The 54,786-nt window shown below is 72.6% G+C and carries 52 protein-coding genes (1 of these 52 cut by a window edge); 22 read left to right on the forward strand and 30 right to left on the reverse strand.

Annotation, left to right across the window (positions count from 1 at the left end):
- The first annotated feature begins 24 nt into the window (after window positions 1-24).
- Window positions 25-525 (forward strand): hypothetical protein, encoded by a 501-nt coding sequence (locus tag ACGFYY_RS08540; RefSeq protein WP_393707727.1) that lies wholly within the window; start codon window positions 25-27, stop codon window positions 523-525.
- Window positions 526-556: 31 nt separating this feature from the next.
- Here ACGFYY_RS08540 and ACGFYY_RS08545 read toward each other — a convergent pair whose 3' ends face one another.
- Complete coding sequence (locus ACGFYY_RS08545) at window positions 557-1,846, reverse strand: M23 family metallopeptidase (RefSeq protein ID WP_393707728.1); 1,290 nt, start codon at window positions 1,844-1,846, stop codon at window positions 557-559.
- A gap of 765 nt (window positions 1,847-2,611) precedes the next feature.
- On the opposite strand from ACGFYY_RS08545, the gene ACGFYY_RS08550 reads away from it, so the two are divergent.
- Both ACGFYY_RS08550 and ACGFYY_RS08555 read left to right on the forward strand, forming a co-directional pair.
- Window positions 2,612-3,940, forward strand: coding sequence for a glycoside hydrolase family 18 protein (locus ACGFYY_RS08550; protein WP_393707729.1), 1,329 nt, complete (start codon window positions 2,612-2,614; stop codon window positions 3,938-3,940).
- 119 nt (window positions 3,941-4,059) lie between these two features.
- Window positions 4,060-5,292, forward strand: a complete 1,233-nt coding sequence (locus ACGFYY_RS08555; RefSeq protein ID WP_393707730.1) for a serpin family protein — start codon at window positions 4,060-4,062, stop codon at window positions 5,290-5,292.
- On the opposite strand, the gene ACGFYY_RS08560 is transcribed toward ACGFYY_RS08555, so the two are convergent.
- Window positions 5,219-6,223, reverse strand: a complete 1,005-nt coding sequence (locus ACGFYY_RS08560) for a PfkB family carbohydrate kinase (RefSeq protein ID WP_393707731.1) — start codon at window positions 6,221-6,223, stop codon at window positions 5,219-5,221. The genes ACGFYY_RS08555 and ACGFYY_RS08560 overlap by 74 nt on opposite strands.
- Before the next feature lie 2 nt (window positions 6,224-6,225).
- The gene (locus ACGFYY_RS08565; protein WP_393707732.1) at window positions 6,226-6,903 is read right to left on the reverse strand and encodes a bifunctional 4-hydroxy-2-oxoglutarate aldolase/2-dehydro-3-deoxy-phosphogluconate aldolase; all 678 of its coding nucleotides are present in this window, start codon (window positions 6,901-6,903) and stop codon (window positions 6,226-6,228) included.
- 110 nt (window positions 6,904-7,013) lie between these two features.
- On the opposite strand from ACGFYY_RS08565, the gene ACGFYY_RS08570 reads away from it, so the two are divergent.
- Together ACGFYY_RS08570 and ACGFYY_RS08575 are read left to right on the forward strand one after the other, a co-directional pair.
- On the forward strand, window positions 7,014-7,793 hold the full coding sequence (locus ACGFYY_RS08570) for an IclR family transcriptional regulator (protein ID WP_365267120.1): 780 nt from the start codon (window positions 7,014-7,016) through the stop codon (window positions 7,791-7,793).
- A 125-nt stretch (window positions 7,794-7,918) separates the two neighbouring features.
- Window positions 7,919-9,568 (forward strand): sigma-70 family RNA polymerase sigma factor, encoded by a 1,650-nt coding sequence (locus ACGFYY_RS08575; RefSeq protein WP_393707733.1) that lies wholly within the window; start codon window positions 7,919-7,921, stop codon window positions 9,566-9,568.
- A gap of 25 nt (window positions 9,569-9,593) precedes the next feature.
- On the opposite strand, the gene ACGFYY_RS08580 is transcribed toward ACGFYY_RS08575, so the two are convergent.
- The 3 genes from ACGFYY_RS08580 to ACGFYY_RS08590 form a co-directional block, all read right to left on the reverse strand.
- A complete protein-coding gene (locus ACGFYY_RS08580; RefSeq protein WP_393707734.1) occupies window positions 9,594-10,457 on the reverse strand; it encodes an RNA polymerase sigma-70 factor in 864 nt (287 codons plus the stop codon).
- A gap of 44 nt (window positions 10,458-10,501) precedes the next feature.
- A complete protein-coding gene (locus ACGFYY_RS08585) occupies window positions 10,502-11,893 on the reverse strand; it encodes a glutamate decarboxylase (protein WP_393707735.1) in 1,392 nt (463 codons plus the stop codon).
- A gap of 126 nt (window positions 11,894-12,019) precedes the next feature.
- Entirely contained in the window at window positions 12,020-12,382 is a 363-nt protein-coding gene (locus ACGFYY_RS08590; protein ID WP_393707736.1) for a hypothetical protein, read from the reverse strand.
- Window positions 12,383-12,404: 22 nt separating this feature from the next.
- On the opposite strand from ACGFYY_RS08590, the gene ACGFYY_RS08595 reads away from it, so the two are divergent.
- On the forward strand, window positions 12,405-12,755 hold the full coding sequence (locus tag ACGFYY_RS08595) for a hypothetical protein (protein WP_393707737.1): 351 nt from the start codon (window positions 12,405-12,407) through the stop codon (window positions 12,753-12,755).
- A gap of 103 nt (window positions 12,756-12,858) precedes the next feature.
- Here ACGFYY_RS08595 and ACGFYY_RS08600 read toward each other — a convergent pair whose 3' ends face one another.
- A complete protein-coding gene (locus ACGFYY_RS08600) occupies window positions 12,859-13,455 on the reverse strand; it encodes a hypothetical protein (protein ID WP_393707738.1) in 597 nt (198 codons plus the stop codon).
- Between the two features lie 437 nt (window positions 13,456-13,892).
- On the opposite strand from ACGFYY_RS08600, the gene ACGFYY_RS08605 reads away from it, so the two are divergent.
- Together ACGFYY_RS08605 and ACGFYY_RS08610 are read left to right on the forward strand one after the other, a co-directional pair.
- A complete protein-coding gene (locus ACGFYY_RS08605) occupies window positions 13,893-14,279 on the forward strand; it encodes a tyrosinase cofactor (protein WP_030761119.1) in 387 nt (128 codons plus the stop codon).
- Window positions 14,276-15,124, forward strand: coding sequence for a tyrosinase family protein (locus ACGFYY_RS08610; protein WP_393707739.1), 849 nt, complete (start codon window positions 14,276-14,278; stop codon window positions 15,122-15,124). The genes ACGFYY_RS08605 and ACGFYY_RS08610 overlap by 4 nt, the downstream gene beginning before the upstream one ends.
- Here the strand turns inward: ACGFYY_RS08610 and ACGFYY_RS08615 are convergent.
- Together ACGFYY_RS08615 and ACGFYY_RS08620 are read right to left on the reverse strand one after the other, a co-directional pair.
- Complete coding sequence (locus tag ACGFYY_RS08615; RefSeq protein WP_393707740.1) at window positions 15,079-15,783, reverse strand: response regulator; 705 nt, start codon at window positions 15,781-15,783, stop codon at window positions 15,079-15,081. The two genes, ACGFYY_RS08610 and ACGFYY_RS08615, sit on opposite strands and share 46 nt — an antisense overlap.
- Window positions 15,780-17,393: an ATP-binding protein gene (locus tag ACGFYY_RS08620; protein WP_393708003.1), complete on the reverse strand. Its 1,614-nt coding sequence runs from the start codon at window positions 17,391-17,393 to the stop codon at window positions 15,780-15,782. The genes ACGFYY_RS08615 and ACGFYY_RS08620 overlap by 4 nt, the downstream gene beginning before the upstream one ends.
- A 156-nt stretch (window positions 17,394-17,549) precedes the next feature.
- Here ACGFYY_RS08620 and ACGFYY_RS08625 point away from each other — a divergent pair, with 156 nt between their 5' ends.
- Together ACGFYY_RS08625 and ACGFYY_RS08630 are read left to right on the forward strand one after the other, a co-directional pair.
- Window positions 17,550-18,974, forward strand: a complete 1,425-nt coding sequence (locus tag ACGFYY_RS08625) for a cation:dicarboxylate symporter family transporter (protein ID WP_393707741.1) — start codon at window positions 17,550-17,552, stop codon at window positions 18,972-18,974.
- A 264-nt stretch (window positions 18,975-19,238) separates the two neighbouring features.
- A complete protein-coding gene (locus ACGFYY_RS08630; RefSeq protein ID WP_365267093.1) occupies window positions 19,239-21,011 on the forward strand; it encodes a S8 family serine peptidase in 1,773 nt (590 codons plus the stop codon).
- A 20-nt stretch (window positions 21,012-21,031) separates the two neighbouring features.
- On the opposite strand, the gene ACGFYY_RS08635 is transcribed toward ACGFYY_RS08630, so the two are convergent.
- The 3 genes from ACGFYY_RS08635 to ACGFYY_RS08645 all read right to left on the reverse strand — a co-directional run bounded on the left by ACGFYY_RS08635 (window position 21,032) and on the right by ACGFYY_RS08645 (window position 23,649).
- On the reverse strand, window positions 21,032-22,426 hold the full coding sequence (locus tag ACGFYY_RS08635) for an alpha/beta hydrolase family protein (RefSeq protein WP_393707742.1): 1,395 nt from the start codon (window positions 22,424-22,426) through the stop codon (window positions 21,032-21,034).
- Between the two features lie 83 nt (window positions 22,427-22,509).
- On the reverse strand, window positions 22,510-23,205 hold the full coding sequence (locus ACGFYY_RS08640) for a (2Fe-2S)-binding protein (protein ID WP_393707743.1): 696 nt from the start codon (window positions 23,203-23,205) through the stop codon (window positions 22,510-22,512).
- Window positions 23,206-23,238: 33 nt separating this feature from the next.
- Window positions 23,239-23,649, reverse strand: a complete 411-nt coding sequence (locus ACGFYY_RS08645) for a VOC family protein (protein ID WP_393707744.1) — start codon at window positions 23,647-23,649, stop codon at window positions 23,239-23,241.
- Between the two features lie 543 nt (window positions 23,650-24,192).
- Between ACGFYY_RS08645 and ACGFYY_RS08650 the strand changes: the two genes are divergently transcribed.
- Window positions 24,193-24,879: a GNAT family protein gene (locus ACGFYY_RS08650; protein WP_365267086.1), complete on the forward strand. Its 687-nt coding sequence runs from the start codon at window positions 24,193-24,195 to the stop codon at window positions 24,877-24,879.
- 69 nt (window positions 24,880-24,948) lie between these two features.
- On the opposite strand, the gene ACGFYY_RS08655 is transcribed toward ACGFYY_RS08650, so the two are convergent.
- The gene (locus ACGFYY_RS08655; protein ID WP_393707745.1) at window positions 24,949-25,977 is read right to left on the reverse strand and encodes a TolB family protein; all 1,029 of its coding nucleotides are present in this window, start codon (window positions 25,975-25,977) and stop codon (window positions 24,949-24,951) included.
- A 266-nt stretch (window positions 25,978-26,243) separates the two neighbouring features.
- On the opposite strand from ACGFYY_RS08655, the gene ACGFYY_RS08660 reads away from it, so the two are divergent.
- Window positions 26,244-27,524, forward strand: a complete 1,281-nt coding sequence (locus ACGFYY_RS08660; RefSeq protein WP_365267083.1) for an alpha/beta hydrolase-fold protein — start codon at window positions 26,244-26,246, stop codon at window positions 27,522-27,524.
- Here the strand turns inward: ACGFYY_RS08660 and ACGFYY_RS08665 are convergent.
- Window positions 27,502-28,977 (reverse strand): carboxylesterase/lipase family protein, encoded by a 1,476-nt coding sequence (locus ACGFYY_RS08665; RefSeq protein ID WP_393707746.1) that lies wholly within the window; start codon window positions 28,975-28,977, stop codon window positions 27,502-27,504. The two genes, ACGFYY_RS08660 and ACGFYY_RS08665, sit on opposite strands and share 23 nt — an antisense overlap.
- Before the next feature lie 107 nt (window positions 28,978-29,084).
- Between ACGFYY_RS08665 and ACGFYY_RS08670 the strand changes: the two genes are divergently transcribed.
- Together ACGFYY_RS08670 and ACGFYY_RS08675 are read left to right on the forward strand one after the other, a co-directional pair.
- The gene (locus ACGFYY_RS08670; RefSeq protein WP_393707747.1) at window positions 29,085-29,408 is read left to right on the forward strand and encodes a hypothetical protein; all 324 of its coding nucleotides are present in this window, start codon (window positions 29,085-29,087) and stop codon (window positions 29,406-29,408) included.
- A gap of 97 nt (window positions 29,409-29,505) precedes the next feature.
- A complete protein-coding gene (locus tag ACGFYY_RS08675; RefSeq protein WP_030761160.1) occupies window positions 29,506-29,793 on the forward strand; it encodes a chaplin in 288 nt (95 codons plus the stop codon).
- A gap of 99 nt (window positions 29,794-29,892) precedes the next feature.
- Here the strand turns inward: ACGFYY_RS08675 and ACGFYY_RS08680 are convergent, their stop codons facing one another.
- The 8 genes from ACGFYY_RS08680 to ACGFYY_RS08715 form a co-directional block, all read right to left on the reverse strand.
- Window positions 29,893-30,756: a tyrosinase family protein gene (locus ACGFYY_RS08680; protein WP_393707748.1), complete on the reverse strand. Its 864-nt coding sequence runs from the start codon at window positions 30,754-30,756 to the stop codon at window positions 29,893-29,895.
- A 30-nt stretch (window positions 30,757-30,786) separates the two neighbouring features.
- Complete coding sequence (locus ACGFYY_RS08685; RefSeq protein ID WP_365267074.1) at window positions 30,787-31,155, reverse strand: tyrosinase family oxidase copper chaperone; 369 nt, start codon at window positions 31,153-31,155, stop codon at window positions 30,787-30,789.
- A gap of 59 nt (window positions 31,156-31,214) precedes the next feature.
- Complete coding sequence (locus ACGFYY_RS08690; protein WP_393707749.1) at window positions 31,215-31,754, reverse strand: GNAT family N-acetyltransferase; 540 nt, start codon at window positions 31,752-31,754, stop codon at window positions 31,215-31,217.
- Between the two features lie 98 nt (window positions 31,755-31,852).
- Entirely contained in the window at window positions 31,853-32,263 is a 411-nt protein-coding gene (locus tag ACGFYY_RS08695; RefSeq protein WP_393707750.1) for a hypothetical protein, read from the reverse strand.
- A gap of 314 nt (window positions 32,264-32,577) precedes the next feature.
- Window positions 32,578-33,780 carry a HEAT repeat domain-containing protein gene (locus ACGFYY_RS08700; RefSeq protein ID WP_393707751.1) on the reverse strand — a complete coding sequence of 401 codons (1,203 nt, stop codon included), beginning with the start codon at window positions 33,778-33,780 and terminating at the stop codon, window positions 32,578-32,580.
- A 202-nt stretch (window positions 33,781-33,982) separates the two neighbouring features.
- A complete protein-coding gene (locus tag ACGFYY_RS08705; protein WP_393707752.1) occupies window positions 33,983-35,098 on the reverse strand; it encodes an acyl-CoA dehydrogenase family protein in 1,116 nt (371 codons plus the stop codon).
- Window positions 35,095-36,288, reverse strand: coding sequence for an acyl-CoA dehydrogenase family protein (locus ACGFYY_RS08710; RefSeq protein ID WP_393707753.1), 1,194 nt, complete (start codon window positions 36,286-36,288; stop codon window positions 35,095-35,097). Before ACGFYY_RS08710 ends, ACGFYY_RS08705 begins: the two co-directional genes overlap by 4 nt.
- Window positions 36,285-37,262, reverse strand: a complete 978-nt coding sequence (locus ACGFYY_RS08715) for an NADPH:quinone oxidoreductase family protein (RefSeq protein WP_393707754.1) — start codon at window positions 37,260-37,262, stop codon at window positions 36,285-36,287. Before ACGFYY_RS08715 ends, ACGFYY_RS08710 begins: the two co-directional genes overlap by 4 nt.
- Window positions 37,263-37,486: 224 nt before the next feature.
- Between ACGFYY_RS08715 and ACGFYY_RS08720 the strand changes: the two genes are divergently transcribed.
- From ACGFYY_RS08720 to ACGFYY_RS08730, 3 genes are all read left to right on the forward strand, one after another.
- A complete protein-coding gene (locus ACGFYY_RS08720; RefSeq protein WP_393707755.1) occupies window positions 37,487-38,593 on the forward strand; it encodes a hypothetical protein in 1,107 nt (368 codons plus the stop codon).
- Between the two features lie 84 nt (window positions 38,594-38,677).
- Complete coding sequence (locus ACGFYY_RS08725) at window positions 38,678-39,580, forward strand: SDR family oxidoreductase (protein WP_393707756.1); 903 nt, start codon at window positions 38,678-38,680, stop codon at window positions 39,578-39,580.
- Window positions 39,581-39,616: 36 nt separating this feature from the next.
- On the forward strand, window positions 39,617-40,417 hold the full coding sequence (locus tag ACGFYY_RS08730; protein ID WP_393707757.1) for a hypothetical protein: 801 nt from the start codon (window positions 39,617-39,619) through the stop codon (window positions 40,415-40,417).
- On the opposite strand, the gene ACGFYY_RS08735 is transcribed toward ACGFYY_RS08730, so the two are convergent.
- Window positions 40,404-41,237, reverse strand: a complete 834-nt coding sequence (locus ACGFYY_RS08735; protein ID WP_393707758.1) for an enoyl-CoA hydratase/isomerase family protein — start codon at window positions 41,235-41,237, stop codon at window positions 40,404-40,406. The genes ACGFYY_RS08730 and ACGFYY_RS08735 overlap by 14 nt on opposite strands.
- A 72-nt stretch (window positions 41,238-41,309) precedes the next feature.
- The gene (locus tag ACGFYY_RS08740; RefSeq protein ID WP_393707759.1) at window positions 41,310-42,071 is read right to left on the reverse strand and encodes a PIG-L deacetylase family protein; all 762 of its coding nucleotides are present in this window, start codon (window positions 42,069-42,071) and stop codon (window positions 41,310-41,312) included.
- Window positions 42,072-42,089: 18 nt separating this feature from the next.
- On the opposite strand from ACGFYY_RS08740, the gene ACGFYY_RS08745 reads away from it, so the two are divergent.
- A complete protein-coding gene (locus ACGFYY_RS08745) occupies window positions 42,090-42,908 on the forward strand; it encodes an MBL fold metallo-hydrolase (protein ID WP_393707760.1) in 819 nt (272 codons plus the stop codon).
- 308 nt (window positions 42,909-43,216) lie between these two features.
- On the opposite strand, the gene ACGFYY_RS08750 is transcribed toward ACGFYY_RS08745, so the two are convergent.
- A complete protein-coding gene (locus ACGFYY_RS08750) occupies window positions 43,217-44,521 on the reverse strand; it encodes an alpha/beta fold hydrolase (protein ID WP_393708005.1) in 1,305 nt (434 codons plus the stop codon).
- 264 nt (window positions 44,522-44,785) lie between these two features.
- Between ACGFYY_RS08750 and ACGFYY_RS08755 the strand changes: the two genes are divergently transcribed.
- Together ACGFYY_RS08755 and ACGFYY_RS08760 are read left to right on the forward strand one after the other, a co-directional pair.
- On the forward strand, window positions 44,786-45,751 hold the full coding sequence (locus tag ACGFYY_RS08755) for an AraC family transcriptional regulator (protein ID WP_393707761.1): 966 nt from the start codon (window positions 44,786-44,788) through the stop codon (window positions 45,749-45,751).
- Window positions 45,752-45,790: 39 nt separating this feature from the next.
- The gene (locus ACGFYY_RS08760) at window positions 45,791-46,651 is read left to right on the forward strand and encodes a carbohydrate-binding protein (protein WP_393707762.1); all 861 of its coding nucleotides are present in this window, start codon (window positions 45,791-45,793) and stop codon (window positions 46,649-46,651) included.
- A 65-nt stretch (window positions 46,652-46,716) separates the two neighbouring features.
- Here the strand turns inward: ACGFYY_RS08760 and ACGFYY_RS08765 are convergent, their stop codons facing one another.
- Both ACGFYY_RS08765 and ACGFYY_RS08770 read right to left on the reverse strand, forming a co-directional pair.
- Window positions 46,717-47,802, reverse strand: coding sequence for an S-(hydroxymethyl)mycothiol dehydrogenase (locus ACGFYY_RS08765; protein WP_393707763.1), 1,086 nt, complete (start codon window positions 47,800-47,802; stop codon window positions 46,717-46,719).
- A 73-nt stretch (window positions 47,803-47,875) separates the two neighbouring features.
- Complete coding sequence (locus ACGFYY_RS08770; RefSeq protein WP_393707764.1) at window positions 47,876-48,808, reverse strand: LysR substrate-binding domain-containing protein; 933 nt, start codon at window positions 48,806-48,808, stop codon at window positions 47,876-47,878.
- A gap of 71 nt (window positions 48,809-48,879) precedes the next feature.
- Between ACGFYY_RS08770 and ACGFYY_RS08775 the strand changes: the two genes are divergently transcribed.
- Entirely contained in the window at window positions 48,880-49,836 is a 957-nt protein-coding gene (locus ACGFYY_RS08775) for a dihydrodipicolinate synthase family protein (RefSeq protein WP_393707765.1), read from the forward strand.
- Window positions 49,837-50,250: 414 nt separating this feature from the next.
- Window positions 50,251-50,979 (forward strand): LysM peptidoglycan-binding domain-containing protein, encoded by a 729-nt coding sequence (locus ACGFYY_RS08780; protein WP_365267042.1) that lies wholly within the window; start codon window positions 50,251-50,253, stop codon window positions 50,977-50,979.
- Between the two features lie 18 nt (window positions 50,980-50,997).
- Here ACGFYY_RS08780 and ACGFYY_RS08785 read toward each other — a convergent pair whose 3' ends face one another.
- The 3 genes in view from ACGFYY_RS08785 to ACGFYY_RS08795 are tightly spaced (at most 53 nt apart) and all read right to left on the reverse strand, a layout consistent with a single transcriptional unit that may run on beyond the window.
- Window positions 50,998-51,903: a phytoene/squalene synthase family protein gene (locus ACGFYY_RS08785; RefSeq protein WP_393707766.1), complete on the reverse strand. Its 906-nt coding sequence runs from the start codon at window positions 51,901-51,903 to the stop codon at window positions 50,998-51,000.
- A 53-nt stretch (window positions 51,904-51,956) separates the two neighbouring features.
- Window positions 51,957-53,672 carry a serine/threonine-protein kinase gene (locus ACGFYY_RS08790; RefSeq protein ID WP_393707767.1) on the reverse strand — a complete coding sequence of 572 codons (1,716 nt, stop codon included), beginning with the start codon at window positions 53,670-53,672 and terminating at the stop codon, window positions 51,957-51,959.
- A gap of 27 nt (window positions 53,673-53,699) precedes the next feature.
- Window positions 53,700-54,786, reverse strand: the 3' portion of a protein-coding gene (locus ACGFYY_RS08795; protein WP_393707768.1) for a peptide-N4-asparagine amidase. The gene runs 545 nt beyond the window's last position; the window shows 1,087 of its 1,632 coding nt (coding positions 546-1,632); its start codon lies off the right edge, out of view — the gene reads right to left on this strand; it ends in the stop codon at window positions 53,700-53,702.

A 54,786-nucleotide genomic window follows, 5' to 3' on the forward strand; every position in this document is an offset into this window, starting at 1 on the left:
AACCGTGGAGCGGGAGGTTCCGTCATGCCCCGAAGCCGACGAGCCCGGCGCCTGCGGGGCTCGCTCCTGGCGTTCGCGCTCCTCGTACCCGCCCTGCTGGGCGCGGCCCCGGGCGGCTCGGGCGAGACGATCTCCCTCGCCGGCAGCGAGCCCGGACTCCGGCTCGACGTCACGTTGACGCGGGTGGTCGACCCGGCCGCCCCCGCGGGTCAGGAGCCCGCCGGGAACGAGCGGCTCGTCGCGACACGCTTCCGCCTGGAGAACACCGGAACCGCTGTCTACCGGGACTCCCCCGCATCGGCCGCGCACCTGCTGACCACGACCGGACACCGGTTCAGCGGAGAGGACATCCCCACCACCGCGGGGCCGGCCTTCCCCGAGACGGTCACGCTCGACCCCGGCGGCACGGTGGAGGGATTCGTCGCCTTCCGGCTGCCGCGGGATTCCGACCCGGCCGCGGTCCAGTTCGCCCTCGACGCCGGCCTCGCCGACGACGTCGGCCATTGGAGCCTGCCGCTGTCTTGACTACGAGCCCTCGGAATCGCCCGCCACGTGCTCACGAACCCGGGAAGTCGACGACGGACAGGGCGAGGGGCAGCTCGTCGGTGCGGGACTGCGCCTCGGGCAGCCTGCCCTGCAGGAAGGTGCCGCTCAGGTAGTCGTCGGTGACCACCCAGGCCGAGTAGGGGATCCGGCCCTGGTAGGTGAAGCGGTCGATGACGTAGGGGACGGCGTCGGCCTCCAGCACTGACGGGTCATTCATCAGCTGGAAATGCAGGTGAGGGGCATTGGAGTTGCCGGTGTTGCCCAGTTCCGCGATCTTCTGGCCCTTCTTGATCTTGTCTCCCGGCTCGACCAGGAGACTGCCTTTGATCAGATGCGCGTACATCGCCCAGACGCCGCCGCCGAGGTCCTGGATGACGTGGTTGCCGTCCACGTTCTTGACGGTGATCTTCGGGCCGAGGACCGGGTCGTTGGCGGGCAGGATGCCGGGGGTGCCTGCCTCGACCGTGTCGAGCGTCGAGCTCACGGTGCCGTCGGCAACCGCGTACACCGCCTCGCCGTAGTCGGCGTAACTCTCGTTCTTCGTCTTGTCACCGCTGTAGAGCGTGCCCTCGTCGGTGAGTTTCATCCAGTCGATGGCGAAGCGCTGGAAGTTGGCCAGCTTCCCGTTCACCGAGTTGAGCGAGGGGCGGTGTGGCCCGCCGGTGCCGCAGCAGCCGTTCACGGCGACCCAGTCGTCCCCCTTCAGCGGGGGTGCGATGACCCGCGGTGTGCCGGCGGAGATGTCGAATGGCGCGGCGAGGTAGCTGATCGGGCTCGGCTTGGTGGCCGGGGGCACGGCCTGCCCTGTGAGGAACAGCCGGTGCATGACCTCGGCGGGCGCCTGGTCCAGAGAGTCGAATGTCAGGTCCACCATCAGGGCTCGGGACTGGCCGGGGGGCATGACGGTGTCGGTGGCGTTCGACGAGGGCAGCATCCGCAGCAGATTGCAGGCTCCGTACTCGCAGTCGGGATCGACCAGCTCGCGGCTGGAGAGGGTGGCGACGACGGTGTCAGGTCGTCCGGCGTCGACCACCTGCACCTGGGTGAGCGTGGCCGGAAGCCGCGAGGCGTTGGTCAACTGCAAGTCGTAGGAGACGTGGTACTTCTGGTCCGAGCCCAGCCAGGGGAACGTCGGATCGCTGATCGGTGTAACAACCACGGGGGTGAAGGCGTCCGGCACGCTCACGGCGGGCCGTGCACCGGCCGAGACGGCCGGCTCACCCGGGTATGAGGACGCTCCTGCCGCAGAGGTACCCCCCGCGAGGAGCAGCACCGCGACCAGCGCCGCGGAGAGCGTCATCGGGCGCTTTCGCCGCCCTCCAGGGTGCGGCAGCGTCCGTTGTCCTCGGCGTGCTTCTCCCGACGCCGACCGCTCGGTGATCCCGTTCGAGTCCGCACAGGAGCGTTGTACGTGCATCACTCCACCTCGCATGGCCAGGCGGCGGGGCGCCGCCTTCGTCGAACGGCTGGATGCCGCGCCGGCGAGCTGCTGGGGGCGGTCCGCGCGGAACGTGCGGGTTCGGTCCGATCGGACCGAACCTGCGGAGAGCTGCCAGGAGAACAGGACGGGATGGAACCGGCTCCGCTGCCTGGCGGTTCGACGTAGGGAGCGGCGAGCCCCTGCGCAGGGACGACCGTCGCGCTTGCGCAGGCCTGATCGATTCTCTCAATCCTGACATGACTCCGATACGGGCGCCAACCGCATGATTCTCATGCGGAAGGTTGCCGTACACGGCCGGAAAGGGAGCAGGCGCACTCAGGGTCTCAACCGACGCCTCCGGCCGACCGGCCCCTTGCGGGGAGGTGCTTCTGGCTCGGCGCCGAACGGACAGGCACCCGCGTCCGCCCGGACGGCCAGGCCATAGGGGACTCCGCGGTCGGCGAGCCCGGCCCTGAAGTGGGCCGGTCGGCCAACCCCGCTCGCAGGCCGCCTCCTTCGCATGTACCCCCTCACACCGGAGCGAGTTTCGGCCGCCCCCTTGACCACCCTGGTCCAGACCAATAGTTTCCGGCATGCACAGCGCACGCGCACACGCCCCGCTCCCCGCATCCGCAAAGGAAGCCCATGCGCCGCAGCATGCTCGGCAGGCTGGCCGTCGCCGCCTGCTCCCTCTCCCTGCTGACCGCCTTCGCGCCCGCCGCCGTCGCGCAGGCCGACGGCGGCGGCCACGATCGTTCGTACAAGAAGGTCGGCTACTTCACCCAATGGGGCGTCTACGGGCGGGACTTCCAGGTCCAGGACCTGGAGGCGAACGGCTCCGCCGGCAAGCTCACCCACATCAACTACGCCTTCGGCAACGTCAGTCCGCAAGGCCGGTGCTTCACCGGTAACGTTCCCGGCGAGGCCGACGCATGGGCCGACTACGTACGGCCGCTCGACGCGGCGAACTCCGTCGACGGGGTGGCCGACACCGGCGAGCAGCCGCTCGCCGGCAACTTCAACCAGCTGCGCGAGCTCAAGGCCAAGCACCCCGGCCTGAAGGTGCTGATCTCGCTCGGCGGCTGGAGCTGGTCCACGCACTTCTCGGACGCCGCGCTCACACCGGCCTCCCGCAAGGCCTTCGTCGAGTCCTGCATCGACCTCTACATCAAGGGCAATCTGCCGCAGGACGGCGCCCGCGGCGGCGCCGGGGCGGCCGCCGGCGTGTTCGACGGGATCGACCTCGACTGGGAATGGCCCGGCTCCGCGGGTGACACCGACACGAAGTACCGCCCCGAGGACAAACAGAACTTCACGGCGCTCGTCAAGGAATTCCGCACCCAGCTCGACGCGTACGCGCGGAGCCAGAAGCGGAAGACCACGTACGAGCTCAGTGCCTTCGTCCCGACCGCCCCCGCCAAGATCGACGCGGGCTTCGACGTCCGTCGGATCATGCGCGACCTCGACTTCGTGACCCTCCAGGGCTACGACTTCCACGTCTCGGGCGAGCCGAGGACCGCCCAGCAGTCCGCGCTCCGCGCCCGGGGCGACTTCAGCGTCGACGGCACGGTGGACGCCTGGCTCCGGCGCGGCGCCCCCGCGCACAAGCTCGTGATGGGCATGCCGTTCTACGGCCAGGGCTGGACCGGCGTCAGTGGGGGCGGGGACGGCATGGGGCAGCCGGCCACGGGCCCGGCGCCGGCCACCTGGGCCGCCGGGTACGAGGACTACAAGGAGCTGCGGAAGTTGGCCGCGTCCGGCACCTACACGATCCACCGGGACCGGCGCGGCGGCCACGCCTGGCTCTTCGACGGCACCACCCTGTGGACGTACGACGACCCCCAGGTGCTCCGCGCCAAGACCGGGTACATCCGTGAACACGGCCTCGGGGGCGCGATGTTCTGGTCGCTCGACGCGGACACCTCGGACGGCGAGCTGATGACGGCCGTCGACCGGGGCCTGCGCGGCCGCTGACCCCGGCCGCGGGGGCCCCCCCCCCCCCCCCCCCCCCCCCCCCCCCCCCCCCCCCCCCCCCCCCCCCCCCCCACAACCCCCCCCCCCCCCCCCCCCGCCCCACCGCTTACGCTCCCCGCATGAAGAACGAGACGGTACGGGCGGTCAACCGCCTCACGACACGCTGGGCCGCCCAGGCCCCCGTACGGGACTCGGGGACGGTCCTCGCCGCGTCCGGGGTGTGGCCGCTGCTCGCCCTGCTCGCCGACGGCGCGGGCGGTCCGGCCCGCGCCGAGCTGGCGGAGGCGCTGGACATACCCGCCGAGGCCGCGGCCGGTGCGGCGCGGGAACTGCTGGCCGCGCTGGCCGACGTACGCGGACTACGGGCGGCGACGGGACTGTGGGCCAGGACCGAGGTCCCCCTGGACGAGGTCTGGTCGGCGAAGCTGCCGCCGGACGCCCGGGGCACCCTGAGCGGTGTGCCCGGCACCGACGCGAAGGTGCTGGACGCCTGGGCGGCGGAGCGGACGGGCGGGCTGATCGAGCGGGTGCCGGTGTCGTGGCCCGAGGACACCCGCCTGGTCCTGGCCTCGGCGCTCGCGCTCCGGGTGCGGTGGACCGAGCCCTTCCAGGAGGCACCCGTCGCGGTGGCCGAAGGCCCGTGGGCGAGGCGGCCGCTGCGACGGCTGTCCCGGACCACGCGCGCGCCGGACGAGGTCCGGGTGGCCCACGGCCCGGCCGGGGCCGTCACCGTGCTGGAGGTCGCCGGCACCGAGGACGTGGACGTGCACCTGCTGCTCGGCGAGCCGGGAACACCGTCGGGCCCGGTGCTGGAGACCGGGCTCGCCGCCGTCACCGGCGCCGTCCCGTCCCTGCCGGTCGGCGAACTCCCCGACGGCACCCCGGGCCCCGGGCTGACCACCCGCACCGTGGATGCGCCCTTCCCGGTCGACCTGCTTCAGGTCCGTACCGTGGCCTTCTCCCTGTTCGCCGAACACGACCTGCTCGACCACGCCCCCCTGTTCGGGCTGGACACCGCCCGCGACGAGAACTTCGAACACTTCCCCGGTATCAGCTCCGAGCCACTCGCCGTCGGTTCGGCCCGGCAGTCCGCGATGGCCCGATTCCACGCGACGGGGTACGAGGCCGCGGCCGTCACCGCCGTCGCGGCACGGCCGGGCGGGGGCGCGCCGCCCCGCGTGCGGCACCGGGTCCGCCGGGCGGAGGTCCGCTTCGACCGTCCGTTCGGGTTCGTGGCCGTCCACCGGGACTCGCGGCTGGTCCTCGCCGCGGGCTGGGTCACCGATCCGGACCCGGCGGTCGAGGCGGACCGGTCCGCCGATGCGAGGCGGCCAACGCCGCCGTCTCGGTGAAGTCGGGGACGTGCCCGGTGCCGCCGCGACCGGAGACCGAGAGGGAGGCGGCGGCCATGCCGTACGCCACGGCGTCCGTGAGGGTGTCGCCGAGGACGAGGCGGGCGGTGGTCGTGCCGGTGAAGCAGTCCCCCGCACCGGTCGCGTCCACCGGCTCGGGGTCGACGGGCACGGGGTGGTACTCCGCCCGCGTGCCGTCGTCCAGCAACATCCGGTCGGCGCCCGCGGTGACCGCGACCGTACGGGCGCCGAGCCCGCGGCAGCGGGCCGCGGCGGTGCGCGGGTCGGCGGTGTCGAGCAGGGCCGACGCGTCGGCCGGGCATGAGGTCTTGAGCAGGCCGGTCAGCGGCGCGATCCGGGCCAGCAGCTCGCGGGCCTCGGCCGGGCCGGTCAGGCGGGAGCGGAAGTTGGGGTCGTAGGTCAGGTGCCCGCCCGCCCCGTGCACGAGGCGGGCCGCGGCCAGTACGGCGGCGCGGCTGCTCGACGACAGGGCGCCGGTGACGCCGCTGGTCACGAGCGCACCGCAGTCGGTCAGCAGCGCGCGCCAGGACGCGACGTGGTGGGGCGCGAGGGTGGAACCGGCGCTGCGGGTGCGCCAGTAGACGAACGCGCGGTCGCCGTCGGTGTCGGCGGACAGCAGGTAGGCACCGTTGGGGTGCGGGGCGCGGCGGACATGGGAGACGTCCACGCCGAGTTCGGCGGCCCGGCGGAGCAGCGGGCCGGTGAGTTCGTCGTCGCCGACCACGGCGAGCAGGGCGGTGCGGGCGCCTGCCGCGGCCGCGGCGGCCGCCGCGTTGAGGGCGTCCCCGGAGTAGGAGATACGGGCCCGGGTGCCGTCGACGGCCTCGCGCAGGGCGGTGTCCGCGTGGATCTCGACCAGGACCTCGCCGAGGACGAGGACGTCGTAGCGCGGAGCCTCTCCGCGGGGCACGGTCAGCGCTCCCCGGCAGCGTCGTGGGGCGCGTCGCACGGCGGGGCCGCTGCGGCGAACACGGCGGCCAGTTGGTCCGGATCGGTCGGTAGTCCGCCGCCGATGCCCACCGCCGTGGCGCCGGCCGCGAGCCAGTCGGGGACCTCGGCGGGCCGGATGCCGCCGGTCGGGACGATCACCGCGCCGGGCAGGACGGCCCTGAGCGAGCGGACGAACCCGGGGCCGCCCACGTGCGCCGGGAAGACCTTGGCCGCTCCGGCGGCCCGGACGGCGGCGGCGATCTCACCGGGGGTGAACCCGCCCTCGATGAACACGGCTGCGCGGCGTACGGCCACGGCGCGGACCTCGGGGGCCGGGTATGGGGAGACCAGGAAGGCGGCGCCCGCGTCCAGGGCGGTCTCCGCCTGCGCGGTGGTGGTGACCGTGCCGACGCCGATGAGCGCCGGACGGCCGTGGACGTCGCTCAGCGGGGCGGTACGGGCAACGGCCCCGGCCCAGCCGGGGGTGGAGGTGGTGAGTTCGACCGCACGGCAGCCGGCGGCGAGCAGGGCGGTGGCGCGGCGAACCGCCTCGGCGGCATCGGCCTCGCGCAGCACGGGGAGCACGCGCTGGGCGGCCAGCACCGCGTACGGATGATCGGGCAGGCGATCGGTCAGGTGATCGGACGGGCGATCGGGCAACGGAGGACCCTCCCCTAGGCTCCACGCGCTTGTTCCACGTAGTGGAACGGCGTACCGTGTCGCGGCACCATACGGTCCAGACCCTACCCACGCGAGGAGCGCTCGTGTCAATGGATGAGGCGGCGGCGGGCGGGCGCGCGGGGCGGACCTCCGCCGCCGGCACCGCCTTGGAGAAGTCCCTGCGCGTGCTGGAGGCGGTGGCCGCGCCCGGCGGCCCGCATCGCCTCGCCGATGTGACGGCGGCGGCCGCCGTGCCCAAGTCGAGCGCCTTCCGCATCCTGGCCTCGCTGGTCGAGCAGGGCTTCGTACGCCAGGAGGCCGACAGTCGGTACGGGGTGGGTCCGCGGCTGCGCGGGCTGTCCGCCCTGGTCGACGCCGGGGAACCGGCGAGCATCGGACGCATCCTCGGCGAACTGCGGCGGGCCACCGGCCAGACGGTCCATCTGGCCCTGCACAGCGGGCGGACCATCACCTACATCCGCAAGCTGGAGAGCGAGGAGCAGCCCTTCCGGACGGCCTCCCGCGTCGGCATGCGGATGCCGCTGCACACGACCGCGATCGGGAAGAGCATCCTGGCCCTGCTGCCCGCCGAGGAGGTACGGGAACTGATCGACGCGACCGGGCTGCCGCGCCGGACGCCGCACACCCTCACGACCGCACGGGCCCTGCACGCCCAACTGGCGGCGGTCCGCGCCCAGGGCTTCGCCGTCGACGACGAGGAGAACGAGCCGACCATCCGTTGTGTCGGCGCGGCGATCCTCGGTCCGACGGGCCGTCCGGTCGGCGGGGTCAGCGTCACCACCGTCACCTTCCTGGTGTCCCGCGAGGAGATCGAGGCGTACGCACCGGCCCTGCGCACGGCCGCGGAGGCGCTGGCTCCGCTGCTGTGACCCCGGTGGAAGGGCCGCGAGAACGCTTCGCAAAAATTCTTCCGGATAACTGTTATCGACGCCCCCGTCGACGGTCTCCCATGTATCGGGCATCATCGACCGCCGGTACGGACAGGGAACATCACATGACTAGTCAGCACACCGCAGCGCTCGTGGCAGCGGCCCGCGCGGGTGACCCCCGCGCGCAGGACGAGCTCGTCAGCGCCCATCTCCCGCTCGTGTACAACATCGTCGGGCGGGCCCTGAACGGGTCCTGCGACGTGGACGACGTGGTGCAGGACACGATGCTGCGGGCGCTCGACGGGCTGGGCGGCCTGCGGGTGGACGAGAGCTTCCGGTCCTGGCTGGTGGCGATCGCGATGAACCGCGTACGGGCGCACTGGCAGGCCCGGCAGAGCGGTTTCGGTGAGAGCACCCTCGAGGACGCGAGCGATGTCGCCGACCCGGGTGCCGACTTCGTCGACCTGACCGTCGCCCGCCTGCAGCTCGCCGGGCAGCGGCGCGAGACGGCCCGCGCCACCCGCTGGCTGGAGCCCGAGGACCGGGCACTGCTGTCCCTGTGGTGGCTGGAGTGCGCCGGGGAGCTGACCCGGGCGGAGGTGGCGGGCGCGCTGGAACTGACCCCGCAGCACACGGCGGTGCGGGTGCAGCGGATGAAGGCGCAGCTGGAGTCGGCCCGTGTGGTGGAGCGCGCGCTGGACACGCACCCGGCGTGCGAGGAGCTGCGGACCGTGATGGGCGGCTGGGACGGGGAGCCCTCGGCGCTGTGGCGCAAGCGAATAGCCCGGCACGCCCGTGAATGCGTACGTTGCTCCGGTCTGTGGAGCGGACTCGTTCCGGCGGAGGGGTTGCTCGCCGGTCTGGCCCTGGTCCCCGTCTCCGCGGCTCTGCTGGCGGGGATGAAGACGGCCGGGGCGGCCGGCTTCGCCCCCGCGAGCGTCGCCTTCGCCGAGGGTGTCGACGGGGGCTTCGGGGGCGGGGGCTTCGACGGGGGCGGCTTCGACGACGCGGCGACCCAGCTCACCCCGGTGGCCGACATGGGCGGCGGTGGCCGGGGCGCGCTGCGCAAGCGCCGCCAGAGCCGCCGCCGGGTGGTCGGCGGTGCGGTGCTCGCCGCCTGTGTCGCGGGCGGCGGACTCGTGTACCTCGGGGGGCTGCCCGGTTCCGGCGACACGAAGGACGGCGCCTCCCCGGCCGCGACCCCGCTGGCCGCGCTCTCGGCGACCGAGTCGCCCGCTCTGCCCTCGGAGTCGGCCTCGCCCTCCGCCTCCCCCTCGCCCTCCCCGTCGGCATCCGCCTCGCCGAGCCCGTCGGCGAGCCCCAGCCCGACGCAGTCCAAGAGCAAGTCCCCGACCCCGAAGGCCTCACCGGCCAAGCCGGCCCCCGCGCCGCCGTCGGGGATCGCCGGCCAGGTCGTAGCCCTGGTCAACAGCGAGCGGGCAGCGGCCGGCTGCGGCCCCCTCAAGGAGGATCCGCAGCTTCGTACGGCCGCTCAGGGGCACTCCGACGACATGGCTGCCCGGGACTATTTCGACCACACCAGCCCGGACGGCAAGGACCCGGGCGACCGGACGACCGCGGCCGGCTACCGCTGGTCGACGTACGGGGAGAACATCGCGCGGGGCCAGCAGACGGCCCAGTCGGTCATGGACTCCTGGATGAAGAGCCCGGGCCACAAGGCGAACATCCTCAACTGCTCGTTCAAGGACATCGGGGTGGGCATCCACCAGGGCTCGGGCGGCCCCTGGTGGACCCAGAACTTCGGCGCGCGGTAGGGCACGGTCGCGCGGCCCGGAGGAGCTACGGGGCCTCGGGCCGCAGGCCCCGTAGCTTCTCCGGGTTGACGCTGACGCGCAGTGCGGTGATCCGGCCGTCGGTGGCCTCGAAGGTCATGGCGCCGACGGTCACACCCTGGTGGACGAGCAGCAGGCCCGGCTCGCCGTTGATCTCGGCGAGGCGCAGCACCCCTTCACGGGCCTCGGACTTGGCCATGACGCCGAGCCACCAGCGGGCGACGTGGTCGGCTCCGTGCAGCGGCCGGCGGGCGGCGGTGACGATGCCGCCGCCGTCGGCCCAGGAGACGACGTCGGGGGCGAGGACCGTGAGGACCTCGCCGAGGTCCCCGCCGAGGCAGGCCTGCCGGAACTTCTCGACGATCTCGCGCTGCTCGGCCGCCTTGGCGGTGAAGCGGGGGCGGCGGGCCCGGACGTGTTCGCGGGCCCGGTGCGCGGACTGGCGGACGCTCGCCTCGGACTTCCCGACGACCTCCGCGATCTCGGTGTGGGAGTACCCGAACACCTCGCGGAGCATGAAGACCGCGCGCTCGGTCGGAGTCAGGGTCTCCAGTACGACGAGGACCGCCATCGAGACGGTGTCGGCGAGTTCGGCCTCCTCGGCGATGTCGGGCGAGGTGATGAGGGGTTCGGGCAGCCAGGGCCCGACGTACGCCTCGCGGACGACCTGCGCCGACCTGAGCCGGTTGAGGCTCAGATTGGTGACGGTGCGCACCAGGTAGGCCCTGGGGTTCTCGACGGCCGTGTGATCGGTTCGGTGCCAGGCGAGCCAGGCGTCCTGCACGATGTCCTCGGCGTCGGCGACACTGCCCAGCATGCGGTAGGCCGTGCCGAACAGCAGTCGCCGATGTTCCTCGAATTCCTCACTCATGATCGCCACGGTGTCATCCGGCGAGCCGGATGATCAAGGCGGGGTCAGTGGTGGAAGCCGGACCGCGGCTCGGCGGCCGGTACGGGCGGGGGCGTGGCCGTCAGGTGTTCCACGGCCGCGCGCAGGTCGGTGACGAGGAGGGCCATCTGGTCTCGGGTCACGCCGTGCCGGACGAGGACGCGTTGGATGACCGTGTCGTCGCGGTCGGCGGGCAGCGGGTACGAGGGCACCTGCCAGCCGCGCATGCGCAGCCGGTCGGAGAGGTCGTAGAGGCTGAACGGGGTGGCGTCCGGGTCGGTGAGCTTGTAGGAGACGGCGGGCAGGGCGCCCTGTCCGTCGTAGAGGAGGGTGAAGGGGCCCATGTCGGCGATCTGCCGGGCGAGGTACTGGGCGGTGTCGGCGCAGGCCTCCTGGACGCGCCGGTAGCCGGCCCGGCCCAGGCGGAGGAACAGGTAGTACTGCGCGATGATCTCGCCGCCGGGGCGGGAGAAGTTGAGGGCGAAGGTCGGCATGTCGCCGCCGAGGTAGTCCACCTTGAAGACGAGGTCGGCGGGGAGCAGGTCGGCGGTGCGCCAGATGATCCAGCCCACCCCCAGCGGCGCGAGTCCGTACTTGTGGCCGGAGGTGTTGATCGAGGCGACGCGCTCCAGCCGGAAGTCCCACACCACGTCCTGGTGGAGGAAGGGCGCCACGAACCCGCCGCTCGCGGCGTCCACGTGGACGGGGATGTCCCAGCCGTGCTCGGCCTGGATCCGGTCGAGCTCGGCGGCGATCTCGGCGACGGGCTCGTAGTCGCAGGTGTAGGTGACCCCGAGGATGGCGACGACGCCGATGGTGTTCTCGTCGACGTACTCGGCGAGCTGGTGGGCCTGGAGACCGGTGGCGTCGGCCTCGACCGGAACCTGACGCAGTTCGACGTCGAAGTAGCGGGCGAACTTCTCCCAGCAGATCTGGACCGGGCCGCACACCAGGTTGGGGCGGTCGGTGGGCAGTCCGGCGGCACGGCGGCGCTCGCGCCAGCGCCATTTGAGGGCGAGTCCACCGAGCATGGCGGCCTCGCTGGAGCCGGTGGTGGAACAGCCGGCAGCGGTGGCGCCCGCGGGGGCGTTCCACAGATCGGCCAGGATGTTGACGCAGCGGGACTCGATCTCGGCGGTCTGCGGGTACTCGTCCTTGTCGATCATGTTCTTGTCGAGGCAGACGTTCATCAGGCGGTGCACGCCCTCGTCCGACCAGGTGGTGCAGAAGGTGGCGAGGTTCTGGGCCGCATTGCCGTCCAGGAGCAGCTCGTTGCGGAGCAGTTCGTAGACGACCTCGGTGGGAGAGTGGTCCTCAGGGATCTTGTACTTGGGGAGGATCTGGCCGCTCAGCGTGGACGCGAACACGTCCGTGTCGGCGTCCTGGGCGCGTACGTCCTTCGTCTCATGAAGAGCCATATCGGAACTATAGGCGCAAAAACTGGCATTACCGGGCAGGACGGCCTTGTGCTCCGTCCCTGCGGCGGCCGCCGCGCAGCGGATACGACGAACCACCACGCCGATCCTGAGGGCCGCACCTCGCCCTCAGTGACCGGCGCGCGGTTCGAAGCAGCCACCCTCGGGGTACGGGCCGTTGGTCTTCACCTCGTAGTCGGTCTGTTGCACGAAGGCGGTGACGCAGGCGTCGTCATGGACGCGGACACCGACCGCCGCGCCTTCCGGGGTGACGTAGTGATCCGTCTCGATGCGCGGCTCCATGCCCCGCACGCCGAGCGTTCCGCCGAGCCACTCCCCCATCGGCCCGAACCGCTCCTCCTGGAAACCGACGTCGAGCAGGGCGGCACGTACGCTTCCCGGATCCCACGCCCCGGCCTCCCAGAGACGCTTGAGGACGGGCTCGACGCGGTCGGCCTCCCGCCGGGCGTCCTGTGCGCTCGCGGGAGACATCTCGCCCGGGATACGGAAGGCGTTGTTCGTCTACCGCCAACCCAGGAACGCCGTCGAGGTCGACCGCCTGCTCCACGCCGCCTGGACCGACCCGCTCGCCGGCTACGGCTGGGACGGGGATCGACACTGGACCACCGACCCCGTCCGCACCTGGTGGCGCGAGCGAGCCCGACTGCGCGCCTGGGCCATCGATCTCAGGGCCGCCTGGTCGGGTCACCCTGACGCATATCGCCAGGAGGCGGCCACCGGGCTGAGCGAGCTCCTCACCTACCTCGACGGCGGCCTTGAAACCGACCTGCGGCTCTACCTCTTCCGGCTCGAGGAACGCCGCTCCCCGAACCCCTCCGAGCCGCTGCCCGAACTGGACCCGTGAGGGCATGAGCGGCTCCCGGGCAGGGTGGATCAGTGCTGGTCGAAGACGTACCCATGCCCTTCCCCGGCCGGACAGGCAAAGAACCGGAAGTCGCCGCATCTCCCTACCGTGATCCCGGTGGTTGGTCACTGGCCACGGTGAACATCAGGTGGCAGGGGGCGCCACAGGTCAGGCACGGGATGTCGTAAGGCTCCGTCAGATGCCACGTGGGCCACTTGCCGAACTTGATCCCGGCCACCTGGGTGATGACATCGCCTCCGTCTCCGGTCGCCCCCACGTACTCCTGCACGGACTTGAGGAGTTCTCCGTCCGGCAGGGCCTGCGGGTAGGGAGAGTCGACGAGGGGCACGGGGGCGAGCGTGCACGGGTCCGGGCTGTATCCGTAGTCCGGGTCCTCCTGCCGAACCGGTGATGGGGGCGAGGTGAGTACGCGCCTCACCTCCGCGCTGCTGCGCCGGCGGATCTCCGCGATCGGGCTGACGTCGGCGTGCGGAGCCGGCGGATCCCAGTGCACATCGGGGCACCACAGGAGCTGAAACACGTCCTTGTCCTCGGGCCACCAGTCGCCCGGCGCGTTCTTCCGGTACACCTGCGCCACCGCCACCATGGCGGTCGCCGGCGTCCCGGGATCGGACTTCTCGTCCGGGACGTCGCAGTACGGCCAAGCCTCGTCGGCCGGCCAGAGCAACGGTCCACCCACAGAACTCTGATGGACGGCCGGCTCCCCCGGTGCGGGTGCCAGTACCACGGCCGGCAGGGCATACGGTGCGAGTCCGGGCACAGCGGCGACGATCTCCTCGACGGAGGGCCTGGTGTGGTCTCGCGTACGACAGGGGCGGGATGAGTGGAGGAGGGTACGGTCACCACGCCGCGCGGCCGCTTTCGGCACGCCGCACCGCCCCCTGGAGCGGGTCTGACGCTCTGCTTCCGGCCGACTCTGCAGTGTGACGCCGCGCATAGCGACCCCCTCACCCAGAAGAAATTACTGTCGAGTAGAGTTCACGCAATAGATCTTCCCGTTCGAGGCCCCGAAGTAGCGCCGAACGGGAAGATCATCCAACTTGTTCTACCGGAAACTTATCCGCGCATGTCCGGATACAGGCCATGCCTCTCCGGAGCCCTGATACCTCTTCGGCCATGAAGAAGATCACTCGCCGTCAGGCCTTGGGGGCAACAGCCGGTGCCCTCACCGCTCTCGGTCTGACCGCCGCTGCCGCGGGCGCCACGAACGCCGCCGCGACCCCCACCGAGCCCACCACCCCGGGCACGGTCGACGAGGTCTACAAGGGCCGTCGTATCCAGATCACCGCCGGCGGTGGTGGCCACCACGGCGGCCACCACTCGCCCGGCCAGCCCACCGTCCGAATAGACGGCCGGGAACTGCACATCATGCGCAACGCCGATGGCACCTGGATCAGCGTCATCAACCACTACGAGACCTTCGCCGACCCGAAGCTCCTCGCCCGTGCCGCGGTCCGCGATCTCCAGGGCGCCGCCCTCGTTCCCTTCGGAGGTGCGGCATGACCGTACGCAAGAACCAGGCCACGCTGACCACCGAGGAGAAGCGCGCCTTCGTCTCGGCCCTGCAGGAGCTCAAGCGGAACGGCAGCTACGACCGTTTCGTCACCACCCACAACGGCTTCATCATGAGCGACACCGACTCGGGCGACCGCGTCGGCCACCGCTCCCCCTCCTTCCTGCCGTGGCACAGACGCTTCCTCCTGGAGTTCGAGGAGGCACTGCAGAAAGTGGACGCGAACCTCGCGCTCCCGTACTGGGACTGGACGGTGGACCGGACCTCCCGCGCCTCCCTCTGGGCCCCCGACTTCCTCGGCGGCACCGGACGGGCCCGCGACGGGCAGGTCATGGACGGTGGGTTCGCGTACTCGACGGGCAAGTGGAACATAAACGTCCGCGTGGACGGGCGTGCCTACCTGCGCCGCGATCTCGGCACGTCCGTCGCCCAGCTGCCGACCAAGGCCGAGGTGGACGCCGTACTCGCCATGCCGGTCTACGACATGGCCCCCTGGAACAGCTCCTCCAACGGGTTCCGCAACCACCTGGAGGGCTGGCGCGGCGCCAACCTGCACAACCGGGTGCACGTGTGGGTCGGCGGGCAGATGTCCACCGGCGTCTCCCCGAACGACCCGGTGTTCTGGATGCACCACGCCTTCATCGACAAGCTGTGGGCCGAGTGGCAGGCCAAGCACCCCCAGTCCACGTACCTTCCGGCGGCGGGCACGCAGAACGTCGTCGACCTGAACGACACCATGCGGCCCTGGAACAACGTGACCCCGGCGGACATGCTGGATCACCGGAAGTTCTACACCTTCGACACCGAACCGGTCGCCGCCGCCAGCCAGCGGTAGTGCAGTTCGGGGCGGCCGACCTGGCCGTACCGGGGGGTGCGGTCCGCGCGGCCGGTGTCCACCAGGTGCTCCAGGTAACGGCGGGCGGTGATCCGGGAGATCCCCGCCGCCTCGGCCGCCGCCGCCGCGGTCAGACCCTCGGGCGCCGACCGCAGCAGGGCGGCGACCCGGTCCAGGGTCGGTCCGCTCAGCCCCTTGGGGAGCTCGGCCGGGCGGGGTGCGCGGAGCGCGGCCATCGCCCGGTCGACGTCGTCCTGGCCGACCGCCTCGCCCGCTGTCTGGCGGAACTCGGCGTAGCGCAGGAGCCGTTCGCGCAGCGTGGGGAAGGCGAACGGCTTCAGGACGTACTGGACCACGCCGAGGGAGACGCTCTCGCGGACCACGGCCAGGTCCCGCGCGGAGGTCACCACGATCACGTCGACCGGATGTCCGGCGGCACGCAGCCCGCGCGCGAAACGCAGGCCGTGCCCGTCCGGCAGTCCGAGGTCCAGGAGCAGCAGGTCGACAGGGGTCCGCTCCAGGAAGCGGGTGGCCTCGGCGAGCGAGTGCACGGCTCCGGCGGCGGTGAAGCCGGGCACCCGTCCGATGTAGAGCGCGTGCGCGTCGGCGGCCACCGGGTCGTCCTCGACGATCAGCACGCGCACCTCGCCGCCGCTCATCGGGGGCCTCCCGGGCCCGCCGGGCCCGCCGGAGCCGCCGGAGCCGCCGGCGCCGCGGCGGGCGCGGGCTCGGACGCGGACGTGATCGGCAGGCGGACCGTGAACTCCGCTCCCCCGCCCGGTCCCTGGGCCGCGACCACGGCGCCGCCGTAGCGCTCCGCGACCTGCCGGACCAGGGCGAGGCCCAGGCCGCGGCCCTCGCCTTTGCCGGACCAGCCCCGGCGGAACACGTCCACCCCTTCGGGCAGCCCGGGTCCGTTGTCCGCGACCCGCAGCAGCAGCTCGTCCGGCTCGGGCCGCAGCGTCACCGCGATCCGGGCCCCCGGTACGGCGGTGAGCGCGTCGACCGCGTTGTCGATGAGATTGCCGAGCACGGTGACCAGGTCCCGGGCCGGCGGCAGCCCGCCCCCTTCGGCGAGACTGCGGCTGTCGGCGGTGACGACCAGTTCGACGCCGCGCTCGTGCGCCTGGGCCGCCTTGCCCAGAAGCAGCGCCACCAGCACCGGCTCCCCCACCGCCGTGACCACTTCGTCGGTGAGTGCCTGGGCGAGTTCCAGTTCGGCGGTGGCGAAGTCGACGGCCTCGTCCGCGCGACCGAGCTCGATGAGCGAGACCACGGTGTGCAGCCGGTTGGCCGCTTCATGGGCCTGGGAGCGCAGCGCCTGGGTGAAGCCCCGCTCGTGGTCCAACTCGCCGGTCAGTGATTGCAGTTCGGTGTGGTCGCGCAGGGTGACCACGGTGCCCCGGCGGCCGCCGCCCGCGACCGGCGAGCTGTTGACCACCAGGACGCGGTCCGCGGTCAGGTGGACCTCGTCCACCCGGGGCCGGTCCGCGAGCAGCGCCCCGGTGAGCGGGGCCGGCAGCCCGAGGTCGGCGACCTTGGTGCCGGTGACCTCACCCGGCAGAGCCAGCAGTTCGCGTCCGGCGTCGTTGATCAAGGTGATCCGCCGCTGCCCGTCGAGCATCAGCAGTCCCTCGCGGACCCCGTGCAGGGCCGCCTGGTGGTAGTCGTACATCCGGCTGAGCTCTGCCGCGTTCATGCCATGAGTGTGACGGCGCAGCCTCGCGTTGACGACGTACGTGCCCACGCCGCCCAGGGCCAGCGCGCCGCCCGCGACCCAGGCGAGGGCGGAGAGCTGCGTGGCGAGCCGGTCGCTGATGGCGCGGACGGTGATCCCCGCGCTGACCAGGCCGATGACCCGGCCCTCGTCCGTGAGCGGGGTGACCACGCGGATGGAGGGGCCGAGGGTGCCGGTGTACGTCTCGCTGAAGGTCTCGCCGCGCAGCGCGGGGGCGGTGTTGCCCATGAACGGCTCGCCGATCCGACGCGGGTCCGGATGGGTCCAGCGGCGCCCTTCCGGGGACATGATCGTCACGAAGGCCACCCCGGAGTCCGCGCGGACCTGCTCCGCATAGGGCTGGAGCAGGGCGGACGGGTCGGTCCCGCCCGCCGCTCCCCGTACGGCCTCCCGTACGGACGGGGAGTCGGCGACCGCGCGGGCCACGGCCCCGGCCTGGCGGCGGGCGGCCTCCTCGGCCTGGCCCCGTGCGGTGGCGTACGCGAAGACGGCGCAGCCCGCGACGACCACGGCGACCAGCAGCACCTGCATGGCGAAGAGCTGGCCGGCGAGGCTGCGCGGCGGGCGGGGGAAGCGGAACATGGCGCTCAGTGTGCCCCGGGTCGTGAACTCAATGAACGTAAGGGTGACCGGGGTCACAGCCCTGGGCGATGGTCTCCCCGAACGTAATCACCACCGGGAGGCATCGTGGCCGCCAGGCGCGACAGAACGCACTATCTCTACATCGCGGTGATCGGCGCGGTGCTGCTCGGCATCGCCGTCGGCTTCGCCGCCCCCGGCGTGGCCGTGGAGCTCAAACCGCTGGGCACCGGGTTCGTCAACCTCATCAAGATGATGATCTCGCCCGTGATCTTCTGCACGATCGTGCTGGGCATCGGATCCGTGCGCAAGGCCGCCAAGGTGGGCGCCGTGGGCGGACTCGCCCTCGGCTACTTCATGGTCATGTCCACGGTGGCGCTGGCCATCGGCCTGCTGGTCGGCAACCTGCTGGAACCGGGCAGCGGACTGCACCTGACCGAGGCGGCGCGCAGTGCGGGCGAGGCACAGGCCAAGGCGGGCGGGGCCGAGAGCACGCCGGAGTTCCTGCTCGGGATCATCCCGACCACCCTGGTGTCCGCCTTCACGGGCGGCGAGGTACTGCAGACGCTGCTGGTGGCGCTTCTGTGCGGGTTCGCGTTGCAGGCCATGGGCGCGGCGGGCGAGCCGGTGCTGCGGGGCATCGGGCACATCCAGAAGCTGGTCTTCCGAGTACTCGCGATGATCATGTGGGCGGCTCCGGTGGGCGCCTTCGGAGCGATCGCGGCGGTCGTCGGGGCCACCGGCATCGACGCGCTGAAGTCCCTGGCCGTGATCATGATCGGCTTCTACACGACCTGCCTGCTGTTCGTGTTCGTGGTCCTCGGCACGCTGCTCCGGGTCTGCACCGGGGTCAGTGTCTTCGCCCTGCTGCGCTATCTGGGCCGGGAGTTCCTGCTGATCCTCTCGACCTCCTCCTCGGAGTCGGCACTGCCGCGGCTGATCGCGAAGATGGAGCACCTGGGGGTCTCCCGGCCGGTCACCGGGATCACCGTGCCGACCGGCTACTCGTTCAACCTGGACGGGACGGCCATCTATCTGACGATGTCCTCGCTGTTCGTCGCCGAGGCGATGGGCAAGCCGCTGGCGCTGGGCGAGCAGATCTCGCTCCTGCTGTTCATGATCATCGCCTCGAAGGGGGCGGCCGGGGTGACCGGCGCGGGTCTGGCCACCCTCGCCGGCGGTCTGCAGTCGCACCGGCCGGAACTGGTCGACGGCGTCGGCCTCATCGTGGGCATCGACCGGTTCATGAGCGAGGCCCGGGCCCTGACGAACTTCGCGGGCAACGCGGTCGCGACGGTGCTCATCGGAACGTGGACGAAGGAGTTCGACCACGCGCGCGCCACCGAAGTGCTCGCCGGACGTCTGCCGTTCGACGAGAGCACGCTGGTGGACGACGGACACGGCGCGCAGCGACAGAGCGATCCCGCACAGCCCGCCACGTCCGCCGCATCCGCCACGTCCGCCGAGTCCGACGGAACTCCGGACTCCGTGCCGCAGCCCTCGGGCAGCCCCAAGGACGGGGTACCGGTCTAGCCGGTGCGCCCCCACGGGCCGACCGGGCAGGGCTCGCCCCCACGGTGCCCAGCCCGGTCGGCCGACGCATTCTCCCTACTTGCACCCATAGTCGGTATTCGGCCACCGATAACCGAACCCCGCGGCTGTAAAAGGTACTTCCGTAACCGGCTGTGTGCATGACATCTTGCGTCCACCACTTGTTTCGTTCGACCCGGCCTGACCACCGGGTCTTCGGAGGACGCATTGATACCCCACATATCCGGCCGACCTCGACGTACCCTCGTGCTGGCCGCCACGCTCGGCGCGGCACTCTCCTTCGGGGCTCCCGCCGCGCTCGCCGGCACCGCCCCGGTCTCTCCTTCCGGATCCTCGGCCCCCGCCCCCGCGGCGGCCCCCAAGGCCGCGGCCCCGACTTCCCAGAGTGCGACCTGGGTTGCCGGTACCCGCGCCTACCTCGTGATCACCGCTCCCGGTGACACCACGGCGGTGCGCAACGCCGTCGCCGCCAACAGCGGCACGGTGTTCCAGTACTACGACGCGATCGGCGTGATCGTCGCCCACTCCGCGTCCGGTACCTTCGCCACCACCATGCGGGGTGTGAGCGGCGTCCAGCAGGTCGGCGCCACCCGTACCTCGGACGTGCCGGCGGACGCCTACAACCCGGCGCTCCCCGCCAACCCGACGCAGGCCACCACGCCTTCGGGCGAGCCGGTCCGCGCGGACATGACCCAGATCAAGGCCGACCAGGCCTGGGCCGTCACCACCGGTTCCGCCTCCGTCAAGGTCGGCATCCTGGACACCGGTGTGGACGACCAGCACCAGGACCTGGCGCCGAACTTCAACGCCGCGGACTCCGCGTCCTGCGCCTACGGCAAGCCGGACACCCGTACGGGCGCCTGGCGGGACGTCGGCACCCACGGTACGCACGTGGCCGGTACGGTCGCGGCCGCCAAGAACGGCAAGGGCGTCATCGGCGTGGCCCCGGGCGTGAAGATCTCCTCGGTGCGCATCGCCGAGCCGGGCTCCTCGCTCTTCTTCGCCGAGAACACCGTCTGCGGCTTCATGTGGGCCGGTGACCACGGCTTCAAGGTCACCAACAACAGCTACTACACGGACCCGTGGCAGTTCAACTGCCCGGACAACGCCGACCAGGCCGCGATCATCGAGGGCGTCAAGCGCGCCCAGGAGTACGCGGAGGGCAAGGGCTCGCTGCAGGTCGCTGCGGCCGGCAACTCCAACATCGACCTGGCCAACAAGACGACCGACACCGAGAGCCCGAACGACTCGACGCCGGTCACCCGCACCATCACCAATGCCTGCCTGGACATCCCGACCGAGCTCCCGGGCGTGGTCACGGTCTCGGCGATGGGCACCACCGCGAAGGCCTCGTACTCCAACTACGGCCTCAACGTGGTCGACGTGACCGCCCCCGGCGGCGACAGCGTCGGCATCTACAGCACGCAGCCGGGCGGCAAGTACGGCACCATGAGCGGCACCTCGATGGCGTCCCCGCACGTCGCCGGTGTGGCGGCCCTGCTGGCAAGCACCAACCCGGGCATCACCCCGGCGCAGCTGCGCGACAAGCTGGCCACCCAGGCCAACGACGTCGCCTGCCCGTCGGACAGCCGCTGCAAGGGCACCACGGCGAAGAACGGCTTCTTCGGCGAGGGCCAGGTCGACGCGCTGAAGGCCGTCGGCAGCACCCCGCCGCCCGGCAAGTACTTCGAGAACACCGGTGACTTCGCCATCGGCGACAACACCACGGTGGAGAGCCCGATCACCGTCAGCGGTGTCACCGGCAACGCCCCGGCCACCCTCAAGGTGGGCGTGAACATCGTGCACACCTACATCGGTGACCTCAAGGTCGACCTGATCGCGCCGGACGGCACCGTCTACACCGTGCACAACCGCGCGGGCGGCAGCACCGACAACATCAACCAGGTCTTCACCGTGAACGCCTCCTCCGAGGTCGCGAACGGCACCTGGAAGCTGCGGGTCAACGACAACGCCGGCGGCGACACCGGCAAGGTCGACTCCTGGAACCTGACCTTCTGACAGGTCCTCCAGAAGTTCCGTCAGCGCTGGAGCACGTCGGCGAGCCAGTCGAAGACGACGTCGCAGTGTTGCTGCGGGGCCATCGGGGAGCAGTGCAACTGCGCCCCGGTGGCCTCCGTCATCTTCACGTACTCGCGGCGCGTGCGCAGCAGGTCGTACATCTGCCGCGGCTGCCCCGGGTAGAACACTTCGAAGTCGTAGTCCAGGACGAGCGTGGGGGCTTTGATCTTCCCCACCACCTTGGTGATGTCGAGGCCCATGGCCACCTGGGCCGGGGTCCAGACGTCCGTGAGCACGATCCCCTCGCGGGCCTGGCGCAGGGCCTGTCTGTCGAAGATCTCGAACCTCTTCTTGACCGCGAAGGCGAGCTCAGGAGTCAGCTCCGGGACGACCTCCTCGTTCCAGACCCGGTTGGTCTCCTCCTTGTCGGGCGTGATGACGGCGCGCAGCTCCGCGTCGAACCCCAGCCAGGGGCTGACGCAGCCCGGCTGGCAGGCGACGGCCGCCAGCCGGTGCTCGAAGGCGGCGGCGCGGGCGACGAGGTTGCCGCCCATGCTGAGCCCGGTGAGCGCGATCCGGCCGCCGTCCACGTCCTTGCGGCGCTCCAGCCAGTCGACGATCGGGGCGACCACCTTCTCCCACCGGGTGGTGAAGGGGATCTCCTCCACGAACAGCAGCTGGCCCTGCCCGGGTCCGTCGTAGACGAGGGCGTTCCAGCCCCGGCCCAGCGCGGCGGCCACGCCGTAGGTCCACATGTCGAGGTTCTGGCCGTCGCTGCCGTTGGTGAGGATCACGGTGGGGCGCGGCGCGACCGGACCGTCCGGGCGGAAGAACCAGACCGGCAGCCGGGTCCTGCCGTACGGGACCTTCGCGCGGACGGCGGCCGGTGAGCAGAGCGCGGCGAAGGTGTCCCAGGCCCCCCGCCCGGCCAGGTAGACCGCCTCCTCGTCCCCGGGGTGGTCGGTGCCGAGCACGTAGAACAGTGCCTGCGCGTAGTACTGGGCGGCGCGCAGGGACCGGAAGCGGCGGGTCTGCGAGGGGGCCTCGTGGCCGTGGCGACCGGCGGCGGGGGGTGCGGAGAGCCGGTCCCCCCAGGCGCGGAAGGTGTCGCTGAACGTCTGCTCGGACAGACCCGCCGCGTTGATGGCGTTGACCGCCGTCAGGACCTCGCCCACCTCGGAGGCCCGCATGCCCGCGGCGCCCAGTGCGAGCAGGCCCGCGAAGTTGAAGCCGGGATCGTCGAAGAGCTCCATCGCCCCGGGTGTGGGATCCACGGCCTTGGCGGACGGCTTGGGCGCGGCGGCCGCGGTACGGGCCCCACCGCCGACGGCGAGCGCCCCCGCCCCCGCGGCGAGCCCGGTCAGGGCCGCGCGGCGGGTGAGTGCGGAGGGCTGGTGCGGTGTACGAGCGGTCATGCAGCGGACCGTACGCGGGGCCCGTGACCGACCCGGGTCGGCGCGCCCTCCCTTGCTCCGAACGGCCCCGCCGGCCGGGACCGTCAGCCCGTCCGCCGCCCCGTTCGCCGCCCCGTCCGCAGCACACAGTCCCCGCAGAGCCCGCCCCCGGGCACCTGGTAGTAGAGGCAGCAGCTGCGCCGTACGAAGGCCACCCCCAGCCCCTCCTCGTGGATGAAGGTGCCGGTGCCCGCCAGCGCTCCGCCGTCGGCCAGCAGGGCGCCCGCCAGCTCCACGGCCGCACCCCCCGGCACCCGGTCGATCAGCACCCGCAGCGCCCCGACGAGCCCGGACGCCGCGTTCCCCCGCAGGACCTTCGGCGAGACCCCGAACCGCTCGCGCAGGCCCTCGTCGAGCACCGCCAGATGCGCCAGGACGTTCTCCCCGAGGGCTTCGGCCGGCAGGCCGGGGGCGGGCTCGGGCAGCCACAGCTGGAGCGATCCCGCGTCCGGCAGCCGCCACCACACCCGGTCGGCGGCCAGGTCCGGAATCCGGCCGGCCAGTGCCGCGCAGCCGAGCCCGAGCGACCAGAGCCGGGAGGCGATCCCGAGCTGTGCCGTCGAGGCGGCCACCCGACCGGGCCCGGTGCCGATCCGCCGCCCCACCTCGGCCACGTACGGCCCGAGCCGATCCCCGTACAGGGTGGTGAGCGGCCGGAAGCCGGGGCCGGGCGGCTCCTTCCCGTAGGGCACGGTGAAGAAGGGTCCTACGGCGGCCAGTCGCCGCAGTACGTCGTCCATGGGCGGAATGATCTCAGCGGCGCGGGACCGGGGTCAGGCCGGGTCCGGTGTCGCCCCCTCCAGGACCTCCAGGTAGTGCGGGTTGCGCATGATGCCGAGCACATTGCCGAAGGGGTCGAGGACGGCCGCCGTGACGAAGCCCCCGTCACCGTGGGCGGTCACCGGCTGGTACTCCTCGGCACCCAGGTCCAGCAGTCGCTGCCGTACGGCGGGCAGGTCGTCCACCGCCCAGTAGGCCACCGCGCCGCCGGGCTTCTCGGCCGCGCCCGGCGGGGCGTGGCGGCGGTCGACGATGCCCAGCTCGTGCTGGTGGTCGCCGATGCGGAACTCGGCGTAGCCGGGCCGCTCGAAGTACGGGGCGATGCCGAGGAGCTCGGTGTACCAGGCCTTGGCGGCATCCAGGTCGTCGGCCCAGAAGTTGATCGTGGCGATCCCTCGCAGCATGAACGTCCTCCTCGACGGTGGAAACCCCGTCCCGACTGTACGACGGACCCCGCGGAGACGGCCTTGGCAGACCCGGGTGGCGCAGTCGTACCTCCCCCGTGATCCCAGCGCTCACGGACACATCGACGACGACCATGCGTTCGATGCGCGGGCGGGTCGGGCAGGCGCCGGGACGGGCCGCGGGACGCGTGCACGGGGCTACTCCTGAGGCAACCGGACTTTTTTCACATCGCCGCAGGTCAGGCGTGATCGCATGGTGACCGGCGGCGACCGGCACGGCCGTCCGGGGGGCCCACGTCGTGCGGTGGCAGGGATGTCCGTGGATCGTGATGACCGGCACGCGGAGGCGGGGACCCGAGTCCCCGAAAATCAGTGTCGCGCCATTGCCGAATGGGGGGTTCAAGAGAGGACTTCGAGGAGCTACATTGAGCCACCCGCGTTCACCTGACAGCCGGTTGCCTTTCACTCGTGTTTTGCACGGGGGGCAACGTCATGGACGCAGACTGTGCAACCACCCCACCGCCCAGAAGGACCGAAGGCTCCGTGCCCGTACCCGTACACCTCGCGGGCCGCACCGTGCGGCTCGAGCCCCTCGCCCCCCACCACACCGAGGCTCTGGCCGTGGCCGGGGCCGAGGATCGTACGACTTACGCCTTCACTCCCGTGCCCCACGGTGTGCAGGCGTCACACGAGTACATCGAACGTGCCCTCGCCGATCAGGCCGCGGGTCGATCACTCCCGTTCGCGGTGGTCAGAGCCACCGACGGGCGGGTCGTCGGTTCGACCCGTTTCCTGGAACTCGACTACTGGCAGGGGCCACTGATCTGGCCCGCCGTGCCCGGAGTCCCGTTCGGCGATCCGGCGACGGCGATCCCCGATGCCGCCGAGATCGGTAATACCTGGCTGTCCCCGAGCGCCCAGGGGACCGGCATCAACACCGAGGCGAAGCTGCTCATGCTCCGCCATGCCTTCGAGACCTGGGGGGTACGGCGCATCTCGCTGCGCGCCGACGCGCGCAACGGCCGTTCGAGAGCCGCGATGGAACGGCTGGGCTTCACCTGCGAGGGGGTCCGCCGGGCCCATTCGCGGGGGCTCGACGGTGCCGTGCGCAGTACCGCCTTCTACTCGATCCTCGACGAGGAGTGGCCGGCCGTGCGGTCGATCATCGAGCTGAGGCTGTCGGCGGGCGCGCAGCGCAAGCGGCGCCGCAAGACGCTCATCCCCGCGTAACCCGTCCGGCCGGACGGAAGAGCGTACGAGCGGAAAAACGGTCCTGCCCCGGCCCTCGCCGCGGCCTCCTCACCCGAGGAAGGCCGGGGCGAGGGCCGAGTCCATGAGTCGGGCGGGGGCGCCGCTCCCGTCGGCCGGTACGGAGTACAGGTCGGCTCCGAAGTCCCCCGGCAGCGCGTAGACGACGGTCCGGTCGTCACGCCACACCACCTGGTCGTCCACGCTGCGCTCCTCGGCGAGCGGGGTCTCGGCGCCGGAGGCCAGGTCCAGGGCGTACAGCCGCCACGGCGCCTCGGGCGGCAGACCCGGCACGCGCTTCTTGAACACCAACCGGGTCCCGTCCGGGGACAGCGACGGGCACTCGACGTTCTCGCGGAGCGTGGTCACGGTGCGCTCGCCCAGGTCCCCACGGACCAGGTGGGTCCGGCCCCCGGTGGCGAGGGTCGCGTAGAAGGTCCGCTCGTCGGCGGCGAAGCTGACCCCCCAGAAGTTGACGTCGGCGCTGCGATATCGCTTGCCGTCCTTCAGGATCGTGAAGTCCTCCAGTGAGGCCTCGAGCCTGCCGGAGCGCAGGTCGAGCACCGAGGTCCGGGTCGAGAAATTCGCACCGGCGTACGAGTCTCCGCCGACGAAGACCGTCCAGGCGGCGAGGTGCCCGCCCGGCGAGACCCGCGCCCGGGTGGGGAGGCCGCCCAGCCGGTGGGCGGACACCTCCTTCAGGCGGGCGTCGAGGACGACGGCCCGGTAGCCCTCCTGGACACCGCCCCGGTCCGCCTGGAGGCAGATCCCGGTGCTCCCCGCCGCGTGGAAGCGCAGGCAGCTCACCCCGGACGTGGTACGGGCCCCCTCCGGTGAGTCGGCCGCGACCGTGGCGAGCTCGTCCCGGTGCGGCCCCCAGGCCATGGTGCGGAACACGATCCGTCGGCCCCCGTCGCCCGGGGCCAGTGAGACGGCGCCCGGGGTGACCGACGGGCCGCCCGCCCGGGCATGGTCCTTCTCGTCGGCGCGGGAGGAGGCCCGCACGACGGCGAGTACGCCCACGGCCGCGAGCAGGGCCACGGCGGTGGCCAGGATCAGGATCCGGCGCTGGAGCGTCATGGGGTGACTCCGGGACGGTGGGGGTTTCCGGGGGCGGCGCGGGCGCACCATACCCAGTGGCCCCCGCAAGAGCCAGGCACGGAAGGGGTCGGGTCCGTGAACTCCACCGCGCCTACGGATCCCAGGCAATGGCCTCCCCCAGGGCACCCCAAGAGTAGGGAAAGTACGGAACCCTGACATGCTTTCGTTCATCCTTCGAACGGAAGGACCAGCAGTCAGACCATCCCGCCCCTCTGGGGGCAGCAGCAGCCGGAGAGCCACCGCACATGTCGTACGCACCCGACGGGCAGCAGTACCAGCCGTACCGGCCGGAAGGACAGATACCGCAGCCGCCCCACGGCGACCCGTACGCCCAGCCGTACGGACAGCAGCCGCACCGGCAACCCCATGGGCAGCACGACCAGTACGGGCAGCACTCGCCGTCCGCACCGCAGGACCCGTACGAGCAGACGGCGCGGTACGGACCGCAGGACCTCTTCCCCGAGGAGCCGCCGCGCCGCCGCAAGGGTCGCCGCTGGCTCATAGCCGGCGCCGCCGTCCTCGCGCTCGCCGGCACGGCCGCGCTCGTGCTGAACCACTACGAGATACCCCCGTTCACCGACAAGGGCTCGTCGGTGTCCTTCGGGCAGGCTCCCGCGGGCGGCGGCAAGAAGACCGACGCTCCCCCGCCGAACTCCAAGATGCTCATGCCGACGGGGCCGGCCGCCGAGTTCAAGAACACGATGACCTTGGGCGACGGCACGCACGTGGCCGTCACCACGCTGGACGGCAAGAAGTCCGGCTTCAAGGGCAAGGTCTGGGTCTGGGCCCCCAAGGAGTACAACGACCCGAAGTTCGCCAAGAGCGGCTTCCCGGTCCTGATCGCCCTGCCGGGCGGCGCCGGTTACCCCAGCAACTACTGGATGGGCACCGACCTCGGTCTCCAGACCAGCATCAGCAAGTGGTACGCCGAGGGCAAGAGCAAGCCCTTCATCCTGGCCATGCCGGTGCTCAACCCGGCGCCGGACGACAAGGGCGTCTACTGGGACGGCTCCGACATCCCCGGCCAGCCCAAGATGGGAACCTGGCTGACCGAGGACGTCCCGGACCTGATGAAGGCGAACTTCCGCACCGTCAAGTCCCGTGACGGCTGGGCCTTCATGGGCTCCTCCACCGGCGGATTCGCGGGCCTGAAGGCCGTGCTGAAGCACCCGGACAAGTTCAAGGCCGTGATCGCCTCCGGCCCGGACATCGTCCCGGACTCCTCCCTGTGGAAGGGCCACGACAAGGAGAAGGCCGAGAACAACCCGGAGCTGCTGGCGAAGCACCTCATCGACACCAAGGGTCCCGAGGTCTACCTCGCCTTCCAGGTCGGCGACAGCGAGAACAACAAGAAAACCCTGCCCGACGTGCAGAAGTTCATCGCCACCTACGGCAACAAGGGCCCCATCCATGCCGAGTTGAAGGTCATCAAGGGCGGCCAGCACAACGCCAAGACCTACGTGCCGAACATGGGCGAAGGACCGGTCCAGTACATCAGCAAGGTCATGGAAGGGCCCGTCGAGTAACCACCGGCGCCCCCGCACCATCGAGCTCCGGCCCGCCGAACACCTTCGGCGGGCCGTCGCCGTTCCAGGCCGCCCAGCCCGGATCACCCGTCACCGCGAACCGCACCCAGGCCGCGTGCATCTCGTCCGCGAGCTCCTGCGGGGTGTCCGGCCCGGCCAGCCAGGCGGACTCCGGCGCCGCGAGCGTGTCGAACACGAAGCCCAGCTCCAGGGCGTGACAGGCGCCCAGGCCCGGAAGCCCGGAGGGCCAGCCGAACTCGTACACGAAGCTCGGCGCCGACCGCCCGGCCCCGGCGAGCCTGCGCAGCGGATCGCGCAGCAGCCGATCGGTGAGCAGTTGTCCGGCGAGTTCGGCGGCACCGGCCGCGGGCAGCGTGGCGCGCAGCGCCTGTACGGAGGCCCGGTCCTTGCCGGAGCGGGCCCGGGCCAACGCGACGGCGAGCGGGCCGAGACGGTCCAGCCAGCGCATCCCGCCGGTGGGGGCGAGCCACAGCCGGTACTCGTCACGGGTCCAACCCATCAGCAGCGGCACCTCGTCCGAGGCGGCCGCGCCGCACAGGGTGTCGAGCGGGTCGGCCGGGATCGTGTCCGGGTCGGTGACCAGACCGAAGGCGGGTCCGCCGACGAGCGGGCCGGATCGGCGCAGGACGACCGCCTGGGCGGCGAGCAGGTCGGGCAGGGGGGTGGCCGTGAAGGCCGCGGCGGTGGCGTCGACCTTGAGGAGTGAGGCCATCCGCCGGACCATGGCGCGCACCCGGGGGCGCGGCAGGACCTCGGGGGCCCCGCTCTGCAGGACGGCTCGGGTGAAGAGGCCGGTCGCGCGCGGGGCCGACAGGAGGGCGCCGATGCTGATGGCCCCGGCGGACTCGCCGAAGACGGTGACCCGGTCGGGGTCCCCGCCGAAGGCCGCGATGTTGTCGCGGACCCAGGTGAGGGCGGCGATCTGGTCCAGCAGGCCTCGGTTGGGCGGGGCGTCGGGGAAGAGTCCGTAGCCGAGGACCCCGAGGCGGAAGTTGCAGGAGACGAGCACGACCCCGTCGCGGGCGAAGGCGGAGCCGTCGTAGACGGGGACGGCGGAGGAGCCACGGGTGTGGGCCCCGCCGTGGATCCAGACCATGACGGGCAGCCGGGCCCCGGGGGCCGGGTCCGGGGTCCACACGTTCACGTTCAGGCAGTCGTCCCCGGGGATCACCGGGTCGGGCAGCAGGGCCGCGAAGGTGTCGGGGTAGGGCACCTTGGGCGCGGTGGGCCCGTAGGCGGCGCAGTCACGTACCCCGTCCCAGGCGGCCGGTGGCGCGGGCGCGGCGAACCGGAGGGCACCGACGGGCGGGGCGGCGTACGGGATGCCCAGGAACACCGCGGTCCCCCCGGCGGCGGTCCGGCCCTCGACCACGCCGGCCGCCGTCCTGACCCGCGGCCTGCCGCGGCCGCCTGTGGCGCTCTCTGCGCTCATCTCGTCCTCCTGCGATGCGGCTGCCCGTCGCACCGTCGCACGGTCGCACAGCCGTCCATCGGGTGACAAGGCGTGACCGGGTCCGGGCCCGGCCCGGTTGGACGGGCATGCGATTCCTGCGTATCCACCATGCCGTGCCCGGCGCTCTGCTGCTCGCGGGCGCCACGCTCCTGTCCGGCCCGGCGCTCGCCGCCGGCCACGACTTCCAGTACGTCGGCCAGGACGACCGGGTCCACGGCCTCACCGCCCCCAAGGGGTGCGTCGAGGCGGAGGGCGGCGGCGCCCGGGCCGTCACCAACGGGACCGGGAGCTCGGCGACCCTGTTCGAGGGACCCCGGTGTTCCGGCCGGATCCTGCGGGTCCTGCGGCCCGGTGAGGTCGGCCAGGTGCGGCCGTATTTCGCCTCCGTCCGGTTTTCCGTCACCGGGTAGGCGCACGGGCCGTGACCCCTTGGCCTCCCCCGCGTTGTATGCCATGTCAAATGCCACAGGTCCTGTGGCGCCCCACATATCTCATGAGGAGATCTTGATGTCGCGTATCGCGAAGGCATTCGCCATCACCGCTGTCACCGGTAGCGCCGTGGTCGCCGGTGCGGGTCTGGCTGTCGCCGATGCCGGAGCGCACGGTGCGGCGGTCGGCTCCCCCGGTGTCCTGTCGGGCAACCTGCTCCAGGTTCCGGTGCACGTCCCGGTCAACGTCTGCGGCAACACCGTGAACGTGATCGCCCTGCTGAACCCGGCGTTCGGCAACACCTGCGTCAACGCCTCCGGCGGCGGCGCCGACCACCACACCGAGGGTGGCGACTACGGCCACTGATCGCCTGATCGGCTGATCGTCTGATCCACGGAAGGGCCCCCGCCGGCCGGCGGGGGCCCTTCCCCGTGCCCGCTGCGCGCACACGCGGCGCGCGCCACGTCATTCGTAGCGGTAGAGGCTCTGGTGGCCGGACATCTCGCGCGGGGTGACGTTCCAGGGCGGCATCGGCTCGTCGAGGGCGATCACCCGGCCGCGCTGGAGGTCACCGGCGGCGAGCGGGGCGGCGGGCAGGTAGCCGGAGCCGGGGTGCTTCTGCTGCCAGCGGTCCCAGATCAGGTCGACGAAGGCGTGGTGCAGCCAGAACGCCGGGTCGTTGGGCGCCGTCCCGCCCGTCATGTGGCCGCCGATCCACTGGTGGACCTTGTTGTGGTTGCGCCAGCGCTCGCTCTTCGGCGCCGACCAGCCCTCCAACTTGTTCCGGAACCCGCCCGCGGTGGCCGTGGAGTCCCAGGGGGAGACGTCGTAGGTCGGGTCGTCGATCGCCCACTGCAGCTCGGCCGCGGTGGGCAGGGCGATCGGGTTCTGCGGCCGGCCGAGGTTGCGGGTGAGGAACGCGGACTCGGTGATGCCCACGGTGACCGTCCAGTTGCCCGCGTCGTAGGCGAACGGCCCCGTCATCACCTTGCGGTCGCTCGCCCGGCCGGTGCCCCCGAGGAAGTCGTCGGCCCAGAGGGAGGAGACCGGGCTGCTGTCGGTGGTCCAGTCCCAGTACGGGACGCTGACGCCCGGGTCGATCTCCTGCAACTGCCGTTCGAACTCGAGCAGATACCGCCGGTGCCACGGGAAGAACGACGGCGACATGTGCCCGACGCGCAGCTTGCGGGCACGATCGGGCACGAAGTACTTGTCGTGCGTGCGCACCAGGGCGTCGTAGGCACCCTCGCGTTTGAGCTCCAGCACCGCGGCGGTGAACCGCTTCTTCTGGGTGCTCGTGAGGTTCTTCTGGTTCTGCCGGATGTGCAATGCGGGGCTCCTCCCGTTCCCGTGGATCACTCAGCCGTGGTGCGGGGCCGCGAAGGCGAGCTGGGCGGTGCCCAGTTCGTCGACGGCGGCCCGGGCCACTTCCAGGGGCGTGGCGTACGACTGGAAGTGGTTGATCCCGCTGAGGTAGCTGCCGTCGGCCCGCTGCATGACGTGCAGCGGGCGGCCGTCGATCCGGACCCCGGCGACGTCGACGGCGATGTGCCGGCCGCGGTAGGTCTCCTCCTCGGCGAGCGGCGCCGGGGTGAGGGTCTGCCGGGGGCGCCGGGCTCGCAGCACGGGGGCCAGCGCCGCGGTCGTACCGGCGAGCACGGCCGCGGTGAAGGCCGTACGGAGCACCGCGCGACGGGTCAGTGGTGCGGCGGTCGATGCTGCGGACATACGGTCTCCCTCGCTCGGTGGCCGGCGGCTACGGGTCTAACGCCGCGCGGCGGGCGAGGTCACCCGTGGGCGCCTCGGAGCTGCTTGTAGAACAGGGTCGTGGGGTGGAGCCGGCCCTCCGGGTCGGTGGCGTAGTCGGGGATGGTGCCGGCCTCCGTCCAGCCGGCGGAGCGGTAGAGCCGCTCGGCCCCGCTGCCGGTCTCGGTGTCCAGGAACAGCAGCACGACGCCGGCGCGGGCGGCGGCCGACTCGGCCTCGGCGAGCAGGGCGCGGGCGGTGCCCCGGCCGCGGGCGGCCGGGTGGACCATGAGTTTGCGCAGCTCGGCGCGGTGGCGGCCGTTCGCCTTGGTCTCCCGGTACCAGCTGACGGTGCCGTCGACGCGGCCGTCGCCGCCGGTACGGGAGACCCACAGGGCGAGGGAGCCGTCCTCGACGGCGGGCAGCAGGGAGTCCCACCAGGCGGCCGCGCCGGCCCGGTCGAGCCCGGCGAGGAAGCCGAGCGAGGAGCCCTCGTCGACCACGGCGAGGAGCAGGGCGGCGAGTTCGTCGCGGTGGGCGCGGAGTCCGGCGGCGGAGAGCGCGGTGATGTCGGCCGTCATGGGGCGAGGATAGAGAGGGCCCGGCGGCCCACCGCGGGCGGGGCCACGCGCCGGACCGGCCGCGGATCCTCCCGCGTCCCCCTGGCGGGGCGCGGTGCTCAGTCGGAGGCGCCCGCCGCGCGGAGCGAGCGCCCGAAGTGGCCCACGAGCAGACGGGGATGGCGCCGCCACCACCACATGTCGACGGGGTCGAACCTGCTGATCCGGTGGAACTGCGCCCAACAGATGCCGTCGTCGAAGGTGGTGGCGGCCCGGAACCGGTCGTCGAGGGCTCGGACCTGCGGGGTCCACCGGATGATCGCCCGCTCGGTGAGAACCGGCCACGCCTCGTGCAGCCAGTTCCGGCTGTAGAGGTCGTTGACGTACGCGTCCACCAGGTCGCTGTACCCGTCCTCGACCTCACCCACGAGCCATGACCACTGGTCGACCATCTCTTGGACGGTGAACGCCTTGCGCCGGCCGCGTCGGTGCAGGACCTCACCCGCGTGCTGTTCGTCGTCGGGCTCCATGTGCCGGAGCCTGCCATACGCGGCGGTCGGACGACCACGACATTTCCTGATCACCGGCCCCTGCGCGTCCTCCCCTGCGCGGGCGCTTCCGTTCTGCTCGCCGCGGTCGGTGGCACCGGCCGAGTCGACTTGCGCGGCGTCGCCAGGCCGGCTCGGCAGGAATCCGGCCCACAGAAATCACCTACGACGTCCGGTTGCCCCGCTGTCGACCGGGCAACCGGACCGTCTTCGACGGCCCGATTCGACGCTCGATGCGGGCGTCGGCGTCTTGTCGACCACCGCTCCTTGATCCGCCCTGATCGGAAAGACACCCCTCAGGTCACTCCGACGTAGGTGAGCAGCTCGGAGTGCCGGGTCGGTATCTTCCACCGGTAGAGGGCGTCCGTGGCGCTGTGCGGCAAGCCGATGTCGCCTTCGGCGACGAGGCCTACGGCGCGCTGCTGCACGTCGTTCAGGTCCGCGAAGGAATGGGGCGGTCGGGCGGGTTCTCCGGGGAAGGCCAACTTGAACAGTTCGTGCGCGAGGCAGGATCTGTCCTCGTACCTTTCGACGCCCGTGCAGTGAGCGAGGCCGGTCAGCATCGCATCCACCGCCTGGGCCGTCGTGGCCGCAGGCGTCTCGGCCAGGGCCATCACCGCCAGGCCGCCGTAGGAGCCGCTCAGGAACGGCATCGTCGTGGTCTTCTCCGGTGGCCGGGCGACGACCTGGGTCAGCACGTCGGTGACGGCCGGACCGGCGATGCCGAGCCGCGTCAGGGCGAAGGCGGAGGCCCAACGCAGCTCGACGCGCGCGCTGTCCAGGTAGCCCTCGATGAAGGGAACGGTCGCCGGTTCACCGAGGAGGCCCAGGGCGACCAGTCCCGTCGCGGCGGCGCCGGGTGAGGCCTCCCGTGCGACGAAGGTCTTGAGGAGCGGAGCCGACAGCGAGGCGGCATCGGGAAACCAGGCGAGCAGGTAGGCGGTCATGGCGCGCAGTTCAGGGCTGTCCGAGGTCAGCAGGACGGCGAGTGCGGGGAGCGCTTGCCGCACGGCGTCATAGGAACGCTCCACCGCTTCGGCGTCGATGAGGACCTGCGCGTGGCTCGCTTCGCGTTGTGCGCGCTGCTCGTCGTCCGCGGCTTCGGCCGTCCATCGCGCCCAGTCGTCGGCTTCGCCTCGCATCTCTGCCGGCTCGGCCCGTTCTTCTTCGGCGTTGTAGCCGTGGGGCAGGTAATTGTTGTCCAGGCCGATCGCGATGGCGGTGAGCAGTTGGACGAAGCGGTGCCGTTCGGCCGACCTCGGGTCGAGGGCCATGCGCACGAGAAAGGGCACGGTGTACACCGCGGCCTGGGAGCGCGTGCCCTGATGCACGATGAGGTCGGTGAGGAGCGCACTCGGCCGGAAGGACCCCTCTTCGGCCCGGTCTCCCGCCCGCATGGCCCGAAGGTGTCCGGGAACGTCGTCGGCCGTGCCGTAGGCGTGACGCGGTCGGGTCCAGGGCACATCGTCGAGGCCGGCCAGAGGGTCGCTGTCTGTCACAGGAGAAGATCTTGACATACCCCGACCCCGGACCTCGCACCCCGCACCCCGCACCCCGGACAAGCCCCTCGGACCGAGTAGCGGGCGAGGAGCGGGGCGGACTGCCGCGTCGAAGATCCGTGCGGGAGGCCCTGCGCGAGGGCTTTCGTCGAGGCGTGAGCCGTGTCGGCCGGCCCGGCGCAGGTGCTCTCCCGGACCGGTCCTACGGGGCGGGGAGTTCCGCGAAGTCCGCCACCAGTCCGCGGTGGTGGCCCGTCGTGCCGAGGGCCAGGGAGTCGGCCTTGGCGCGCTTGAGGTAGAGGTGGGCCGGGTGTTCCCAGGTCATACCGATGCCGCCGTGCAGTTGTACGCACTCCTCGGCGGCCCGGACGGCCACGCCCGAGCAGTAGGCCTGGGCCACGGCGACCGTCAGCGGGGCGTCGGGAGCCGAGGTGGCGAGGGCGTCGGCCGCGGCCCGCGCCGCCGCGCGTGCGGAGGCCACGTCCAGCCAGAGCCGGGCGAGGCGGTGCTTGAGGCCCTGGAAGGAGCCGACGGGGCGGTTGAACTGGTGGCGGCCGCGGACGTGTCGGACGGTCTCCGTCAGGCACCACTCGGCGAGCCCGAGCTGTTCGGACGCGAGCAGTCCGGCCCCGGAGAGCAGGGCTCCGGCGACGGCCGCCCGGGCCGTTCCCAGGTCGGCGAGGCGGGTGCCCGCGGCCGCTTCCAGCGCGACGGTGGCGAGCGGGCGGGTCAGGTCCAACGGGACGCGCGGGGTCAGCCGGGCCGCGGCGGCCGGGACGGCGTAGAGCCCGGTGTCGGCCAGGACCAGCAGGACGTCGGCGGCCACCGCGTCCGCGACGGAGGTGACCGTACCGGTCAGGATCCCATCGCCGGCGTCCCGGACGGGGGCCGGGAGGGGCGCGCCCGGGGCCAGGGTCAGCGGGACGGCGGGGGCGCAGACCGTGCTGCCCGAGGCCAGCTCCCTTAGCAGCGGGGCGGCTTCCGGGGTGTCGCAGCCGAGCAGGATCTCGGTGGCGAGCACGGCGCTCGTCAGGTAGGGCACGGGGGCCACGGCCCGGCCCAGCTCCTCCAGGACCACGGCCGCCTCGCGGTGGCTCGCGCCCTGACCGCCGAGCTTCTCGGGCACGAGGAGGCCGGCCGCGCCGATCCCGGCGGCGAGGGTGTGCCAGAGCGCCGGGTCGTGCGGCCTGCCCGTCTCGACCCGGTCCAGGACGCTCTTCGCGTCGCAGCGGTCGGTGAGCAGGGCGCGTACGGCGGAGCGGAGCTCCTCCTCGGCCTCGGAGTACAGCAGGTCGATCGGTGCCGCCGCGGTGGTCATCGGCTCAGGTCCTTCCAGGCGAGGTCCTTGTCGTCGCGCGGCTCGGGGGGCAGACCGAGGACGCGTTCGGCGACGATGTTGAGGAGGATTTCGCTGGTGCCGCCCTCGATGCTGTTGCCCTTGGCGCGCAGGTAGCGGTAGCCGGCCTCGCGGCCGGTGAAGTCGACGCCTTCGGGTCGGCGCATGGTCCAGTCGTCGTACAGGAGGCCCTCCTCCGCGAGGAGTTCGACCTCCAGGCCGCTGATCTCCTGGTTGAGCCGGGCGAAGGTGAGCTTCATGCCCGATCCCTCGGGGCCGGGCTGTCCGGCGACGAGCTGCTGGCGCAGTCGTTCCCCGGTGAGGCGGGCGACCTCGGCCTCGACCCACAGTTCCAGCAGCCGCTGGTGGAGGGCGTGGGTGCGCAGTTCGGGGCGTTCGCGCCAGGCGGCGGCGACGGGGGCGATCATGCCGCCCTCGCGCGGGATGCGCATGCCGCCGATGGACACCCGTTCGTTCATCAGGGTGGTGCGGGCGACCGCCCAGCCCTCGCCGACGGCGCCGAGGCGGTGGGCGTCGGGGATGCGGACGCCGGTGAGGAAGACCTCGTTGAATTCGGCCTCGCCGGTGATCTGGCGCAGCGGCCGGACCTCGACGCCAGGAGCGTGCATGTCGCAGAGGAAGTAGGTGATGCCCTGGTGTTTGGGGAGCCCGGGGTCGGTGCGGGCGATCAGGATGGCCCAGCGGGCGGTGTGCGCGCTGGAGGTCCACACCTTCTGCCCGTCGACGATCCAGTCGTCGGAGCCGCTCTCGCGCACCGCGCGGGTGCCGAGCGCGGCGAGGTCGGAGCCGGCGCCGGGCTCGCTGAAGAGCTGGCACCAGACCTCTTCGCCGGTCCACAGGGGGCGCAGGAAGCGCCGCTTCTGCTCGTCGGTGCCGTACGCGAGGATCGTCGGGGCGGCCATGCCGAGGCCGATGCCGATGCGGCGCGGGTCGTTGTCGGGGGCGCCGGCCCGTTCCAGTTCGGCGTCGACGACGACCTGGAGGGAGCGGGGCGCGCCGAGGCCGCCGAGGCCTTCGGGGTAGTGGACCCAGGCGAGTCCGGCGTCGAAGCGGGCGCGCAGGAAGTCGGTGCGGTCGGTGTCGGCGGGCGGGTGGGCGGCGAGCAGGTCCCGGACGCGTGTGAGCAGGTGCTCGGCGGTGATCGTGGTCATCGGGCCACACCCGGCTGCCGGGGCATGGCCACGACGATCCGGCCGGTGGTGGTCCCGTCGGCGAGGCGCTGCACGGCGTCGGCGACGGCGGGGAGTGCGACGAGTTCGCTGATCAGGGGCTTGATGGCGGCTTCGTCGGCGAGGCGGGTGAGTTCGGTGTGGCAGGCCAGGATCGCGGCCGGGTCCTTGGCCGCGTAGAGGCCCCAGTGGAGGCCGAGGATCGAGTAGTTCTTGACGAGGGCGTGGTTGAGGGCGGGGGTGGGGATCGTGCCGCTCGCGAAGCCGACGACGACGATGCGGCCCTCGAAGGCCACGCACTTGGCGGAGGCGGTGTACGAGTCGCCGCCGACGGGGTCGTAGACCACGTCGGCTCCGCGCCCGCCGGTGAACTCCTTCACGCGGGAGACCACGTCCTCGGTCGTCCGGTCGATCACCAGGTCGCAGCCGAGTTCCTCCGCGGTGGCCACCTTGGCCTTGCCTCCGACGACCCCGATGACGGTGGCGCCCGCGGCCTTGCCGAGCTGGACGGCGGCGCTGCCGACCCCGCCGGCGGCGGCGTGCACGAGGAGGGTTTCGCCCGGCTGGAGGCGCGCCCGGCGGTGCAGGCCGAACCAGCCGGTCTGGTAGCCGATGTGCAGGGCGGCGGCCTCGGCGTCGTCCAGGCTCTCGGGGGCGGGCAGCAGGGCGCGCTCGGACGCGATCACGTACTCGGCGAAGCCGCCGTGGGGCAGGCTCGGGGTGGCGATGACGCGGCGGCCGTCGTCGGTGAGGCCGCAGATCTCGACGCCGGGGGTGAAGGGCAGCGGCGGGCGGACCTGGTACTGGCCGCGGACGAGCAGCGCGTCGGGGAAGTTGAGGTTCGCCGCGAGCACCCGCAGCCGTACCTCGCCCTCGCCCGGGACCGGTTCGGGAATCTCTTCGAGGCGCAGGGCCTCTCGGGGCTCGCCGGGGGTATGTACTCGCCATGCCTGCATCCGGGGCCTCCAGCCGCCGTCGATGAACCACGCTCCGCGCGCATACTAAGCGGTCGCTTGCCGTCCTGTGAACCGCCGGTCGGGGTGGAGAACCGTCCCGTCCGAATCAACACACGTCATTCCGGCCACATCCGCCTCAAGATCAGGCAACATGTGGCGTGCACGTGTCATGACTCAACGGGGAACAGCACCTGTCCAGGGGGGACCACCACATGAGAAGAAGCATGTCCGCGGCCGGAGCCGCCATCGTTCTGGCCGGCCTGATCACCGCGGCCGGTCCGGCCGCGGCGGCCGACGCGAAGTGCACACCGAAGATCCAGGTACTGGGCTCGATCGGTGACGAGTCGTACGCGCGCGACATGGGGCCCAGCCAAGGCGTCTTCGACCTCGGGGCGGGCGATCTCGCCGTCGGCGTCTCGGGCTACCAGCCCGTCTACTGGGCCGGCACCACCGTGCACCGGGTACCGCTGACCGACCCGAACCAGACGGGTCAGGTGCTCGCGGTCAACGCGCACGGCCTGATGGTGGGCGTCCTGCACGTCTTCGGGGGCACCTCTCCCCTGTTCACGTACCAGGCGGGCGCCGCGTCGATCACCCTGCTGCCGGGCAGTGACGGCTCCTACCGGGAGGCCGACATCAACGACGCCGGATTCGTGGTCTCCCGCGCCGACGGCGGGACCGGCGCCGTCTGGAAGGACGGCCGGAAGGTCCGCGAGCTGCCCGTCCCGGCCGACGCCGGCCCGGAGACCCGGATCACGATGGTCACCGCCATCAACAACCAGGGCGACATCCTGGGCATGGCGACGCAGGACTACGAGGTCCCCGAGACCGGCGAGCACCTGGAGGGCACCCACCCGGTGCTGTGGCCGGGGGACGGCACGGCCGCCCGGCTGCTGGCTCCCGCCGGGAACGACAGCTACGTCCAGGACATCGACGAGAGCCGCCGGGTCGTCGGCTACGACTGGGCCGGACCGTGGCACGAGTACACCCCCGTGATCTGGGAGCCCCCGCTCACCGGCCCCGTCACCTCGCCCGGGGGCCTGAGCACGCACCCGTACGCCACGTTCGAGGCGATCAGCGCGCACACGAACCTGACCGTCGGCACGGCCAAGTTCCACCCGGAGCAGCTGACCCTGCCGGACCAGGCGCTCCTGCGATCCGGTTCCGGTCCGGTCAAGGCCCTGCCGCGGCTGGCCCCGGGCGGGGCGAGCATGGCCGACGCGGTCTCGGACACGGACCGGGTCGGCGGCGCGGCCGTGAACGCGAAGGGCAAGCTCAAGCCGGTGATCTGGACCTGCGCGACCAAGCAGGCGTACAACCCGGGCAGCTGAGCCGCCCTGCCGGAGCGTGCCCGATCCTGCTCGGACACGCTCCGGGGATGGTGATCTGAGCGCCCACGCGCTATCGATGGGCGCATGGAGAACCCTCCGCGCGGGCTGCCCGTGCCACCGGCGCTCGGCGCCGCCGCCCTGCCCCCCGGTACGTACGCGGGGCAGGTGGTCCTCGTGACCGGCGGCGGCACCGGGCTGGGCAAGGCCATCGCCGCCGAGTTCGCCCGGCTCGGCGCCGATCTGGTGATCGCGAGCCGGCGCGTCGAGCAGCTCAAGGCGGCACGGGAGGAGTTGGCGGCCGTCCCCGGCGCGGGCCGGGTGACGGCCGCCGTCTGCGACATCCGGGATCCGGAGCGGGTGGCCGATGTCTTCGACGCGGCTCAGGCGGCCTTCGGCCTGCCCGACGTACTGGTCAACAACGCGGCCGCGAACTTCCCCTCCCCCGCGGAGGACCTCTCGCCCAACGCCTGGCGGGCCGTGGTCGACATCACGCTGACGGGCACCTGGTTCATGACCCGTGAGTTCGGTCGCCGCCACCTCGCGGCGGGCACCGGCGGTTCGATCGTGAACATGGGCGCCTCGTACGCCTGGACGGGCGGGCCGGGCTTCGCCCACAGCGCCGCGGCCAAGGCCGGGGTGAAGAGCCTCGTGGAGACGCTCGCCGTCGAGTGGGGCCCGTACGGGATCCAGGTCAATGGGCTCGTCCCCGGCCTGTTCCCGCACGCCGACATGACCGAGGACATCCGGGGCGGCCTGGAACGTGCCGCGCCCGAGGCGAAGGACTCCCGGCAGCCCGCGCTGCGGGTCGGGGCGCCGCGTGAACTGGGCTGGGCCGCCACCTTCCTGGCCTCGCCGTACGCCCGGTTCATCACCGGGCACACCCTGGTGGTGGACGGGGCGAACTGGCAGCGCAGGTCGGTGGTCAACCCCGAGGTGGTCCCGGTCCGCACCCAGTTGGGCCGCGGCCCGTTCACCCCCTCCCCATGAGCACCGGCTGTCGGTGGGGGGTGCGAGGATCGGGGCATGTCTCTCGCCGAACTGACCCTTGACCGCTGGCGTTCGCTCGACCTGGACGCCGCCGGACGCCTCGCCCACGAGGCCGCCGCACAGGTGGGCGGCCGGGTGGTGCTGCTCGACGTCGTCGAACACCTCGGCGGCCCGCTGCACCGCGTGCGCATCGAGCGTGAGGGGAGGGAGTTCGCCCTCGTACCCGGCGGGAGCGTGCGGCTGGGGTTCGACCTGGACGCCTGGGAGCCGACGCCCGCGCAGAGCGCCGACTACGCGCAGAGCGCGGAGGAGGAGTACGGGTACGGGCATCCCGACCTGAAGTCCTATCTCGCCGATGTGCTCAGTCCGCCGCGCACCGTGACGCTCGCGACCGTGCTCATGGCCGTGGAGGACGAGGCCCTGACCGAGCCCGCGGCCGACATGCCGGCCGCCCTCGCTGCGCACGGGCTGCGGATACCCGGCGCCGACGAGTGGGAGCACGCGTGCGGGGCCGGGGCCGGCACCCTCTTCCGGTGGGGGAACGAGTGCCCCCTGGACGAGCCGTCGTACGGCAGCGGCGGCGTGCGCCACCGACCGAACGCCTTCGGCCTGCACATCGCCTACGACAGCTACAGCACGGAGCTGAGCGGCGACCCGACCGCGGTGCACGGCGGTGACGGCGGCGAGGCCGTCTGCGGCGGGTACGGCGACCTGCTCGGGTGGCTGCCGCTGGCCACCGCCAACCGCAACCCGTACGCGGCCGAGTTCACCTACGGCCCGGACGGCGAGGGCATGTACGCGGAGTTCTCGACCCGGCCCGTCCTCAGCCTCCGCTGAATTCGGGGGGCCGGCGGGCCGCCTTGGCGGTGTAGCCCTCCCGGCAGTCCTCCGAGGTGAGGGTGAGGGCCGCGGTCATCGCCACCCGGTCGAGCGCCGCGGGGAGGGCGGCGTCGGCGTAGCCGTCGATCGCCCGCTTGATGCCCTGGACGGCGAGCGGCGCGTTGGCGGCGATCTCCCGCGCCACGGCTCGGGAGGTGGCCTCCAGGTCCTCGCCCGGGACGAGCAGTTGGACCAGATGGAGCCGGTGCGCCGTGGCGGCGTCGATGCGCCGGCCCGTCAGGGCCAGGTACTTGGCCCAGCCCGCACCCGCCTCGCGGGCGATGCGCAGGTCGCCGCCCGCGTCCACCGCCACGCCCAGCCCGGCTTCCGGCAGGGCGAAGACGGCGTCCTCGGCCGCCACCCGGACATCGGCCATCAGCGCCAGCTCGAAGCCGAAGCCCAGGCAGTAACCCTGGACGGCGGCCACCACGGGCTGCGGCAGGCGGGCGAGCACCGCGAACCGCTCGTGCACCCAGCGGATGCCCTCGTAGTAGTTGCGGGTGCGCTCGGCCGGGGAGTCCCCCGTGATGGCGCCGCCCGGTGCGGTCACGTCGATGCCCGCGCAGAAGGCCCGACCCTCGGCCCGCAGCAGCACCGCCCTGACGGACGTGTCGAAGCGGATCCGGTCCGCGAGCAGACCGAGCTGGCGGGTGGACTCCCAGCTCCAGCCGTTGAGCTTGTCCGGGCGGCACAGGGTGAGCACGGCGAGGCCGTCCGCGACCTCCAGCCGGATCCGCTCCTCACCTTCCGCGATCTCCGTGGAGATGGTGTCGATCACCGTGTCCCGCACCTCCGGCCCGCTGTCCGACGACCCGCCCAACTGACGGATCGTCAGACTAGGGGTGGCCGGTCAGCGGGGGAAGACCTCGAACGCCACGGCCGGACGCCCGCCGAACCGGGCCGCGGCCTGCTGGGCGTTCCCGGTGAGGAAGGTGCGCACGTACTCCTCGGGGTCCTGGTCGGTGAGCACCTCGATGTACGCCTTGTGCTCCAGCAGGGACTTGATCGAACGCTCCAGCCCGGGGCCGGCGTCGACCGCGTGCGTCGGGGTGCTGGATCCGGCCACCGCGACCCAGCGCACGCCGTTCCAGGGCTCCAGGCCCTGCTCGATCAGCTCGGGGAAGATCCAACGGTTCCCGGCGTCACCCGCCGCGTCGAGCACGGCCCGGCCGACGGCCTTGTGGTCGGGAGTGTTCCAGTAGCCGCCGCCCTGCGCCCCGCCCCACGTGTCGCGGTGGTTGAGCGTGACGATCAGCTCGGGCCGGTGCCGCCTGATGGCGGCGGCGATGTCCCGGCGCAGGTCGAGGCCGTACTCGACGATGCCGTCGCGGTGGTCCAGGAACTCCACCTCGGACACCCCGACGACCGCGGCGCTCGCCCGCTGCTCCGCCTCGCGCAGCGGGCCGCAGGTGGCGGGGGCGATGCTGTCGATGCCCGCCTCACCGCGCGTGGCGAGGAGGTAGACGCACTCCCTCCCCCCGTCCGTCCAGTGCGCGATGGCCGCGGCGCACCCGTACTCCAGGTCGTCGGGGTGCGCGACGACCGCGAGAGCGCGCGTCCAGTCGGTGGGCATGGGCTGCAAGGCGGGCTGCTGATCAGGTTGTTCGGTCATGTCTCGCACAATAGGCGAATGGACCGTCATGGACAGGTGGTGGCGCTGCTCGACGCCACGGGGATCTTCTTCGAGCCGGCCCGCACCGCCTTTCCGGGAGCGAGCGAGGCCTCGTGGGCGCGGGCCGGGCGGCTGGATCCGGGTGCGACCGGGCCGGACGGGACCTGGGCACTCGACTTCCGCTGCTTCGCGATCGCCCGGCCCGGCGGCCGCTGGGTGCTGGTGGACGCCGGGGTCGGGCCGGCGCAGTCCCCCGCCGCCGCCTGGGCGCCGGTGCCGGGGCGGCTGCCGGACGTCCTCGCGGAGGCCGGTATCGCTCCGGCCGACGTGGAGGCGGTGGTCCTGACGCACCTTCACGAGGATCACGCGGGCTGGTCGTCGGGGGCCGACGGGCAGCCGTTCTTCCCGGCGGCCCGGTACGTCGTACAGCGCGCGGAGGTGGCCGCGCTCGACCGGGCCGACCCGGTGTGGGAGTGGACCGTGGCGCCGCTCCGGGCGAGCGGGCAACTGCACGAGGTGGACGGAACCCATGTGCCGGCGCCCGGCATCACCCTGCTGCCGACGCCCGGGCACACCCCGGGGCACCAGTCGGTACTGGTGGACCAGGGCGCCGAGGCCCGGGACGTGGTGGTCACCGGGGACGTCCTGGTGCACGCGGTCCAACTCGGCGACCCGACGGTGCCGTACTCGCACGAGCGCGACCGGGAGACCGCTCGGGTGTCCCGCGAGGACCTGGTGGCCCGGGCGAGGGAGCGCGGCGCCCTGCTGGCGACCGCGCACCTGACCCGCGCGTTCGTGGAACCACCCGCGGAAACGACGCCGGGCCGGCGCCCCTGAAGGCAGGCGCCGGCCCGGCGGGTCGTCCTGGGATCGGCCGATGGGACGCGGGGTGGCGTCGATACCGGTGGCTGTCGCCCGGGACGAGGAACGAGACGGCGTCCCAGCCGCCGTCGCCGACGAGGACCGGACCGCCGGTCACGTCCAGGCTGCCCATGAAGCCGCCCGGGTAGGCCCGGAGTTTCGCGCCCTGCTTCACCAGCAGGTCGTTGTAGCCGTCAGCGGTCCAGTCTCCGGTGGTGGCGATCCGGGTCCGGGAGCGATTGTTCGGCGCCTCTGATCACACCCCTGACCTGCGTGGACGTCCGTCAGACCTCGTCGCGGGCCAGGGCCAGCAGGCGGTCCAGGACCCGGGGGCCGCCGGCGCGGACGCCGTCGTGCTCGAACTCGTCCGTCACCCAGGTCCGCAGGCCGCGGACGGAGCGGGCCGTCTCCAACGAGTGCGCGGTGTCCACGTACATGTCGTCGTGGTAGACGGCGGCGGCCACCGGCACCTCGTTGGCGGCCAGGCGGGCCGGGTCGTAGAGCGGTTGCCAGCCGGTGCGGGCGGCCAGCAGTTCCGCGGTCTCGCGCAGCGGGGCCAGGGCCGGGTCGGTGGTGAAGTGCCAGGGGTGGATGGTCTCGCCGGTGAGGAGCACCGGCTCGTCGCCGGCGAGTGCCTTGGCGGCGTCGAAGCGGGGGTGGTTCGCGCGTACCCGTTCGGCGGCCCAGGCGGTGGGCGCGGCGGGGTCCTGGGCGTAGATCGCCTCGTGGACCAGCGCGTAGAGCGGGTGCCCGGCGAAGGAGAGCCGGCCGCGGACGCCCTCCAGGAAGGCGTCCGAGAGGGCCGGGCCCGCGGGGGTCGGTACGAAGGCGTCCTCCAGCAGGTGGTGGAGCTGGTGGCTGCCGTCGCCGCCTCCGAGGAGGATGCCGAGGGACTGGAAGCCCTCGACGGTGAGGCGGTGGCCGCCGGGGAGTTCGGCCGGGTGCTCCGCGAGGTGGGCGGCGATCCGGCGGGCGCGCTCGACGTCCATCGGGTACCGGGCGTAGTGGGCCAGGTTCTTGCGTTCGACGCGGGGGTACGCGGCCTCGTACACCTCGTCGGCGGTGGCGGTGAGGGACGGGAGGCCGCCGGTGATGAGCGCGGCGGTGAGGCCTTCGGGCGCGGTGGAGAGGTAGTGGATCGTGCAGAAGCCGCCGAAGCTCTGGCCGAGCACGGTCCAGGGCGCGCCACCGGTCAGGCCGGGGCGGATGGCTTCGGCGTCGCGCACGATGGAGTCGGCGCGGAAGTGGGCGAGGTACTCGGCCTGCTGGGCGGGGGTGCCGCGCAGGGGCAGGGTCTGGCGGTTCACCGGGGTGGAGCGTCCGGTTCCGCGCTGGTCGAGGAGGAGCACCCGGTACTCGGTCAGCGCCCGTTCCAGCCAGGCCTGGCGGCCGATGAAACGGCGGGCGCCGAAGCCGGGACCGCCCTCCAGGTAGAGCAGCCAGGGCAGCGTCTCGGGGTCCTTGCCGGCGGCTACGACCTCGCGGGCGTACAGCTCGATCCGCTCCCCGTCCGGGCGCGCGTGGTCCAGGGGGACGGAGAACCGGTGGTCGGTGAGGACCGTGCCGGACTGGCGGTAGCTGTGTGCGATGGTCACGGACGGCCCCCAGGGGTACGAGGTGCGGAAGGCCCGCGCCGCGGCCGGGTGGGGCGCGGGCGGACGCGGCGGTCCGCCCGAGTCTAGGAGGTGGACCGGGGCGCTCCGACTGCCGGGGCGCCCCGCCCTCCGGGCCCGACGGGCCTTCTCGGCGGCAGGATCCGTCGGGACGCGGTGGATTCTTCCGGCCGGGTTTCGCAGGGCCTTCGGCGAGGGATCGTGACATCGCCGATTGGTCTGGACCTACTTGGGGGAACGATGCGGAACACCACTGTCGCACCGGGGACGCCCTGCCCGGCGCCGCCGCACCCCGGGGAGCCTCCCCTGCACCGGCTGGAGCTGGCCGGGCCGGGCACCGTGCCGTTCGCCGCCGGGCCCTTCGACGCTCTGGGGCCGCTGTCGCGGTCCGACCGACCGCACCGCCACACCTTCTACGAGATCGTCCACATCGTCGCTGGATCCGGCACCCACGTCGTCGATCTCGCCGGGCACCCCGTGCGTCCGCGCCAACTGGCCGTGGTGCTGCCCGGGCAGGTCCACTGCTGGCGGGGCCAGCGCGGCCTCGACGGCACCCTCGCACTGTTCACCGAGGACTTCCTGGTGGACCATCCCGGCGACCGTGCGCTCCTGCGGCGGATCGGGGAGACCTGCTGGTTCGACCTGAGCGAGGCCGAACACGAGCGCACCGCACGGCTGATGGCCGACCTGGCCGCCGAGTGCCGGCAGCGGGCCCCCGGCCACGAGAGCGTGCTGCGCGCCCTGCTGCACGTACTCGTCGTCCGCATGGCACGGCTCGCGGGCCCCGGCAGCGGCCGCCCCGAAGGGCCCGGCGAACCGGCCCGGCTCCGCGGCCCCGCTGTTCCCGGCACTCCCCCGACGGTGGCCGAGGCGTTCGTCCGGCTGGCGGCCCGACCCGTCGCCTGGTCGGTGCGCGAGTGCGCCGAGCGGCTCGGGGTGACGCCGGGCCACCTCACCCGGACCGTCCGCGCGGCCACCGGCCGCAGCCCCGGCCGGCTGTTGAACGAGGCCCGTGCCTACCAGGCCCAGCGCCTGCTCGCGCACACCGAACTGCCGGTACGACAGGTCGCCGCGCGCGTCGGATTCGCCGACCCCGCCTACTTCTGCCGGTTCTTCCGGCGGGAGACGGGCACCAGCCCGGGCGAGTTCCGAAAGCACCACAGCAGCCGTCTTGCGTCCCTCGATCCGGGCGGGGTGTCCGCCTAGGTTCGATGCCGAATCCAACAGCCCACCCAGGAGGCAGGCATGCGCGATCCGGACACGGAAAGGGACGACGCGTTACGTCCCGCAGATCCCGAACGGCCCCGCCGAGTCACCCGCAAGACCGTGCTGCGCGCGGCCCTCGCGGCCACGGCGGCGGTCCCCGTCGCCCTCGTCGGCGGCCCGGCCCTGGCCCGCACCCTCACCCCGGACGCCAGGCCCGTACCGCTGACCCCGACGTGCGACGACGGCGACCACCCCACCCCCGAACAGACCGAGGGCCCCTACTTCAAGCCCGCCTCGCCCGAGCGCACCAGCCTGCTGGAGCCCGGTATGCCCGGCACGCGACTGACGGTGACGGGCTACGTCTTCGGCCGGGCCTGCCTGCCGGTCGCGGGCGCCCTGCTGGACTTCTGGCAGGCCGATGCGAACGGCGCCTACGACAACGTCCGGTACCGGCTGCGGGGTCACCAGTACACCGACTCGCGCGGCTCCTTCGCGCTCACCACGATCGTCCCGGGGCTCTACCCCGGCCGCACCCGGCACATCCACGTCAAGGTGCAGGCCCCGGGCCGTCCGGTGCTGACGACGCAGCTGTACTTCCCGAACGAACCGCGCAACAACACCGACGCGATCTTCGACCCCCGGCTGCTGATGACGGTGCGGGACGCCGGTGGCGGGCGCGAGGCGGCCTTCGACTTCGTCCTGGACCTCCCCCAGGATCCCGGCCCGGGTCCCACCCCGACCGGCACGCCGCCGTCGGGCGGCGCGTGGACGGCGGGGACCGCGTACCGGGCGGGCGAGCGGGTCGTGTACGGCGGCCGCGGCTACGTCTGCCTCCAGCCGCACACGGCGCAGCGGGGCTGGGAGCCCCCGTCCGTACCGGCGCTGTGGCGGGCGGCCTGACCCCTCGGGCCGCACGGGCCCCGGACCGGGCGGACCGGACCGGGGCCCGCGGGGCTGCCGGGGTGTCAGAACTCGACGACCGAGCGCAGGACCTCGCCGCGCTCCATCCGGGCGAAGGCGCCCTCGACGCCGTCGAGCGGGATGGTCTCGGAGACGAAGGCGTCCAGGTCGAGGCGGCCTTGCAGGTAGAGGTCGATGAGCAGCGGGAAGTCGCGCTCGGGCAGGCAGTCCCCGTACCAGGACGACTTCAGGGCGCCGCCGCGGCCGAAGACGTCGAGGAGCGGGAGTTCGAGCTTCATCTCCGGGGTCGGCACGCCCACCAGGACCACCGTCCCGGCGAGGTCGCGCGCGTAGAAGGCCTGTTGGTACGTCTCGGGGCGGCCCACGGCGTCGATGACCACGTCCGCGCCGTTGCCGCCGGTGAGGCCCTGGATCGCCTTGACCACGTCGTCCGTGCGCCCGTTGACGGTGTGGGTGGCGCCGAGGCCGCGGGCCCACTCCAGCTTCCGGTCGTCCAGGTCCACCGCGATGATCTTCGAGGCGCCGGCGAGCCGGGCTCCGGCCACGGCCGCGTTGCCCACTCCCCCGCAGCCGATGACGGCGACGGAGTCGCCGCGCCCGACGTTGCCGGTGTTCAGGGCGGCGCCGAGGCCGGCCATCACACCGCAGCCGAGGAGTCCGGCGGCGGCCGGGGCGGCCGCCGGGTCCACCTTGGTGCACTGGCCGGCCGCGACCAGGGTCTTCTCGGCGAAGGCGCCGATGCCGAGGGCCGGGGAGAGCGGGGTGCCGTCCTCCAGGGTCATGGGCTGGGTGGCGTTGTGCGTGGCGAAGCAGTACCAGGGCCGGCCGCGCTTGCATGCGCGACAGGTGCCGCACACGGCGCGCCAGTTCAGGATCACGAAGTCACCGGGGGCCACGGAGGTGACGTCCGGTCCGACCGATTCCACGACCCCGGCGGCCTCGTGGCCGAGCAGGAAGGGGAATGCGTCGTTGATCCCGCCCTCGCGGTAGTGCAGGTCGGTGTGGCAGACCCCGCAGGCCTGCACCCGGACGAGGGCTTCGCCGGGTCCCGGGTCGGGCACGAGGATCGTCGTCGTCTCCACCGGTGCGCCCTTGCTCCGGGCGATGACCCCTCGTACGCGATGTGTCACGTCGTACCCCGCTCTGATCGAATCCGTCTGGATCAACGAACGTACACGGACGGCACGCGGTACGGGAGTTGTGTCACGTTCCGGCGCGCGACCCGGCCAGATCCGGCGGTACGGCGGCCCGTAGTGCCGCGCCGAAGGCCGCCACGGCCGGGTGCGCGCCGGCTCCGCTGCGGAAGGCGAGGCTCGTACGCCGTTCCATGAGCAGGCGGGTGAGTCGTACGGCCGGGTCGGCCGGACCCGTGACCCCGAGCTGCGGTACGACGGCCACCCCCTGGCCCGCCGCGACGAGTGCGAGCACGGTGGCGAACTCGTCGACCTGGTGGCGGACCCGCGGAGTGAATCCGGCGGCCTGACAGGCCCGGACGGTCATGGCGTGGCAGAGGGTGCCGGGGGTGGCGGTGATCCAGGGCGCCTTGGCGTACGTACGCAGGACGGCGCCCTGGTCGGACCCGCCGGGCGGGTCGGGGGCCTCGGCGGCGGGCGCGGCCAGGTACATCGCCTCGCCGTAGAGCGGTTCGGTGGCCAGTCCCGGCTCGGGCTCGACGGGTACGAAGTCGTACTCGTGCACCAGGGCCACGTCCAGGTCCCCGGCCCGCAGCGCGTGGGCCACCGCCGCCGGGTCGGTCTCCGAGACCATCGGCTCCAGCGCCGGGTGCAGCCGGGCGAGGGAGATCAGCGCGGCCGGGACGATGGCCCGGGTGGCGGTGGGGAAGGCACCGATCCGCAGGGCTCCGGCCAGGCCGCCGCGCGCCTCGGCGAGGTCGGCGTCGGCCTGCTCCAGCCGTTCGAGGACGGCCTCGGCGTGTCGGACCAGGTTCTGGCCGGCCGGCGTGAGGCGGACCCCTCGGCCGGTGCGTTCCAGCAGGGGCAGGCCGGCCTCCCGTTCGAGCACGCCGAGCTGCTGGGAGACGGCCGAAGGGCTGAAGGTGAGGGCCTCGGCGACGGCGGCGATGGTGCCACGGCGGGCGAGTTCGCGGAGCAGGCGCAGGCGTCGTACGTCGAGCATCGGCTCAGCTTACGGGTTGGGTAAGAAAAGCGAACTGGATTTGACCCTTCGGGCGGGCGAGGCTCTTGGGCATGGCACAGGACATCGCACGAAACGCCGCACAGGACATTTCGCAGAACACCCCGCAGGACATCGCGGAGGCCCTCCCGCTGCACGGGATCCACGTACCGCTCGTCACTCCCTTCACCCACGGCGGGGAGGTCGCCGTCGAGGCGCTGGAAGCACTGGCCCACGAGGTGCTCGACGCGGGCGCCACCGGCATCGTCGCGCTCGGCACCACCGCGGAGACGGCCGGCCTCGACGAGGCGGAACGCGATCTCGTCACCGGGGTGTGCGCCGGGATCTGCGGGGAGCGGGGCGTGCCGCTGACCGTCGGCGCGGGGGCCGGCGGCACCCGGGCGGCCGAGGCCTCGCTGGCCCGGCTGACCCGGTGGCCCGAGGTGCGGGCGGCGCTGGTGACCGTACCGCCGTTCGTGCGCCCGGCGGCCGCCGGGGTGCTGGCGCACTTCGCGCGGCTCGCCGAGGTGAGCCCGGTACCGCTGATCGTCTATCACATCCCGTACCGCACCGGGCAGCCGCTGGACGCGGCCGCGCTGCGGGCGCTCGGGGCGCTTCCGGGTGTCGCCGGGGTGAAGTACGCCGGCGGCGGCATCGGCGAGGAGGCGGTGGCGCTGCTCGGCGACCTGCCGTCCGGGTTCGACGTGCTGGCCGGTGACGACGTGTACCTGTCCCCGCTGCTGGCGCTGGGCGCCGTGGGCGGGATCCTGGCCTCGGCGCACCTGGCGACGGACCGCTTCGCGGAGCTCGCCGCGGCCTGGCGGGCGGGCGACGTGGCCCGTGCACGGCCGCTGGGGCACGCGCTGGCCCGGATGTCGGCGGCGGCCTTCGCCGAGCCCAATCCGGCGGTGCTCAAGGGCGTCCTGCACGCCCAGGGGCGGATCCCGACCCCGGACGTCCGACTGCCCCTGCTACCGGCCTCACCGGGGGCGGTGGCGGCCGTGACCGCTGCACTGGAGCGGCTGGGGTGACCCTGGACGGCCGGCGGTGCTCCTGGGGCGCAGATCGACCGGCGATACGCCGGAAAGTGTCCTTGATGGGTGATTCGCCACCTAAGCTCCGGTCGCCCGAATGAAGGCCTCGGAGAGTGGAGTTGCCCGATTTGACTCCCGGGTCAGCCACCCGTGATGTGAGCCACACCGAACACCTCAACATCATTTCCGCAGAACAGCCGATTCCCTTTTCCCGGAAAGGGAATCGGCTATTGCGCGGATACCCCTTCAAGGTCATTTACCCGGTCGATAGCGAGATGTCGATCTATCGGTGGAATTCGGGTCTTGTTCCGGCGCGGCGCGCTCGCCTACGGTCACCTCGTTCCTGGTGGTCAGCGGCTTGATGCGGCCGCCACCCGGGATCTCCCGTCCCCCCACGTGAGGAATTCCACCATGCCTGCAAAGGGTAAGCACCGTCGGCCGAAGCACTACCGGATCACCCGCAAGCTGGCTCTCGCCGGCACCGGCGGCGCGGCCCTCACTCTCCCGCTGATCAGCGCCACCACCGCCGGGGCGGTGGAGACGGCCGCCGCCCCCACGACGTATTCCGTGGTCGCGGGCGACACCCTTTCGGAGATCGCGGCGAAGCATTCCGTGAGCGGCGGCTGGCAGCAGCTCTACGCGGCGAACCGGAGCGTCGTCGGCGACAACCCGTCGATCATCCGGCCCGGCATCAAGCTGAAGCTCGGCACCCAGGCGGAGCCCGAGCGCGCGAGCAGGTCCGCCGCCCGGACCACCCTCACCCCCGCCGCCAAGCCCGCCGTCAAGACCGCCGCCGCGGCCAAGCCGGTCACCGCCTACCCGAACAATCTCGACGGGTGGATCCGCGAGTCCCTCGCCGTCATGGCCAAGCACGGTATTCCCGGCTCCTACAACGGAATTCACCGCAATGTGATGCGCGAGTCCTCGGGCAATCCGCTGGCGATCAACAACTGGGACATCAACGCCCGCAACGGAATCCCGTCCAAGGGGCTGCTCCAGGTCATCGATCCGACCTTCCAGGCCTACCACGTGCCCGGCACCTCGCAGAACTCCTACGACCCGGTCGCCAACATCACCGCCGCGTGCAACTACGCGGCCGCGCGCTACGGCTCGATCGACAACGTCAACGGGGCCTACTAGGAAACTCCCCGCGCCGGTTCACACCGGAGGACGCCGGGCGGCGCGGACGAGGATCCGCAGGGGCGCCGCCAGGCCGTACCCGATGTCCCGGCGCAGGGCGGCGGCTCCCGCCCGCTCCACGGCCGTCAGCTGGTGCGCCATCAGCTCCGCCATGGTCGCGATGACGGGACGCAGCCCGGGTTCGGCGAGGTCGAGGATGCCGTGGGTGGCGTCCAGGGCGCCACGGGCGCGCCGGCACTCGGCGGCCAGCAGGGCCCGCACGGCCGGGGTGTCCCGGGCCTGTTCCAGGTCGGCCCGGGTCACGCGGTGCTCGTCGAGCCGGGCGCGCGGGATGCAGAGCCGACCCTCCGCGAGGTCCCCGTGCAGGTCGGCGAGGAAGTCCACGCGCTGTGCGGCGTCGACGAACCGCCGCCAGCCCGCGGCCTGTTCCGCGTCGGGGCCGCCCCGGTACTGCAGACCCGTGAAGACCAGGACCCCGGGCCAGGCGTAGGCGTCGAGGTAGGCCTGGAAGTCCTCCTCCGCGGCGAAGCCGTCGAAGCCGGCCTCGGCGGTGGCGGCTCCCTCCAGGAACCGCGAGACCCAGTGCGGGGGCAGGCCGCGGGAGTCCACCGCGTGCGCGTAGGCCCGCAGCAGGGGGTCGGGGCTGTCCCCGGACTCCAGGGCCGCCTCCACCCGCTCGGACAACGCGGCGAGACCGGCGGCCCGTTGCCGCGGGGTACCGGTCTCGGCGACATCGTCGACCAGGTTCATGAAGGCGAGACCCGCGGCGAGGGCGGGCACCAGCGGCGGCGCGGCCAGCAGCCGTAGCGCCAGGTACGGGGCGGACTCGCGGCGGAGCACCCGGCGCGCGGCGTGCGCGTAGTCCTCCCGCAGCCGGGTGCCGGAGATGCCGGCCGCCGTGAGGGTGGTGCGCCAGCTGGGCATGATGGTCGTGCTCCTGAACCTGTCGGACCGTGGGTGTGTACGGGTGGACGACCTCAGAACTTGGTGGCCTTCCTGACCTTGCCGTCGATACCCGCGAGCAGATAGCCGCCGCGACCGTACTCGTCGGTGACGTAGGGGCGCATGGCGGGGACCTGATCCATCATCCAGGGGTCGATGATCACATAGGTCGAGGTCGGCTTCTCGATGCCGAACTCCTTCTTGGACTGCTCCAGCAGACCGGGCACCGCGTCCCAGTTGACGGTTGCCATGTCGATGAGCGGCTCGCCCTCCTCCACCGTGCCGTCCGGGCCCGTGCGCTTGGCGGCGCCGTCGCGGTACTGCCAGGCGTCGACGGTGTCGGCACCGGGGGCGGTGGGGATGGAGGCGAGGACGTAGCCCTCGTAGACCGTGAGGTCCACGAAGGTGGTGGTGCCGGTCTTCTCCTTGAGCGCGTCCAGGGCGATCCGGATGTTCTGCGGGGTGAGCATGCTGCCGCGGGCCGCGACGGTCTTGGACGTGCTCGCCTTCGCGCTCGGGGTGGACGCCGGCGTGGTGACCGCGGGCCGGCCCGCGCGGGAATCGGCCGCGTCGTCGTCGCCGGACTTCCCGTCCGGCATCCACTGGACGATCCCGACGACGGCGGCCGCCAGCACCACCGTGAGGGCCGCGCCGATCAGGGCCGGCCGCCTGCGCGGTGCGTTCGTCAGCGGGACGGGCCTGGTGGGGGTCCCGTAGGGGGAGCCGCCCTGGCCGAACGGCGGCGGGGTCGGCGGTCCGTACGGGCCGCCGTACGGGCCGTACTGACCCGGGACGACGGGTGCGGCCGGCGTGGCTTGAGTGGCCGGTGCGGCCGGTGTGGCCGGTGCGGAGACGGCTGCCGCTGCGGCGACGGGCGCGGCCCCCGCCCCGTGGCCGGATCCGAGAGCGGCACTCGCGTCCCGGAGCAGTTGTTCCAGCTGCGCCCCGTCGGGTCGCGCGGCCGGGTCCCGTACGAGCAGCCGTTCCAGTACGGGTGCCAGCGGGCCGGAACGCACGGGGGCGGGGATCGGCTCGTCGAGCACGGCGACGACCGTGGCCAGGCTGGTGGCCCGGCGCAGCGGGTGGACACCCTCCGCGGCCACGTAGAGCAGCATGCCCAGTGACCACAGGTCGGAGGCGGCCAGCCCCTCCTCCCCGCGCACGCGTTCGGGCGCGATGTACTCGGGAGATCCGATCAACACACCGGTCGACGTGAGAGCGGTCGAGTCGCTCAGGGCCGCGATGCCGAAGTCGGTGAGCACCGCCGACCCGCTGGGCCGCAGCAGCACGTTGGCCGGCTTCACGTCGCGGTGCAGGACCCCCTCGGCGTGCGCGGCGCGCAGCGCGGAGAGCACGTCGAGGCCGAGCCGCAGCACGTCGGCGGGCGGCATGGGGCCGGACGACAGCCGGTCGTGCAGGGAGCCGCCCTGGACGAGTTCCATGACGATCCACGGGTGTCCGTCCACACCGTCGGGCGGTTCGACGATGTGGTGGATCGTCACCACGTGGGGGTGGGCGAGGCGGGCGAGGGCGCGGGCCTCGCGGACGGCCCGTTCGCGCATCTGGTCGGCAAGGCCGGGTTGGGCCGCGGCGGTCGCCGGGTCCGGCGGGCGCACCTCCTTGAGCGCGACCTCGCGGTGCAGGGCGATGTCGCGGGCGCGCCACACCGTACCCATGCCCCCGCTGCCCAGGGGGGCGACCAGCTCGAAACGGCCGTCGATCAGCTGTCTGCCGGCCTCACTCGTATCCATGGCCGCTCATCGTAAGGGGCGATCGGCTCAGCAGTGTCGGCGGTCCACCGTGAGCGTTCCCTGGGCGGTGGCCACTGTCCGGTCGTAACAGCCGCCGGGTGCCGCTGACCCGTACAACCGGTAGCGGGCGGAGGTGGTGGCGACCGCGTGCCGCTGGTCGCGCGGAACGTTCGCGGTGTACGTGGCGTCGCCGGTGTACCGGTCGTCGAGCCGGGAGCTGTCGACGGTCCGGCCGCCGCGTCGGGTGATGCTGTCGGCGCGGTCGCCGAGCGACAGGACGGTGCGCAGCCGGTCGCCGGCCCCGAGGGTGGTCTCGCCGTCCACCGTGTAGGTGCGGGCGGTCCGGGTGGTGGTCGGTCCGTGCGTCACGCTCTCCTCGTCGCTCCAGGTGGCGGTGAGAGCGTCCTGGTTCTCGCCGTCGGTCCAGCGGTGTGCGGAGGTGTTCGCGACGGCGCGCGTGATGGTGGTGGCCACGCGGCCGTGGGAGGTGTTCAGGTGGCCGGCGACCGTCAACCGGTGGCCGTCATCGGTGTCCAGACGGTGTTGCCCGCCGGGGGCGGCGGGGGTCCAGCGGGAATGGCCGGTCGGATCGCTGCGCTCGTACCGGGTCAGGGCGCCGGTGACGACCTCCCGGGCCTCGTCCTGCCAGAGCAGCAGGTTGGTGGGGGTGCTCCAGCCGCTCGCTCCGGTGGGTACCCCGGCGACGGAGACCTCGATGCGGTGCGGACGGCCGTCGTTGAGGAGGGCGGCGTAGGGGGTGAGGTCGTAGCGGATCGGCTGGACGTCGAAGGCGCGCGGGCCGGGGGTGACGTACCAGAGGAAGGGGTTGGACCAGCCTCCGGTCCAGACGGTGGGGAAGGGCGCGGCGATGCCGGCGAGCTGTCCGTCGACCGATACCCGGACCTCGCGGTACGGGCCGTCGGCCGCCTTGCAGGAGTACGGGGCCGCGTCCGGGGTGGTCATGTACCAGTACTCCTCGCAGCCGCCGCCCGAGCCGGTGGCGTACACCTCGGCGAGGAGGCGCTCCGTGTTGCGCGGGGTGGTGACGGAGGGGGTGGTGAGGGGCAGGACGCGGTCGGGGGTGTCGGGGGCCGGGTGGCGGCCGTCGGCGGCG

Source organism: Streptomyces sp. NPDC048331 (assembly GCF_043201215.1).
GTDB lineage: Bacteria > Actinomycetota > Actinomycetes > Streptomycetales > Streptomycetaceae > Streptomyces.

Bases quoted from the DNA above. Each gene is read 5' to 3' on its own strand.
- ACGFYY_RS08540 (WP_393707727.1), top strand. From the start codon at position 25: ATGCCCCGAAGCCGACGAGCCCGGCGCCTGCGGGGCTCGCTCCTGGCG.
- ACGFYY_RS08610 (WP_393707739.1), top strand. From the start codon at position 14,276: ATGACCGTACGCAAGAACCAGGCCACGCTGACCACCGAGGAGAAGCGC.
- ACGFYY_RS08585 (WP_393707735.1), bottom strand. From the start codon at position 11,893: ATGGCTCTTCATGAGACGAAGGACGTACGCGCCCAGGACGCCGACACG.
- ACGFYY_RS08690 (WP_393707749.1), bottom strand. From the start codon at position 31,754: ATGACGGCCGACATCACCGCGCTCTCCGCCGCCGGACTCCGCGCCCAC.
- ACGFYY_RS08760 (WP_393707762.1), top strand. From the start codon at position 45,791: ATGCGCGATCCGGACACGGAAAGGGACGACGCGTTACGTCCCGCAGAT.
- ACGFYY_RS08675 (WP_030761160.1), top strand. From the start codon at position 29,506: ATGTCGCGTATCGCGAAGGCATTCGCCATCACCGCTGTCACCGGTAGC.
- ACGFYY_RS08770 (WP_393707764.1), bottom strand. From the start codon at position 48,808: ATGCTCGACGTACGACGCCTGCGCCTGCTCCGCGAACTCGCCCGCCGT.
- ACGFYY_RS08685 (WP_365267074.1), bottom strand. From the start codon at position 31,155: ATGTCCGCAGCATCGACCGCCGCACCACTGACCCGTCGCGCGGTGCTC.
- ACGFYY_RS08660 (WP_365267083.1), top strand. From the start codon at position 26,244: ATGTCGTACGCACCCGACGGGCAGCAGTACCAGCCGTACCGGCCGGAA.
- ACGFYY_RS08655 (WP_393707745.1), bottom strand. From the start codon at position 25,977: ATGACGCTCCAGCGCCGGATCCTGATCCTGGCCACCGCCGTGGCCCTG.
- ACGFYY_RS08645 (WP_393707744.1), bottom strand. From the start codon at position 23,649: ATGCTGCGAGGGATCGCCACGATCAACTTCTGGGCCGACGACCTGGAT.
- ACGFYY_RS08575 (WP_393707733.1), top strand. From the start codon at position 7,919: ATGACTAGTCAGCACACCGCAGCGCTCGTGGCAGCGGCCCGCGCGGGT.
- ACGFYY_RS08755 (WP_393707761.1), top strand. From the start codon at position 44,786: ATGCGGAACACCACTGTCGCACCGGGGACGCCCTGCCCGGCGCCGCCG.
- ACGFYY_RS08620 (WP_393708003.1), bottom strand. From the start codon at position 17,393: ATGCAGGTGCTGCTGGTCGCCGTGGTCGTCGCGGGCTGCGCCGTCTTC.
- ACGFYY_RS08740 (WP_393707759.1), bottom strand. From the start codon at position 42,071: ATGACCGAACAACCTGATCAGCAGCCCGCCTTGCAGCCCATGCCCACC.
- ACGFYY_RS08640 (WP_393707743.1), bottom strand. From the start codon at position 23,205: ATGGACGACGTACTGCGGCGACTGGCCGCCGTAGGACCCTTCTTCACC.
- ACGFYY_RS08665 (WP_393707746.1), bottom strand. From the start codon at position 28,977: ATGAGCGCAGAGAGCGCCACAGGCGGCCGCGGCAGGCCGCGGGTCAGG.
- ACGFYY_RS08570 (WP_365267120.1), top strand. From the start codon at position 7,014: ATGGATGAGGCGGCGGCGGGCGGGCGCGCGGGGCGGACCTCCGCCGCC.
- ACGFYY_RS08730 (WP_393707757.1), top strand. From the start codon at position 39,617: ATGTCTCTCGCCGAACTGACCCTTGACCGCTGGCGTTCGCTCGACCTG.
- ACGFYY_RS08695 (WP_393707750.1), bottom strand. From the start codon at position 32,263: ATGGAGCCCGACGACGAACAGCACGCGGGTGAGGTCCTGCACCGACGC.
- ACGFYY_RS08785 (WP_393707766.1), bottom strand. From the start codon at position 51,903: ATGCCCAGCTGGCGCACCACCCTCACGGCGGCCGGCATCTCCGGCACC.
- ACGFYY_RS08715 (WP_393707754.1), bottom strand. From the start codon at position 37,262: ATGCAGGCATGGCGAGTACATACCCCCGGCGAGCCCCGAGAGGCCCTG.
- ACGFYY_RS08745 (WP_393707760.1), top strand. From the start codon at position 42,090: ATGGACCGTCATGGACAGGTGGTGGCGCTGCTCGACGCCACGGGGATC.
- ACGFYY_RS08780 (WP_365267042.1), top strand. From the start codon at position 50,251: ATGCCTGCAAAGGGTAAGCACCGTCGGCCGAAGCACTACCGGATCACC.
- ACGFYY_RS08550 (WP_393707729.1), top strand. From the start codon at position 2,612: ATGCGCCGCAGCATGCTCGGCAGGCTGGCCGTCGCCGCCTGCTCCCTC.
- ACGFYY_RS08670 (WP_393707747.1), top strand. From the start codon at position 29,085: ATGCGATTCCTGCGTATCCACCATGCCGTGCCCGGCGCTCTGCTGCTC.
- ACGFYY_RS08710 (WP_393707753.1), bottom strand. From the start codon at position 36,288: ATGACCACGATCACCGCCGAGCACCTGCTCACACGCGTCCGGGACCTG.
- ACGFYY_RS08720 (WP_393707755.1), top strand. From the start codon at position 37,487: ATGTCCGCGGCCGGAGCCGCCATCGTTCTGGCCGGCCTGATCACCGCG.
- ACGFYY_RS08590 (WP_393707736.1), bottom strand. From the start codon at position 12,382: ATGTCTCCCGCGAGCGCACAGGACGCCCGGCGGGAGGCCGACCGCGTC.
- ACGFYY_RS08705 (WP_393707752.1), bottom strand. From the start codon at position 35,098: ATGACCACCGCGGCGGCACCGATCGACCTGCTGTACTCCGAGGCCGAG.
- ACGFYY_RS08580 (WP_393707734.1), bottom strand. From the start codon at position 10,457: ATGAGTGAGGAATTCGAGGAACATCGGCGACTGCTGTTCGGCACGGCC.
- ACGFYY_RS08605 (WP_030761119.1), top strand. From the start codon at position 13,893: ATGAAGAAGATCACTCGCCGTCAGGCCTTGGGGGCAACAGCCGGTGCC.
- ACGFYY_RS08545 (WP_393707728.1), bottom strand. From the start codon at position 1,846: ATGACGCTCTCCGCGGCGCTGGTCGCGGTGCTGCTCCTCGCGGGGGGT.
- ACGFYY_RS08555 (WP_393707730.1), top strand. From the start codon at position 4,060: ATGAAGAACGAGACGGTACGGGCGGTCAACCGCCTCACGACACGCTGG.
- ACGFYY_RS08615 (WP_393707740.1), bottom strand. From the start codon at position 15,783: ATGAGCGGCGGCGAGGTGCGCGTGCTGATCGTCGAGGACGACCCGGTG.
- ACGFYY_RS08725 (WP_393707756.1), top strand. From the start codon at position 38,678: ATGGAGAACCCTCCGCGCGGGCTGCCCGTGCCACCGGCGCTCGGCGCC.
- ACGFYY_RS08635 (WP_393707742.1), bottom strand. From the start codon at position 22,426: ATGACCGCTCGTACACCGCACCAGCCCTCCGCACTCACCCGCCGCGCG.
- ACGFYY_RS08775 (WP_393707765.1), top strand. From the start codon at position 48,880: ATGGCACAGGACATCGCACGAAACGCCGCACAGGACATTTCGCAGAAC.
- ACGFYY_RS08790 (WP_393707767.1), bottom strand. From the start codon at position 53,672: ATGGATACGAGTGAGGCCGGCAGACAGCTGATCGACGGCCGTTTCGAG.